Origin of the sequence: Trichococcus sp. ES5 (assembly GCF_900067165.1) — a bacterium.
GTDB lineage: Bacteria > Bacillota > Bacilli > Lactobacillales > Aerococcaceae > Trichococcus > Trichococcus flocculiformis.
On the sequence record NZ_FJND01000001.1, the window covers coordinates 236,041 to 293,711 of the forward strand.

The 57,671-nt window shown below is 49.5% G+C and carries 52 protein-coding genes, 1 riboswitch and 1 other annotated feature (2 of these 54 only partly in view); of the genes, 15 read left to right on the top strand and 37 right to left on the bottom strand.

What is annotated here, in order from left to right:
* The 7 genes from TES5_RS00990 to TES5_RS01020 all read right to left on the bottom strand — a co-directional run.
* On the bottom strand, positions 1 to 92 hold the 5' portion of the coding sequence (locus TES5_RS00990; protein ID WP_068558826.1) for a transporter substrate-binding domain-containing protein. Its footprint begins 760 nt before the window's first position; 92 of the gene's 852 nt are visible here — the first part of the coding sequence; the start codon lies at positions 90 to 92; the stop codon falls past the left edge of the window.
* Positions 93 to 120: 28 nt separating this feature from the next.
* Complete coding sequence (locus TES5_RS00995) at positions 121 to 843, bottom strand: amino acid ABC transporter ATP-binding protein (protein ID WP_068558828.1); 723 nt, start codon at positions 841 to 843, stop codon at positions 121 to 123.
* Positions 836 to 1,486 carry an amino acid ABC transporter permease gene (locus tag TES5_RS01000; protein ID WP_068558831.1) on the bottom strand — a complete coding sequence of 217 codons (651 nt, stop codon included), beginning with the start codon at positions 1,484 to 1,486 and terminating at the stop codon, positions 836 to 838. The genes TES5_RS00995 and TES5_RS01000 overlap by 8 nt, the downstream gene beginning before the upstream one ends.
* Before the next feature lie 73 nt (positions 1,487 to 1,559).
* Positions 1,560 to 1,789: a binding site (T-box leader), on the bottom strand.
* A gap of 144 nt (positions 1,790 to 1,933) precedes the next feature.
* Positions 1,934 to 2,137: a YwbE family protein gene (locus TES5_RS01005; RefSeq protein ID WP_068558832.1), complete on the bottom strand. Its 204-nt coding sequence runs from the start codon at positions 2,135 to 2,137 to the stop codon at positions 1,934 to 1,936.
* 13 nt (positions 2,138 to 2,150) lie between these two features.
* The gene (gene pepF, locus TES5_RS01010) at positions 2,151 to 3,959 is read right to left on the bottom strand and encodes an oligoendopeptidase F (protein WP_068558834.1); all 1,809 of its coding nucleotides are present in this window, start codon (positions 3,957 to 3,959) and stop codon (positions 2,151 to 2,153) included.
* A 592-nt stretch (positions 3,960 to 4,551) separates the two neighbouring features.
* Positions 4,552 to 5,469 carry a ketopantoate reductase family protein gene (locus tag TES5_RS01015; protein ID WP_068558836.1) on the bottom strand — a complete coding sequence of 306 codons (918 nt, stop codon included), beginning with the start codon at positions 5,467 to 5,469 and terminating at the stop codon, positions 4,552 to 4,554.
* Positions 5,470 to 5,511: 42 nt separating this feature from the next.
* Positions 5,512 to 6,375, bottom strand: a complete 864-nt coding sequence (locus TES5_RS01020) for a pyridoxamine kinase (protein ID WP_072763666.1) — start codon at positions 6,373 to 6,375, stop codon at positions 5,512 to 5,514.
* Between the two features lie 169 nt (positions 6,376 to 6,544).
* Here TES5_RS01020 and TES5_RS01025 point away from each other — a divergent pair, with 169 nt between their 5' ends.
* On the top strand, positions 6,545 to 7,042 hold the full coding sequence (locus TES5_RS01025) for an ECF transporter S component (RefSeq protein ID WP_068558837.1): 498 nt from the start codon (positions 6,545 to 6,547) through the stop codon (positions 7,040 to 7,042).
* A gap of 60 nt (positions 7,043 to 7,102) precedes the next feature.
* On the opposite strand, the gene TES5_RS01030 is transcribed toward TES5_RS01025, so the two are convergent.
* Positions 7,103 to 8,026: an AEC family transporter gene (locus tag TES5_RS01030; RefSeq protein WP_178137773.1), complete on the bottom strand. Its 924-nt coding sequence runs from the start codon at positions 8,024 to 8,026 to the stop codon at positions 7,103 to 7,105.
* Positions 8,027 to 8,234: 208 nt separating this feature from the next.
* Here TES5_RS01030 and TES5_RS01035 point away from each other — a divergent pair, with 208 nt between their 5' ends.
* A complete protein-coding gene (locus tag TES5_RS01035) occupies positions 8,235 to 9,668 on the top strand; it encodes a bifunctional metallophosphatase/5'-nucleotidase (RefSeq protein WP_068558841.1) in 1,434 nt (477 codons plus the stop codon).
* 75 nt (positions 9,669 to 9,743) lie between these two features.
* Here the strand turns inward: TES5_RS01035 and helD are convergent, their stop codons facing one another.
* The 4 genes from helD to TES5_RS01055 all read right to left on the bottom strand — a co-directional run bounded on the left by helD (position 9,744) and on the right by TES5_RS01055 (position 14,674).
* On the bottom strand, positions 9,744 to 11,987 hold the full coding sequence (gene helD / locus TES5_RS01040; RefSeq protein ID WP_068558843.1) for an RNA polymerase recycling motor HelD: 2,244 nt from the start codon (positions 11,985 to 11,987) through the stop codon (positions 9,744 to 9,746).
* Positions 11,988 to 12,214: 227 nt separating this feature from the next.
* The gene (locus TES5_RS01045) at positions 12,215 to 13,579 is read right to left on the bottom strand and encodes an MBL fold metallo-hydrolase (RefSeq protein WP_068558845.1); all 1,365 of its coding nucleotides are present in this window, start codon (positions 13,577 to 13,579) and stop codon (positions 12,215 to 12,217) included.
* Positions 13,580 to 13,593: 14 nt separating this feature from the next.
* The gene (locus tag TES5_RS01050) at positions 13,594 to 14,256 is read right to left on the bottom strand and encodes a DUF1345 domain-containing protein (RefSeq protein WP_068558847.1); all 663 of its coding nucleotides are present in this window, start codon (positions 14,254 to 14,256) and stop codon (positions 13,594 to 13,596) included.
* A 37-nt stretch (positions 14,257 to 14,293) separates the two neighbouring features.
* Positions 14,294 to 14,674 (bottom strand): VOC family protein, encoded by a 381-nt coding sequence (locus tag TES5_RS01055; protein WP_068558849.1) that lies wholly within the window; start codon positions 14,672 to 14,674, stop codon positions 14,294 to 14,296.
* Between the two features lie 221 nt (positions 14,675 to 14,895).
* Positions 14,896 to 15,042, top strand: a riboswitch (Lysine riboswitch).
* Positions 15,043 to 15,182: 140 nt separating this feature from the next.
* On the opposite strand from TES5_RS01055, the gene dapA reads away from it, so the two are divergent.
* On the top strand, positions 15,183 to 16,070 hold the full coding sequence (gene dapA / locus TES5_RS01060) for a 4-hydroxy-tetrahydrodipicolinate synthase (RefSeq protein WP_068558850.1): 888 nt from the start codon (positions 15,183 to 15,185) through the stop codon (positions 16,068 to 16,070).
* Positions 16,071 to 16,124: 54 nt separating this feature from the next.
* On the opposite strand, the gene TES5_RS01065 is transcribed toward dapA, so the two are convergent.
* The 5 genes from TES5_RS01065 to TES5_RS01085 all read right to left on the bottom strand — a co-directional run bounded on the left by TES5_RS01065 (position 16,125) and on the right by TES5_RS01085 (position 21,727).
* Positions 16,125 to 17,108 carry a dipeptidase gene (locus tag TES5_RS01065; RefSeq protein ID WP_068558852.1) on the bottom strand — a complete coding sequence of 328 codons (984 nt, stop codon included), beginning with the start codon at positions 17,106 to 17,108 and terminating at the stop codon, positions 16,125 to 16,127.
* Positions 17,105 to 18,007: a C40 family peptidase gene (locus tag TES5_RS01070; protein ID WP_083546355.1), complete on the bottom strand. Its 903-nt coding sequence runs from the start codon at positions 18,005 to 18,007 to the stop codon at positions 17,105 to 17,107. The genes TES5_RS01065 and TES5_RS01070 overlap by 4 nt, the downstream gene beginning before the upstream one ends.
* Positions 18,008 to 18,045: 38 nt before the next feature.
* Positions 18,046 to 19,152: a dipeptide epimerase gene (locus TES5_RS01075; RefSeq protein ID WP_068559338.1), complete on the bottom strand. Its 1,107-nt coding sequence runs from the start codon at positions 19,150 to 19,152 to the stop codon at positions 18,046 to 18,048.
* Complete coding sequence (locus TES5_RS01080; RefSeq protein WP_068558854.1) at positions 19,133 to 19,954, bottom strand: serine hydrolase; 822 nt, start codon at positions 19,952 to 19,954, stop codon at positions 19,133 to 19,135. Before TES5_RS01080 ends, TES5_RS01075 begins: the two co-directional genes overlap by 20 nt.
* 132 nt (positions 19,955 to 20,086) lie before the next feature.
* Positions 20,087 to 21,727 carry a peptide ABC transporter substrate-binding protein gene (locus tag TES5_RS01085; protein ID WP_232309254.1) on the bottom strand — a complete coding sequence of 547 codons (1,641 nt, stop codon included), beginning with the start codon at positions 21,725 to 21,727 and terminating at the stop codon, positions 20,087 to 20,089.
* Positions 21,728 to 21,992: 265 nt separating this feature from the next.
* Between TES5_RS01085 and TES5_RS01090 the strand changes: the two genes are divergently transcribed.
* The gene (locus TES5_RS01090; protein ID WP_068559342.1) at positions 21,993 to 23,084 is read left to right on the top strand and encodes a DmpA family aminopeptidase; all 1,092 of its coding nucleotides are present in this window, start codon (positions 21,993 to 21,995) and stop codon (positions 23,082 to 23,084) included.
* 169 nt (positions 23,085 to 23,253) lie between these two features.
* On the opposite strand, the gene TES5_RS01095 is transcribed toward TES5_RS01090, so the two are convergent.
* A complete protein-coding gene (locus tag TES5_RS01095) occupies positions 23,254 to 24,018 on the bottom strand; it encodes an SDR family NAD(P)-dependent oxidoreductase (RefSeq protein WP_068558856.1) in 765 nt (254 codons plus the stop codon).
* A 168-nt stretch (positions 24,019 to 24,186) separates the two neighbouring features.
* Here TES5_RS01095 and TES5_RS01100 point away from each other — a divergent pair, with 168 nt between their 5' ends.
* Positions 24,187 to 24,528 (top strand): DUF898 family protein, encoded by a 342-nt coding sequence (locus TES5_RS01100; protein WP_083546354.1) that lies wholly within the window; start codon positions 24,187 to 24,189, stop codon positions 24,526 to 24,528.
* A gap of 48 nt (positions 24,529 to 24,576) precedes the next feature.
* Here TES5_RS01100 and TES5_RS01105 read toward each other — a convergent pair whose 3' ends face one another.
* From TES5_RS01105 to TES5_RS01115, 3 genes are read right to left on the bottom strand one after another with little or no spacing between them, the layout of a single operon-like run.
* Positions 24,577 to 25,242, bottom strand: coding sequence for a DUF6320 domain-containing protein (locus tag TES5_RS01105; protein ID WP_068558857.1), 666 nt, complete (start codon positions 25,240 to 25,242; stop codon positions 24,577 to 24,579).
* Positions 25,239 to 26,618: a condensation domain-containing protein gene (locus TES5_RS01110; protein ID WP_068558859.1), complete on the bottom strand. Its 1,380-nt coding sequence runs from the start codon at positions 26,616 to 26,618 to the stop codon at positions 25,239 to 25,241. Before TES5_RS01110 ends, TES5_RS01105 begins: the two co-directional genes overlap by 4 nt.
* Positions 26,619 to 26,666: 48 nt before the next feature.
* On the bottom strand, positions 26,667 to 27,587 hold the full coding sequence (locus TES5_RS01115) for an alpha/beta hydrolase (protein WP_068558860.1): 921 nt from the start codon (positions 27,585 to 27,587) through the stop codon (positions 26,667 to 26,669).
* Between the two features lie 265 nt (positions 27,588 to 27,852).
* Here TES5_RS01115 and TES5_RS01120 point away from each other — a divergent pair, with 265 nt between their 5' ends.
* From TES5_RS01120 to TES5_RS01130, 3 genes are read left to right on the top strand one after another with little or no spacing between them, the layout of a single operon-like run.
* On the top strand, positions 27,853 to 28,056 hold the full coding sequence (locus TES5_RS01120) for a PLDc N-terminal domain-containing protein (RefSeq protein WP_068558862.1): 204 nt from the start codon (positions 27,853 to 27,855) through the stop codon (positions 28,054 to 28,056).
* Positions 28,056 to 28,973: an ABC transporter ATP-binding protein gene (locus TES5_RS01125; protein WP_068558864.1), complete on the top strand. Its 918-nt coding sequence runs from the start codon at positions 28,056 to 28,058 to the stop codon at positions 28,971 to 28,973. Before TES5_RS01120 ends, TES5_RS01125 begins: the two co-directional genes overlap by 1 nt.
* The gene (locus tag TES5_RS01130; RefSeq protein WP_068558866.1) at positions 28,970 to 29,734 is read left to right on the top strand and encodes an ABC transporter permease; all 765 of its coding nucleotides are present in this window, start codon (positions 28,970 to 28,972) and stop codon (positions 29,732 to 29,734) included. Before TES5_RS01125 ends, TES5_RS01130 begins: the two co-directional genes overlap by 4 nt.
* 143 nt (positions 29,735 to 29,877) lie before the next feature.
* Here the strand turns inward: TES5_RS01130 and TES5_RS01135 are convergent, their stop codons facing one another.
* The 4 genes from TES5_RS01135 to TES5_RS01150 are packed head-to-tail and all read right to left on the bottom strand — an operon-like array spanning position 29,878 to position 33,621.
* Complete coding sequence (locus TES5_RS01135; RefSeq protein ID WP_369813479.1) at positions 29,878 to 30,825, bottom strand: FecCD family ABC transporter permease; 948 nt, start codon at positions 30,823 to 30,825, stop codon at positions 29,878 to 29,880.
* 52 nt (positions 30,826 to 30,877) lie between these two features.
* Positions 30,878 to 31,879 carry a FecCD family ABC transporter permease gene (locus TES5_RS01140; protein ID WP_068558870.1) on the bottom strand — a complete coding sequence of 334 codons (1,002 nt, stop codon included), beginning with the start codon at positions 31,877 to 31,879 and terminating at the stop codon, positions 30,878 to 30,880.
* Positions 31,880 to 31,894: 15 nt separating this feature from the next.
* Positions 31,895 to 32,824 carry an iron-hydroxamate ABC transporter substrate-binding protein gene (locus tag TES5_RS01145; RefSeq protein ID WP_068558872.1) on the bottom strand — a complete coding sequence of 310 codons (930 nt, stop codon included), beginning with the start codon at positions 32,822 to 32,824 and terminating at the stop codon, positions 31,895 to 31,897.
* A 2-nt stretch (positions 32,825 to 32,826) separates the two neighbouring features.
* Positions 32,827 to 33,621 (bottom strand): ABC transporter ATP-binding protein, encoded by a 795-nt coding sequence (locus TES5_RS01150; RefSeq protein WP_068558874.1) that lies wholly within the window; start codon positions 33,619 to 33,621, stop codon positions 32,827 to 32,829.
* Positions 33,622 to 33,788: 167 nt separating this feature from the next.
* Here TES5_RS01150 and TES5_RS01155 point away from each other — a divergent pair, with 167 nt between their 5' ends.
* Positions 33,789 to 34,808: an NAD(P)/FAD-dependent oxidoreductase gene (locus TES5_RS01155; RefSeq protein WP_068558877.1), complete on the top strand. Its 1,020-nt coding sequence runs from the start codon at positions 33,789 to 33,791 to the stop codon at positions 34,806 to 34,808.
* A gap of 294 nt (positions 34,809 to 35,102) precedes the next feature.
* Here the strand turns inward: TES5_RS01155 and TES5_RS01160 are convergent, their stop codons facing one another.
* The 5 genes from TES5_RS01160 to TES5_RS01180 form a co-directional block, all read right to left on the bottom strand.
* Entirely contained in the window at positions 35,103 to 35,315 is a 213-nt protein-coding gene (locus TES5_RS01160) for a hypothetical protein (protein ID WP_068558879.1), read from the bottom strand.
* Positions 35,316 to 35,476: 161 nt separating this feature from the next.
* Positions 35,477 to 36,799, bottom strand: a complete 1,323-nt coding sequence (locus TES5_RS01165) for a DUF2399 domain-containing protein (RefSeq protein ID WP_232309259.1) — start codon at positions 36,797 to 36,799, stop codon at positions 35,477 to 35,479.
* Positions 36,759 to 40,916 (bottom strand): TIGR02680 family protein, encoded by a 4,158-nt coding sequence (locus TES5_RS01170; protein ID WP_198143276.1) that lies wholly within the window; start codon positions 40,914 to 40,916, stop codon positions 36,759 to 36,761. Before TES5_RS01170 ends, TES5_RS01165 begins: the two co-directional genes overlap by 41 nt.
* Complete coding sequence (locus tag TES5_RS01175) at positions 40,900 to 42,102, bottom strand: TIGR02678 family protein (protein WP_068558885.1); 1,203 nt, start codon at positions 42,100 to 42,102, stop codon at positions 40,900 to 40,902. The genes TES5_RS01170 and TES5_RS01175 overlap by 17 nt, the downstream gene beginning before the upstream one ends.
* Positions 42,086 to 43,603: a TIGR02677 family protein gene (locus TES5_RS01180; RefSeq protein WP_072763664.1), complete on the bottom strand. Its 1,518-nt coding sequence runs from the start codon at positions 43,601 to 43,603 to the stop codon at positions 42,086 to 42,088. The genes TES5_RS01175 and TES5_RS01180 overlap by 17 nt, the downstream gene beginning before the upstream one ends.
* Positions 43,604 to 43,823: 220 nt before the next feature.
* On the opposite strand from TES5_RS01180, the gene TES5_RS01185 reads away from it, so the two are divergent.
* Positions 43,824 to 44,711 carry a fructose bisphosphate aldolase gene (locus TES5_RS01185; protein ID WP_068558888.1) on the top strand — a complete coding sequence of 296 codons (888 nt, stop codon included), beginning with the start codon at positions 43,824 to 43,826 and terminating at the stop codon, positions 44,709 to 44,711.
* Between the two features lie 313 nt (positions 44,712 to 45,024).
* A complete protein-coding gene (locus TES5_RS01190) occupies positions 45,025 to 45,930 on the top strand; it encodes a nuclease-related domain-containing protein (protein WP_232309261.1) in 906 nt (301 codons plus the stop codon).
* Positions 45,931 to 46,634: 704 nt separating this feature from the next.
* On the opposite strand, the gene TES5_RS01195 is transcribed toward TES5_RS01190, so the two are convergent.
* Genes TES5_RS01195 through TES5_RS01210 form a run of 4 tightly spaced genes read right to left on the bottom strand, consistent with a single transcriptional unit; the run spans position 46,635 to position 49,609 of the window.
* Positions 46,635 to 47,294 carry an amino acid ABC transporter permease gene (locus tag TES5_RS01195; RefSeq protein WP_068558892.1) on the bottom strand — a complete coding sequence of 220 codons (660 nt, stop codon included), beginning with the start codon at positions 47,292 to 47,294 and terminating at the stop codon, positions 46,635 to 46,637.
* On the bottom strand, positions 47,291 to 48,013 hold the full coding sequence (locus TES5_RS01200; RefSeq protein ID WP_068558894.1) for an amino acid ABC transporter permease: 723 nt from the start codon (positions 48,011 to 48,013) through the stop codon (positions 47,291 to 47,293). The genes TES5_RS01195 and TES5_RS01200 overlap by 4 nt, the downstream gene beginning before the upstream one ends.
* Positions 48,013 to 48,846 carry a transporter substrate-binding domain-containing protein gene (locus TES5_RS01205; protein WP_068558896.1) on the bottom strand — a complete coding sequence of 278 codons (834 nt, stop codon included), beginning with the start codon at positions 48,844 to 48,846 and terminating at the stop codon, positions 48,013 to 48,015. The genes TES5_RS01200 and TES5_RS01205 overlap by 1 nt, the downstream gene beginning before the upstream one ends.
* Before the next feature lie 40 nt (positions 48,847 to 48,886).
* Entirely contained in the window at positions 48,887 to 49,609 is a 723-nt protein-coding gene (locus TES5_RS01210) for an amino acid ABC transporter ATP-binding protein (RefSeq protein WP_083546362.1), read from the bottom strand.
* A 468-nt stretch (positions 49,610 to 50,077) separates the two neighbouring features.
* Here TES5_RS01210 and TES5_RS01215 point away from each other — a divergent pair, with 468 nt between their 5' ends.
* Positions 50,078 to 51,295 (top strand): HAD family hydrolase, encoded by a 1,218-nt coding sequence (locus tag TES5_RS01215; protein WP_068558900.1) that lies wholly within the window; start codon positions 50,078 to 50,080, stop codon positions 51,293 to 51,295.
* Between the two features lie 245 nt (positions 51,296 to 51,540).
* On the opposite strand, the gene TES5_RS01220 is transcribed toward TES5_RS01215, so the two are convergent.
* A complete protein-coding gene (locus TES5_RS01220) occupies positions 51,541 to 51,951 on the bottom strand; it encodes a hypothetical protein (protein ID WP_086987918.1) in 411 nt (136 codons plus the stop codon).
* Positions 51,952 to 52,138: 187 nt separating this feature from the next.
* Between TES5_RS01220 and TES5_RS01225 the strand changes: the two genes are divergently transcribed.
* Positions 52,139 to 52,633 carry a hypothetical protein gene (locus tag TES5_RS01225; RefSeq protein ID WP_068558902.1) on the top strand — a complete coding sequence of 165 codons (495 nt, stop codon included), beginning with the start codon at positions 52,139 to 52,141 and terminating at the stop codon, positions 52,631 to 52,633.
* 317 nt (positions 52,634 to 52,950) lie between these two features.
* Here TES5_RS01225 and TES5_RS01230 read toward each other — a convergent pair whose 3' ends face one another.
* Both TES5_RS01230 and TES5_RS01235 read right to left on the bottom strand, forming a co-directional pair.
* On the bottom strand, positions 52,951 to 54,399 hold the full coding sequence (locus TES5_RS01230; RefSeq protein ID WP_068558904.1) for an MFS transporter: 1,449 nt from the start codon (positions 54,397 to 54,399) through the stop codon (positions 52,951 to 52,953).
* A 469-nt stretch (positions 54,400 to 54,868) separates the two neighbouring features.
* Entirely contained in the window at positions 54,869 to 55,762 is an 894-nt protein-coding gene (locus TES5_RS01235; protein WP_068558906.1) for an SDR family oxidoreductase, read from the bottom strand.
* 248 nt (positions 55,763 to 56,010) lie between these two features.
* On the opposite strand from TES5_RS01235, the gene TES5_RS01240 reads away from it, so the two are divergent.
* Together TES5_RS01240 and TES5_RS01245 are read left to right on the top strand one after the other, a co-directional pair.
* Positions 56,011 to 56,889, top strand: a complete 879-nt coding sequence (locus TES5_RS01240; RefSeq protein ID WP_068558908.1) for a helix-turn-helix domain-containing protein — start codon at positions 56,011 to 56,013, stop codon at positions 56,887 to 56,889.
* A gap of 28 nt (positions 56,890 to 56,917) precedes the next feature.
* Positions 56,918 to 57,671, top strand: partial view of an FAD:protein FMN transferase gene (locus TES5_RS01245; protein ID WP_068558910.1) — the 5' portion only. Its footprint extends 203 nt past the window's final position; the window shows 754 of its 957 coding nt (coding positions 1-754); the start codon lies at positions 56,918 to 56,920; its stop codon lies beyond the right edge, outside the window.

Genomic DNA, 57,671 nt, shown 5'->3' on the forward strand with positions numbered 1-57,671 from the left:
GAGCTGTCCGCTGTCTCGCTTGTATTGCCGCATGCCGCCAAAGCAAGAATGCTCATTGCACCCAAAGCTAATTTCAATAACCCTTTTTTCATCCTAACCCCTCCAAATATGTTTTTTATTTTATAGGACTTTCGATAAGAAATCCTTTGTCCGCTCACTTTTTGGATGATTGAAAATCTCATCCGGTGTTCCTTGTTCCATCACCTGACCGTCATCCATGAAAAGGATGCGATCGCCTACTTCTTTCGCAAAGCCCATTTCGTGGGTCACGACTACCATCGTCATGCCTTCCATCGCAAGGTCTTTCATTACCTGCAATACTTCGCCGACCATTTCCGGGTCAAGCGCGGATGTCGGTTCATCGAACAGCATCATATCCGGTTCCATCGCCAAAGCGCGCGCGATCGCAATCCGTTGTTTCTGTCCGCCCGACAAGGATTGTGGATAGACATCGGCTTTTTCGGACATGCCCATGCGCGTCAACAGTTTTCTGGCGATCGCTTCGGCTTTATCTTTTGGTACTTTCTTGACTTGTTGCGGTCCGATCATGATGTTGTCCAATACCGTCAGATGCGGAAAAAGATTGAAACCTTGGAAAACCATACCCATTTTGGTGCGGATGGAATCGATGTCCACACCTTTTTTGTTGATTTCCTGGCCTTCGAAGATCACTTTCCCGGATGTCGGTTCTTCCAACAGATTCATGCAACGCAGAAACGTGCTTTTGCCGGATCCGGACGGGCCGATGATAACGACCACTTCACCCGAGTTGATTTGTTCATCTATGCCTTTCAGGACTTGTTTGTCCCCGAAAGATTTCGTAAGTTTTTCTGTTTTAATCACTTTGTTTCAACCTCATTTCCAGAATGTCCACTAATTTAGAGACGATTGATGTCATGATGAAGTACATCACGGCAGCGACCACTAGCGGGCCGAATGGCAAGAATGTCGCACCGCGGACCGTATTGGCGGCGAACATCAAGTCGCGTAAGCCCAACACAGAAACGATGGATGTTTCTTTGATCAGCGTCACGAATTCGTTACCCAAAGCAGGAAGGATATTCTTGATGGCTTGTGGATAAATGATTTTTTGCATCGCCATTGATTTGCTCATTCCGATCGAACGGGCGGCTTCCATCTGGCCTTTATCGACTGCTTGGATTCCGGAACGGATGATTTCGGCGATGTAGGCTGCCGAGTTCAATGATACCGCGATGACACCGGACAAGAAGTCAGGCAATTCGATATTGATGACGTACAGGCCGTAATAAATGATGAATAATTGCACCAAAAGTGGTGTGCCCCGCACAATTTGGATGTACCCATTCGCTAATATGCTGAGGAACTTGTTGGGCGACATTTTCATCAATGCCAATCCCGTCCCCAAGATGACGCCCAGTACAATCGCACTGATCGAAAGGCCAATCGTGTAACCCGCGCCTTGGAAATAGATCGGCAGATAGGTCTCAAAGAAAGTCAAATCCATTTGTATATAATCCCCTTTTTTATGTTTTTGCTGGTGGTGCTTTGGGTACTAAAAAACCGCCCCTTGTATTGCTACAAGAGACGGGTCAATGTTTGATTCCGCGGTACCACTCTAGTTGATCTGTTGTAAACAACAAATCCACCTCGATTAAATTAACGCATAAAGTGCGTAAAAGGCTACTCAACGTTCACCTTTTCGTCATCCGAAGTGCGCTTCAATTTGATATTTTACTGCTGGGCTTCCACTCTGTCCCGGCTCGCTGGAGAAAATATTCAAATCTACTCTCTTCATCACTGACTTTGTTCTATTCAGTTGTGGTATGAAATCATAATATAAGATTTGAAAAGAACTGTCAACAAAAAAACTATCATTGGATTTTCATCTGACCCTTTTTTTTCTGTGAAAAGACGCGACAACTCGATTCTTTTCTCATTTTTTAGATACAATTTATGCCTCTTCCACGATTTGCTGCACGCGTCCGACCTGGTCGCCTTCAACCAGCATAACTTTGATCCCGTGCGGATGATTGGGGCTGTTCGTCAACAGCCGTTTCACATGCCCTCTTGTCAATTTCCCGGTGCGTTGGTCTTTCTTCAAGACGATATCGACCAAAGCGCCGATTTTGATGTTTTTTCTGAGTTTTCCGTCCATATTTTCCTCTTTCTTAAGCAAGCTCTTTGCTCAGTGTGATGATGTGATCGACCGCTTCGTCCAAATAGTGGATCGTGTCCTGCAGCGCCTGATCCGTTTTGATGTCCACGCCTGCTAAGGCTGCAGCTTCAGCGGCTTCCAATTTATCGCCCAGCGCCAGGAATTCCAACCAATCGGCCACCGCGCCCTCTTCTTCCGCTTTGACACGCAGGAAGGCTTGCGTCGCGATCGTCAGGCCGGCTGAATAGGTATAGGAATACAGGCCCATATAGTAATGGATCTGGCGCATCCATGTCAGCTCGGCTCCGGCGTTGATTTCCACAGCATCACCCCAGAATCGCTCCAGCACGCTGCGTTTGATTTCGCTTAATTTGCCGGCATCGAAGCTCTTGCCCGCGTCGATCAAGTCGTAGGCTTCCCTTTGATAGGCTGCTTCCAGCAAGTGCGTGACAAAATTGTGGAAATAAGTGTCGGAAAGCATCTTCGTCAAAGCGAAGCGCTGCATGCGCGCATCCGTGCTCTTGCGTGCCAATGATTCCGTCAAAAGCAGTTCATTGAATGTGGATGGGCCTTCGATCAGGTACAACGATGGCTCCGAACCGAGGATGCTGTTGTTTTCGTTCGACAAGATCATCTGTCCGGCATGGCCCAATTCATGGATCAGCGTATAGACGTCCGAAAGTTGGTTCGCCCATGACATCAGGATGTAAGGGTGCGTGCCATATGGGCTGGTGCAGAATCCGCCTGTTGATTTGCCGATGTTCTGCGCAAAATCGATCCAACGCTCCGGATAGGCTTGCATGATTCGGTCGGTATAGTCCTTGCCCAATACGGCTATGGCGTCCTCCACCATCACTTGCGATTCTTCAATCGACACTTGCGGCGAATATTCCGGATCGAGCGCAATCTTCAGGTCGGCGTAGGTCATTTTGTCCAGTCCGCGGATTTCTTTCAGATGGGTGATGTATTTCTGCATGACCGGCGCTAGGTCGTTCATGATTGTGTCGATTTGGCGATCGTACAGGTCGCGCGTCACTTCCTGCCCATAGAGCAGATAGTCGATCACGGAATCGAAACCGCGCATCGTCGCCAGCGTCTTTTCCTTCTGCAGCTGGGTATAATAGGCAGTCGCGACCACGTTCTCGTAATCGCTGAGGACAGCCGAGAATTTGTCGAAAGCGGCACGACGGATTGCCGTATCGTCATGATACATGTAGTAATCTTCATAGAGCACGAAGCTCAGCGGATATTCCTTTCCGTCGGCCGTAAAAGTGCCGAAGTCCATATCGCCAAGGCGGGCCTGCTCATAGATGGCGCTAGGTGCATCCAAGGTCGGCGCCAACTGGGCCAATGCCTTTTCGACTTCGGGCGCCAGCTGGATGCTTTTGTTTTTCTTGATGTGGCGGATATAGGAAGCGAAACGCGCTTCTTCCGAAACGACCTGATCGAGGACAGCGGCGGCGCAGCCGATCAGTTCCGATTCGAAGAATGTCAGCTGAGCGCTGATGTCCGCCATCGCATTCGCAGTTTGTCGGGACAATTCAACGTTATCCGGATCGGTCAAGTCGGTCGCTTCCGGCATCATCGCATAGTGATCCGCCAAGGTCGCGGTTTCGATGAGCCTTTCGTATTCCTTGATTGCGGCAAGGATCGTTTTGGCGTCCGTTAGTTTACCTTCGTACGTCGTTGCGAATGCCGTAGTCGCTTCCTTAAGTCCATTCAAAGCAGTCTCGAAGTCTGCTCTTGTTTTATAGAGTGCGGTCACATCCCAAGTCAATGTCTCAGGGACGTCCGCGCGGTTTTTCAGTTGTTCTTGTGTCATGATTTTGGCTCCTTTAATCGTGCTATTCGACGAATGTCGAATGGAATGCTTCTATTATATCAAAAAAATGCTGCCGGCGTCGGGTATCGCGCTTGCCCTCAGCTTTCCTCCGGTGAGCGCCCTTCTCATCGGAGGTGGGGTTCCGGTAATTTGCTCTGCTCCTGTGAGCGAATGTTGGCCGGAGCTGGACGTGAAATCGCAGGCTGTCCTCCGTCGAGCGATGGTTCGTCGGAGGTGCAGACTTTGCGCTCGCCTCAGCTCCGGCGAGGAGGACCCCGCCGGAGAACTGGTGTTGGCGCCCTTTCCTCCGGTGAGCGCTCTTCTCAACGGAGGTGGGGTTCCGGTAATTTGCTCTGCTCCTGTGAGCGAATGCTGGCCGGAGCTGGACGCAAAATCGCAGGCTGTCCTCCGTCGAGCGATGGTTCGTCGGAGGTGCAGACTTTGCGCTCGCCTCAGCTCCGGCGAGGAAAGCCCCACCGGGGTTGGACTCGCTCAAAATATCCGGCGCTGCATGAACCTTCCGCGGCCAAGCAAAAGCCCCCGCTAGCGAGGGCTTGATGCCTTCGCCCGCGAAGGCCGCTAATCAGTTCTCTTAGTATGTTGCTTCGATGGCTTGGACCTGGTCGTAAAGGTATTGGTTCGTCGGAGCAGGCAATCCGTATTTTTTTGCTCTTTTCAGTATGGTGCCTGCAAACAACTCGACCTCTGAAGGCCGTTTCGCAATGCCATCCTGTCGCATCGATGGCATTCCCAACGGTGTCAGTCCGTCGATGATCGTCAAATCGTTCTCCAGATCGGTTTCCGTCAGGTTGACACCTTCCTTCTGGGCGATCGGCAAGACTTCGCGCATGGCGGCGATCATCAGGTCGCGGATTGGTCCCTCTTTGTGGATGTCGCGGAAAGTGCCTTCCTTCACCATCAGCACTTGATTCACGCCGACATTCAGCATGAATTTCGCCCACATGCGGTGGAGGATATCCGCTTCAACAACGTGCGGCAAACCTGTTTCTTCGAAGAACGCTGCCACCGCATCCAAACGCGTCTGTTTTTCGGGAGCATCGATGCCGATGCGCAGTTCGCCGATATGGACAGACTTCACATCGTTGCCGGTGCGCAGTGCGTCCATCCCTTGGGCTACGCAGTGGACGATCTTCTCATCGCCAAAAGCCGCGCCGATGACTTCTTCGCTGGAAATGCCGTTCAGGACCGAAATGATCGTCGTATCCGGACCGACTTGGTTGCGGGCTGTTTCGATCGCGTCATCCAATTGGGTTCCTTTTACGGCTAAAATGACAAGGTCTGCAGGTTCCAGACTGGCATCTTTTTCGTCGACGTATTGGAAATCACAGGGCTCCCCGTTGAAGGAAATGCCTTGTTCCTGATAGCGCGCCATCCGCTCTTTGTTGACGACGATGCGCACGCGATCCTTTCCGATGGCTTTCGTGAAATGGTTTCCGTATAGGATTCCTAAAGCGCCCAATCCGATGATGGCTACAGTTTCAATCTTCATTCTCTCACGCCTCTTTCCGAAAAAAATCTTAAAAAAATTTCTCTATTCAGCTGGTTTGTATTTGCGCAGCTGTTCGATCAGATATGGCAAGTCCGTCTCGAATTGGACGCCATAGTGCAGTTCGCGTCCGCTTTTCAACGTGCGCTCAATCACCTTGTTGTTGTAGTGGACGGCCGTTTCGGTGGCTACGGTCAGTGGGAGGTTTTGGAAAAGCAAACCGCCAACCACACTTGTGAACAAGTCTCCTGCGCCGTCATAGTGGCCGGGAAAATGTTTCGCGAAGGTATACTGCGCTTCAGGTTCGTCTTGGCTGATGCAGACGGCCCCTACTTTTTCCATTTCGAGGGAGACCCCCGTCAAGATGACGCTCTTCGGATTCAGCACCCGCAAATCAGCCAATAATTCCGCAACATCGGCTTCCTTATATGGCTTCTTCAACATTTGGCGTTTGGTCAAAAAGCAGGCTTCGGTCACGTTTGGCGTGATCACGGTCGCTTCATTGCAGAGTGCCGCCATTTCATCCACATATTCCAGCGTGAATCCCGGATAGAGCACGCCTTGATCGCCCATCGCCGGATCAAGAATGATGTGGGCATCTTCGGCCGCAAATGTATGAATAATATCGCGTACGATGTTGATTTGCTGGCGCGAACCCAGATATCCGATCAGGATGCCATCAAACTTGATGCCCAAAGACTGCCAATGCTGCAGGATGCCGCCCATTTCCTGGGTCAGATCCAAAAAGGTATAGCCTTCAAATTCTTTACCCGTATGGGTGGACAACAGTGCTGTCGGCAGGATGCTCACCCAATTGTCCAGGCAGCTCACTACAGGCACCGCCACGTTCATCGAAATGCGACAACTGGCGGAAATATCTTGGATAATCAATACCCTCGGTTGACTCAAATGCTTCACCCCTTCACTTTAAAAACTCAATTATTCCCATTCTATCATCTTTTCATTGGATTTTCTGATTTTTCCATCATTTTGGAAATTATTGTGAAAACGATGAGAAAAAGAGTGCAAACTTCTGCATAAGGGCTATAATAAAAAATAATGCTTGGAGGAGAGTTGCATGAAGACCGAAAAAAATAGTACTTACAGATTGGTTATTTTGGCCTTATTTATAGCATTTACCGTCGTCATGACCTTATTGTTCAGCATCCCGATCCCTTTTGGCTACGTTAACTTGGGAGACATGGTGCTCCTGTTGGCCGGTCTGTCCTTCGGAAGCAGCGCGGGCTTTATCGTCGGTTCACTCGGCAGCATGTTGGCTGACCTGTTCGCCGGTTATGCCTTCTATGCGCCGATTACCTTTGTCGTGAAAGGTTTGGAAGGATTCTTTGCCGGCTGGTTGTTCCAGAAAATGGATCACAAGAAGCCGTTGGTTGCCACGGTGATCGCCGGTGTGTGGATGGCGATCGGATACGCCATCGGGGACACGATCCTATTCAGTTTTGGTGCCGCGATTGCTTCCTTCCCGTTGAACATCGCGCAGGGCCTCGTGGGGGCTTTCTTGTCCACCCTCTTGTACCGTTGGTTGAATCCTTATATTGCGAAGAAATTGAAATAACGAATGTGCGCCCACTCCGTATGGTTAGCGGAGTGGGCGTTCTTTGTGCATCTATGCTGCTCAAAACAGCAGCGCAGCCAACAGCGGGATCGTGAACACCGACAGCAACGTCGAAATGAAGACGTAGCGCGTTGAAAAGGCTGTGTTGCCACCGTACTGCATCGACAATGCCACCGCCATCGCCGGGCCAGGCATGGCCGAAATGATGACGAGAATCCCCAGCATAGTCGGATTCGTCAGGATGCCCTTCGTAGCCCACCAGAGGAACAACGGAATCACGATCATGCGGTAGAACGCAAACAGATAGATTTTCCATTCCTTGAAGGCACCTAGGATATCGATGTCGGCCAATGACGCGCCGATGATGATCATCGCCAATGGGGACGTGATATTCCCGATGCTGGTGGCGGTGTCCATCACCAACGCCGGCAATTTAACGTCGAACAGGAACACGAACACCGCAAACAGCGAAGCGAGGTTGCCGGGATTCAGGAGAATCGCTTTCCAGCTCGCCCGCGACTTTTTCGAGCCTTTCGCAATCAGGAAGACTCCCAAAGAGTAGATCAACAGGTTGTTCGGGATGCCGTAGAGCGAGGCATAAAAAAGGGCGCCGGTGCCGAAAATAGCCTGCACGACCGGCAATCCCATGAAACCATTGTTCGTGAAGATGGTCAGGAACTCGATGATCCCTTCCGTTTCCTTATCCGCGCGGAACAGTTTCGGACTGAACTTGGCCAATCCGACCGTGAAAAGATACATCAGGGTAGCGGTCAACAAGACGAAGAGCGTGTCCGACTTCGTACCTACCTCGCCTGCACCTTCCACCGATGCGATCACAAGCGCCGGCACCGTGACATAGGTGATCAATGCTGCAAAATTGGCGTTCGCGTGCTTGTCGAAAACTTTCATGACCGTCGCGAGATAGCCTACAAACATGATCATCACCAGCATGATCATCCTACTAAATACAACACTAACATCCAAAATTCTTGTTCCTCCTCTGCCGACCATCCATTTATATATCCAAATTCTAACATAGTTCTGCGTTGAAATATTATTTTCCATTACGTTTCAGGATTCTTCCTGTGCCGCACAGGGCATAACAATCGGTATCTGCCGCACAGAATGTTAGAATAGAAGCAACCATATAACGAATGCTTCTGTCACATTTCGTCCTGAAAGGTGGATTACTATGCAAAAAAAATTGACGATCCTTCAGATCAACGACACCCACAGCTACTTGGAGTTGCACAACGAACTGTTCTACGAAAGGGACAAATTAGCGTTCCGCAAGGCTGGGGGGGTTGCTCGTCTCCAAAGCCTGATCAAAGATTTCCGCAGCAAAAATCCGACACTCGTTTTCGATAACGGCGACACGATCCATGGCACCTACGAAGCGATCGCTACGAAAGGCTGGCACATGCTGCCGGTCCTGAACGAAGTCGGCTTTGATGCCATGACATTCCACTGGGACACCGGCTTCGGTCCGGCCAATCTGAAAAAAATCGGCGAACAACTTCACTACCCGATTCTCGCGATCAATGCCTATGAAAAGGAAAGCGGCAAGTTGGCGTTCGCTCCTTACAAAATCCTGTCCGTCGGCGAAATTTCGATCGGTGTGATCGGCATCGCCTGCAATATTATCGATAAAACGATGCCGCCCCATTTCAGCGAAGGACTTTCTTTCACTTTGGGGCGCGAGGAACTGCCGGGTTATGTAGCGGAACTGAAGGAAAAAGATGTCAATCTGATTATCGTCCTGTCCCATCTCGGTTTCCCGCAGGATCTGAAATTGATGAGCGAGGTCGAAGGCGTGGCGATCTGTCTGAGCGGTCACACTCATAATCGGCAGGAGCACATCGTCCATGTCGGCGAAACGGCAGTCATCCAATCCGGCTCGCACGGATCTTTCCTTGGCGCACTCGAAATGACTCTTGAAGACGGAGTGATTCAATCCATCGAGCACCAACTTATTCCGGTGACGGAGGATATCCCGGAAGACTCCGAAATGAAATTGTTGGTCGAGGATGCCCTCTCCCCATATCGCGAGAAATTGGAGCTGAAAGTCGGTGAGACCAAAAAAGTGCTGCACCGCGGCTGGAGCGTCGAAACAACGATGGACAACTTCCTCTTGGATGCGATCCTTTTCCACACGAAAACAGATCTGGCCTTCTCCAACGGCTGGCGCTACGGGGTTCCAATCCTGAAAGGCCCGGTAACGCTGAGGGAATTGTATCAGATCATTCCGATGGATCCGCCGATTTCAACTGCTATCCTGACTGGTTCGGAAATAGTCGCTCTGCTGGAAGAAAACCTTGAGAGCACCTACGCAGCGGACCCATTTAATCAGATGGGCGGCTACCTGAAGCGGGCGATGGGCTTGCATGCTTACCTGAAACTGGAAAATCCAAAAGGAACCCGTGTCCAAAAACTTTTCATCGCCGGCGAAGAAGTCATCCCGGATAAAGAGTACAACGTCAGCTATGTGACCAATCAGGGTGTGCCGAAGAAATTCGGAAAAGAACACAAGAATCTGGAAAAGCATGCAGTCGAAGCGATGATGGATTACTTGGCCGAAATGGGCCCCTATGAAAAAGACTTGCGCGGAACTTATCAGATCGTCTGATCCGCCACCACAACAAAAAATAGCTCCGATGGAATCTGTTTATGGACTGCAGACTCCGCCGGGGCTATTCAGGTTTCACATTTTTCTTACGTCATAATAATCCGGATCCACGCGTTCCACCAGTCCAGCTTCCTTCTCGGAAACAGTCAGATAGAGCTCGTGCATCGCTCGGGTGCAGATTGTGTAGAGGATCTGCATTTCGTTCTGGGCAGCTTTTGCCGGATAGTGGCAAATCGCAAAAACGACATCGAATTCCAGACCTTTAGCCAAACGGGCCGGCATGATCAATACCGGGTGATGGCTGTTGTCGGTATCATGCTGCACCAGTTTGAAATCAATGCCGGCAACCGACAATTCCTGGCTGATGCGTTCCGCATCTTCCGCATTGCGGCTGATGAAAGCCACGCGCATGCCGGCAGCGACGCTCGCATCCACCTTCTGTTTGATGTAGTCCATATCGAGCCCGCCATCGTCGATCAGCAGCACTTCCGGTTTCTTGCCGGAACGGATATAGGTCCCTTCCGGTTTTTCACCTTCGATGAAGCTTTCCGAGAAACGGACGATTTCATTCGTCGAACGGTAACTGGTCAGCAAACGGTAAGAACGGAACGTACTTTCGGAAAAAATGGTCCGGAGATCATCAAAGGAAAGACGTCTGTTCAGGATATTCTGATTCAAGTCGCCGCTCAGGATGAAGCGTGCGCTCGGGTAGGCATGCTGCAGCATCTGCAGTTGGAAAGGTGAAAAATCCTGCACCTCATCCAGGCAGATGTATTGATATTTCATGTCGCTGGATGGCCCCTTCAGCAACAAACGCAGACTATAGTAGGCATCCAGATCTTCAAGCAGCACGCTCTTCTCTGCCATGTGTGCCGCAACCACAGCGATGTGGGTGCGCCATTCATCCTCATCCAAGCCGAAAGCATCCAATGAAAGCAATTTAGGAACGGCTCTCAGGAAATGGATGTATTGGTTCTTATAACGGATAAAGGCCAGCGCTTCGATCCTCGCGACGATCGGTTCGAAAGCGTCCTCCAGGATATCAGCCGTCATGGCCTCTTCCATCGCTTTTTGGTTGTGGGTCTCTTTCTCGTAACGATACAGATCCAGATCGGACATGGCAATCATTTCTTTTTCGACCCATGGCTTGCCTTTTTGCGATTGTTGGATGCGTTCCACGCGCTGCAGCAAATGTCTTTTGAGAATATCCAATTTGCTGGCCAATGAACCTTGGCTTTCGATGCTATAGAAAGCCGACTCGATCTCCTTCTCCGAAAGGATGATGTCACCGCGGAAACGAATATCCGAGAATTTCAGGTAGCGTTTCTTCAGGAGCGCGCCGTATTTCTGCAACGCTTCATAAAAAGCCAAGCTGCCCTTCAGTACCGTGACCTTGGCTAAGCTGTCCTCTTGATCGGCGCGCAAAGAAAATCCGGTCACCTTCCGCTCCATGAATTCGCTGAAGGTTGTATTTCCGACATTCAGTTCACCCAATGCAGGCAACACTTGGGAAACATATTCCTGGAATATTTTGTTCGGGGAAAACAGGACGACTTCTTCCGACTTCAATTGGTCTCGGAAAGCATACAGCAGATAGGCGATTTTCTGCATCAGGACAACTGTTTTTCCTGATCCGGCAACCCCTTCTATCAGCGTGACGGCCGCTTTGGTTTCCCTGACGATCTGGTTCTGTTCTTTCTGCAAAGTGGATACGACCGTGCCCATCTGATAGGATGAAGGTCCTTCCAACACTTCCAGCAAATAAGGATCGCCCATGACATTGTCCGTGTCCATCATGCGGATGATTTCCGCCTGTCTGATCAAAAATTGTCGTTTCAGGTCAACGCCGTATGTCATCGGTTGATCCGCTATCATCAGCTTCACTTTTTCGCCTTTGCTGCCTTCATAATAAAGCGATGCAATGGGTGACCGCCAGTCGACGATCAGGTTCTCATCTTTTTCGAACAAAGATCCGATCCCGATATAGATGGTTTCATTGCCGTACTCATCGTGATAGTCGATACGACCAAAGTAAGGCTCATCCTGCATTTTTTCCAATACTGCGACACGATCATTGCTGTTCTGTAATTCATTGTTGCGAATCATCAGTTCCTGTTCGAAGGCCCGCAGTTCCGCCGACGATTCCCAGACGCTCTCTGAGGACCCTTGGCTGATTTTGATCTCTTTGGATTCCTTCAATTGCTGTCTTTGCTTTTCGCTTTTTTCTTCTACTTGCTCGGCCAATCGCGCTTTTTCTTCATTGATGACTTGAATGACGCGATGGACGCGTTCTTGTTCTTTCGTTAGATCTTTATGCAACCAAATGACTCCTCTCTCTTAAGAAAACGCGCGGATTATTCGGTCTTCTTCACTCAAATGCGACAATCAGTAGTATACCATCGCACAGTGATTCTGGCTATTCCCGGCACCTTGAAAAAACCGTTCCAAATCAAAAAACAGCCGGAAGGAGATGCCTGTTGCGGCTCTTCCTTCCGGCCTTTTTTGTTGTGCGGATTTCCGTTTTGCAGCTTGTGGTGCGTTTGTGATTATGCGTTGAGGGTGGCTTCGATGGCCGTGTAGCCGCCCAGGATATTGACGATTTTTTTGAATCCCCGCTCCTCCAAAGCACCGATGGCGATGGCGGAACGGACGCCGGATTGGCAATGAACGTACAGCGGTTCATCCCTATTGAACGGCAGCGGGTCTTCCAAAAGCTTGCCGAGAAGCACACGCTTGGCATCTGACAGGTGGCCTTTGTCCCATTCGCTCTGCGCACGCACATCTAATATCTGCAGATCCTTTTCCTGGCGAAGCGCGACGAAGGCGGCTGCCGTAATCGTTTCGGTCAGCTTATCTTCCGCGATTTGGCCGGAGTCCAGATAGCCTCTGACTTGGTCGAACCCGATCAGCTGGAGCTGGCGGGCAGCCGTTTCAGCAGACTCTTTGGTCCCGATGAATGTCACTTGCTTTTCGTAATCCAAAAACCAGCCGGCGTAACCCAAAAACTTTTTGTTCAGCGGAATGTTGAGCGTTCTTTCGATGTGCCCGGTTTGATACATCTCTTTCGTGCGCAGATCGATGATGATATCGTTCGGACCGGCCTGCTGAAGCGGGAAGACCGGATAAGGCACGTAGGCACCGCTGTCCAATTTGTTGATTTTCTTCATTTGGGCAAAGTAGGTCGGCGGCTCAGGCTGATCCTCCGTCAAAGCTTCGGCGAAACTCGTTTCCTCATCATACTGGAAAGCCCAGTTGTTGTGTTTTTCATAGCCCAAAGTGGTGATCGGGACGGCGCCCAAGGACTTTCCGCAGGCACTGCCGGCACCGTGCCCCGGCCAGATCTGCAGATGGTCCGGATAGTCAGCCATTTTCTGCAGCGAGCGGAACATCGCTTTTGCCCCGATTTCAGTGGTACCTTGCATATGCGCAGCCTCTTCCAGCAAGTCCGGCCGGCCGACATCCCCGACGAAAATAAAATCGCCTGTGAACAGCCCCATCGGAATATCCGAACCGCCGCCGATATCCGTCAGCAGAAACGACAGGCTTTCCGGTGTATGGCCCAGCGTGTGCAGCACCTCCAGTTTGATCTTGCCTACGGAAATGATGTCCCCATCCTGCAGCAGGATGCTTCCTTCCGGCAGATCCTGGTAATGCCAGTCCTCCCCGCCCAGATCCGAAACGTAAAGTTTGGCCCCCAGACTTCTCCCGGTTTCGCGCAGCCCGGAGGCATAATCGGCGTGGATATGCGTTTCCGTGGCTGCCGTGATGACCAAGCCTTCCTCTTCGGCCGCCTTGATATAATCGTCCAACTTGCGCAAGGGATCGATCAGGATGGCTTCGCCGGTTTTTTGGCACCCCACCAAATAGGAAAATTGTGCCAGTTGCGGATCGAAAAATGATTTAAAGAACATGCATGAACTCCCCCTTATCTGTTTAAGCTGGCAACAAAATTGATGGTCGTAGCGATGATCGCTGTCCCGAAAACGAAAGATAACAGCGCATGCCCGAGCGCGGCTTTGCGGAATTCCGGCGTTGTGAAAGTCGTGTCCGAGACTTGATACGTCATCCCGATCGTGAACGCCAGATAGGCGAAGTCCCAAAAATTGGGCTTTTCGGTGCCCTCGAAAATGATGCCGCCGTTTACGTCGCGATAGTAGAGTTCCGCATACCGCAGCATATAGAGGGCATGCACCGTCGTCCAGGAAAGCACGATGCTGAACAGGCCGAATCCGATCGTCTCGAAACTGCGTTCATGCGTCGTCAGCATCAATGCGACCGCTCCGATGCTGATCAGACAGGCCACCAGGACAAAAAAATCGATCGTCGAATATTGGATGTCTTCTTCTTGCGCGATCCGCTCGGTTTCCGTACCATCATGCGGATGAAAATCTTTCCACAGCAAATACAATAAAATGATTGCGGCGCTGTCCCAACCGATCAGCGGGGCCAGTCCCCAACGCAGAAAGAACCCCCCGACCAACCCGATAACCGTCCCGATCATTCCGGCAATCAGGAAGCGCGTCCTCTTTTTGCGCAGATCCGTTCCGACTTTCGTTTGATCGGCAAATAGATGGTTTCTTTTCCTCATGGCTGTCCGCCCCCTGCTTTTTCGGCCTGGCTGTATTTCAGATGGTGATTTCGATGACGTTTTTTTCGGGATCCAGGAACATGCTTTCGTAATAGCCATCCCCGGTCACGCGCGGTTGGCTTTTGCATGTGTATCCCGCTTTGATGAGCCGGTCCGTGAAATAATCGACGTTCTGCTTGCTGCCGACCGAAATGGCCAGATGCGCCCAACCCAACATATCAAGCGGGTAGCGCTCTTTGACATCCATCCGTTTCATGAGTTCCAACCGGGCTCCTTCGCGAAAAGTGATAAAGTAGGATTGGAAATCTTTATCCGGATTCCGGTACAACTTATTGGTCTTTCCATCAAAAAAACGAACATAAAAATCGCGCATCAGTTCCAGATCGTCCACCCACATTGCAACATGTTCAATTTTCATAGGTCATCACGTCCTCTCATCATCCTTGCCGTAAAAGCGTTTCCTCAATCTGATTTTATCACATCGCAGCCGCATATGCGTTCCCGGAAGCATCCGGATGAAACGTAAACGATTGTGTCTGTTTTGCCATCTTTTCCAAAGCGTATTCTCAGCGTCCCCTCAGAATATGATTGACAGACTCATTTCTATTTGATAGTGTGGAAGTAACAAAATACGATTCGATGTGATGAAGAGGTCGCGGTTAACAATCAGTAAGGGATTCCCTGAAAGGTGTTGCTGCCGAAATACTCTGTATTGGGGCCAAGGTTGAATAAATCTGGCACTGTCGGACAAAGCCGCCCAGCTTTGTTCGGTGAGCTTCTCACGTTGGGGCAAATTGGTGGAATTCACGATATGGATGCAAAGATTCAGCTTCAGCAGCCTGTTTTGAACGACTATGAGACCATTTGCTCATAGTCGTTTTTTGTCTATTCATAAATAAAAAACAGAATTCAGGAGGAAGATAAGCATGGCTATTTTTGAAGGATCAGGCGTTGCGATCGTTACGCCGTTTAAAGATACGGAAAACCAGGAAATCAACTACGAGGTATTGGCGGAACTGATCGAGTTCCATATCGCGAATAATACAGATTCGATCATCATCGCCGGAACAACCGGGGAAGCTTCGACGCTGACCGATGAGGAGCAACTGGATCTGATTCGTTTCACGGTCGAAAAAGTGAACGGCCGCATCCCGGTCATCGGCGGAGCCGGCAGCAACGATACGCGCCATGGGGTCGAATTGACGCGCGCGGTTGAAGCAACGGGTGTGGATGCAATCCTCAGCGTCACCCCTTACTACAACAAAACGTCCCAAAAAGGCTTGATCGCACATTACAAAGCCATCGCCAACAGCGTGAAAGTTCCGATCGTCCTTTACAATGTGCCGGGCCGCACCGGACAGAACATTACCCCGGAAGCTTTGGTGGAAATGGCGAAAATCGACAACATCGTTTCGTTGAAGGATGCCACAGGGAACTTCAGCCAAGCCGTGGACAACTTGAGTCTTTTGGGCGATCGCCTGGACATCTATTCGGGTAACGACGATACGATCGTCCCCTTGATGAGCTTGGGCGCAAAAGGCGTCATCTCCGTCCTTGCCAACATCGCACCGAAAGCGACAGCCGAAATGACGCATGCTTTCCTGGATGGCGACATCAAAAAAGCTGCCGCGATGCAAGCCGAGTACAAAGAATTGATCGACTGCCTGTTTGTAGAGCCGAATCCGATTCCCGTGAAAGCCGGAATGCAGCTGTTGGGCTTCAATGTCGGCCCGATGCGTCTGCCGTTGACGGATGCCGATCAAGCGGTCATCGACCGTTTGGCCGCTGCCATGAAAAAAGTTGGATTGATTTAAGAACAGAGCCAAAAATCCCTCCGGAGCATCAAGCATCCTGAGGGATTTTTTATGCTATAGGAGTTCCTTGAATATCCGTAGCGCATTTTGATGGCAGACCTTTTCGATTTCGGTCGTCGTGAAGCCGCGCCGTTCCATCGTTTCAACTAACAGACCCATCGCGGAGGCATCCTTCAGTTGCATCGTCACATCGATGCCGTCGAAGTCCGAGCCCAGCCCGATGATGTCCAGCCCTGCGACTTTGCGGATATGCTCAATATGATCGACGACTGCTTCCGCGGTCCCTCTGGCCTTTAGCCGTTCTTGATTATCATCAAGGAAAGCGAGACAGTAGTTCATGCCCACAAAGCCGCCCCGGTCGGCCAGCAGCCGCAGCATTTCGTCCGTCAAATTGCGCGGGTGGCTGCATAGGCTGCGCGCATTGGAATGGCTGGCGATGAATGGCCGTTGCGAATGCGCTGCGACATCGAAGAAGCCGGCATCCGAAAGATGAGAGACATCGATGATGATGCCCAATCGGTCCATCTCCTCCACGAAAGCGATACCTGCAGGTTTCAGCCCGCTGCCCGGGTAATCGATACCGGGATCGGCAAGTACCGGATTGTTTGGGAATCCCAGACTGTTTTCATAGTTCCAAGTCAGCGTCATCATCCGAGCCCCCAACCGATGGAGCGTGCGCAAAGCGGCAAGATCGCCGAAACAGCAGCCAAGATCCTCGATGGTCAATAAGCCGGATATTTTCCCGCTCTGGCGATTACGCTCGATGTCCGCAAATCGGTAGGCCGGCGCAATCCGATCCGGATAAAGCGCCATTAACTGATGGAACACATCGATTTCCTGGATTACTTCCAATAATGGCGATACGGGGCTCTCTGCATAATTGACGAATGCCGCAAAACACTGGAGCAGGTAATCCCCCTTTTCCAGTTTTTCGAGGTCGACATGCAGGTCGTTTCGTTCAAATGTTTTCTCTGTTCCAGCCAAGCGGGCATCATTCAGAGCCATCAAGGTGTCGCAATGGCAATCGATCATTTTCATAGTTTTTCCTCCCCTGCAAACAGACTGCCGGCCGCATAGATGTTTTCAGCCAAATCGGCTCGGTAGTCGTTGGCACCCGGGTCCAGGCTGTTGATGACCACTCCGCCGCTGCCTTCCAAGCCAGTGGAGTGGATGTAGCGGCCGTCTCCCATATAGAGGGCGATGTGCCCAGGGAAATAGAGCAGATCGCCAGGCAGCTTGTCCGCAAGCGGTATTTCCCGAATCGGATAGCCTGGTTCGATGCAGGCGTCCCGATAAATCAACGCGCCCTGCAGCATGTAGCACATGGAAGTGAGGCCGGAGCAATCCAACCCCAGCGTCGATTTCCCGCCCCAGCGGTATTGGACGCCCAAGTATTTCTTCGCTTCGTTCACGACACCGGAGCGGAAGCTTGCCTCATCCATAATAGCCGGTCGCTGAGGAAGTGCGGTTTCCCAGAGTCCGCATTGGCTGAATACCTTTTCCTGCAGGAACTGTTTGCGGATGTAGCCGTGCTGACCATCCAACAAGCTGATTTCCGCCCAGGCTGTCCCGGTATCGAATCTATTCAGCTGCACCAACGCGCCCTTCGGCAAGCTAGTGAGAATCACGCCGTTTACGGACGGCTCATTTGTGACGTCTGCAAATATGGCATCCACAACGCATAGCGGCTGCGCTTCCCGCGACTTCATCTCCCCAATGCTTTTCCTGATCACAGCCGCAGCACAGATATAGCCGGGATAACCATAATGGGTCAGGATCGGCAAATAACCATTTTGCTCCTCTCCTGTAATGCGGACGCCCATGCCGTACAGGCCTTCATCCGCAATCGCGGTGAAGCTGCGTCCCTCCTTTACGGTCTTCGTTCCGGGCAAAATATAAATCGGAACGGTGGAACGGCTTATCAGCGCATAGTCCATCTATCGTTGCCTCCCCTTTTTTTTCATTTGAATGTCGCTTATTTCACGACTCCGAGTTTCTTAAAGTGGGCCTTCGGAAAGGCGTTGATGCCTATGCCGTTCGCATCACCCATCTTGATTGTGCTCCCGCTGAAAAGCGGACCGCCTTCATAGACATCCATTCTGCAGAGCGAGGGCCCATCAAGGTCGACCATCGTGATGATATTTTTGGCGGCTGCCAGATGGGCAGCTGCGCTGACCGAAATCTTGCTTTCCAACATGCAGCCGATCATGCAATCGACTCCATAGGTTTCCGCAACAGCACAGATTTTGAGTGCCTCATGAATGCCGCCGGTCTTCATCAATTTGATGTTGATAAGATCGGCTGATTGGGTCTGGATGATGTGGAGCGCATCTTTCACGGAGAAGACGCTCTCGTCAGCCAATATCGGCGTTTGGACCTGTTGCGTAACAAATTTCAGGCCGGCCAAATCATGTGCGTTTACCGGCTGTTCCACCAACTCCGCTTGCATGTCTTTATCCTCCAACAAGCGGATGATGCGGACCGCCTCCTTGGGGCTCCACCCCTGATTGGCATCGACCCGGATGAGGATGTCCGGTCCTACTGCTTTGCGGATGGCCAGCAGGCTCTCCACATCCTTGATCCCACCTTTTCCGACCTTGACCTTCAGGATGCCGAAGCCGTCCTGGACAGCCTGCAGACTGTCACGCACCATCTCATCGACGGGATTGGCACTGATGGTCAGGTCCGTCTCGATTTTTCGTTTTGCCCCGCCCAATACTTTATACAAGGGTTGGCCGAGCGCTTTAGCGTACAGATCGTAGACAGCCATGTCAACGGCGGCTTTAGCCGATGTGTTCTTGACGATGCTGGCATGCAGCCTCCGCATGATGGAATCCAGATCGGAAATTTCCATCCCGATGATGCTCGGAGCGATGTATTGCATGATGGCTTCGCGGATGGAAGCCTTTGTTTCGCCGGTGATGACGGCAGTCGGCGGCGCCTCTCCATAACCGGAGGTGCCATCATTGGTCACGATGCGGATCAGGATGTCATTCACAGCATCAACCGTGCGCAAGGCTGTCTTGAATGGCGTCCGCAGTGGGATGGCCACTTCACCAATTTCAATTCTGCCGATTTTCATCATCAAAACCCCTCTCTTCGCCGGCAAGGTAGATCTCCAGCGTACTGTCTGACATGAATCGTTCAAAACGGCAGACATCCGTTCCGTTCCCCAAAAAGCACAGTACGAAGGGATGCCCTGCTGGCGGATACACGACTCCGACATCGTGCGTGATGCCGGTGTCTTCGCCCGTTTTATGGGCGATTTTCGGAGTCGGCTGCATCGGCTTGAGATAGAACGGCAATTTGCTGTTCAGGCGTTGGTTCGCCAGGATCGCCAGCATCTGCGCGCTCGCTTGGTCGGAAACGATTTCGCCGCGGTGCAGCCGTTCCAGCAGGTCGCCCGCTTCTTCGGCCGTAATGAGGTTCTGGATGCCTTTTGCCGATTTCTCCGTATCGTACATTTTTCGGAGAAGGCCGGTTTCACTGTATCCCAACCGATGGATGGTCGTGTTGATGGCGGCGAACCCCAAAAGATCGATCAGCACATTCGTGGCTGTATTGTCGCTCAAGATGATCATCAGTGTGACCAAGTCAATCACGGTCACTTCGATGCCGTCATGGAGATAGGTCAGCGCACCGCAGGATGGCACCCGATCGTGATCCCGGATGGCTACCTTTTGCTTCGGATCCAGGCTCCCTGCTTCGAAACGCCGGAACGCCTCCACCATGATGAACAGCTTGATGATGCTGGCCGCATGCATCGGTTCAGCGCTGTTATAGCTGAAAGAATCTCCGTCCACGAGATCCTTGTAGTAGCAGCTGATTTTCCCCGGCAAGCTTTCTAGCCGGGAAAGAAGCTCGTCTTTTTGTGCTGGCTCCATTCCATCACCCCTTTGGTTCTATTCTACCAAGAAAGACGGCAAGGCACCAACGGGACCGTAGTCCTCAGGGTGTCTTGCCGTCGCCTTCTCAGCTGTGCTGCCCCGCCCTAATGGCAGAGCGCTTCAGGACTGTCATTCCTCTATATAGGCATATTTATAGCTGTCTGGCCCAAACACCGGGATGAACAGATCCTTCACCTCTGCCTTCAGCAGGTATGTCCCCGCGGACTGGTAGGTAGGTATCTGCACATAATGTTCCCCGATGGCCGTTTGCTCGGCTTCCACAAGGTAATCCCAACGTGCTTCTTCGTCGTTATAGGCCGCCTTGGCGCTGTCGATCAGTTCATCCACATCCGCGAAGGAATAGTTGCCGCGGTTGATGTCGGTGTGGAACCGTTCCACATAATTGACCGGATCGGCGAAATCGGCAATCCAGTTGGATGTTGCCATTTCATAAGTGCCGTTGCGCAGGCTGTCCTGTTTCACGCTGAAAGGCACTTGGCGGATGGTGATCGTCAAGCCCGGCAAATTTGCCTGCATCTGGCTTTGGAAAAATTCAGCCATCTTCTTGGCATCTTCGGTATCCGACGTCATCAATTCCAGCGAAACCGTCTCAACGCCAAGTTCCGCCAAGCCCTCGGTCCAGGCCGCCTGCGCTTCTTCAACATTAAAGCTTGTCAAATCGCCGGCATTCTCGCGGAAATCGGCTCCTGTAGCCGGATTGGATGCCAATCCGTTCGGCACATAGCCATAGATCGGAATCGAGCCGTTCTTGAGCACGCTATCGGTGTATTCCGCGCTGTTGATGGCTTTTGCAAAGGCCTCACGGATGTTTTCGTTTGCCAGAGCAGCTACTTCCTGGTTCATTTCGATGAAGCTGGACGCCGTGTTCAATTGCGAATGGAAATCTGCGTCTTCCTTGTGTGCCGCTACATACTCGCCTGATAAGGCCGCAAATTCAAGTTCATCCGCTTCATACAGATTAACGGCTGTTGAGGTCTCCTTAATGACTTGGACATCCACTTCTTCGAGCTGGACATTCTCTTCATCCCAGTAGGAATCATTTTTCACAAATGTCCAGCTGCCGCCGACTGCCTGATCCCAGTCGGTCATCACGAAAGGACCGTTATAGATCAGATGGTCCGAACCGGAGCCGTAGGAATCGCCCTGCTCCTTCATATAGGCTTGATGCTGCGGAAAGAAGAACGGCATGGCCAGGATATCCAGAAAGTACGGGGCAGGCTGAACCAAGGTGACCTGAAGCTCTTTGTCACTGATGGCTTCAACGGCCAGTTCGGCAGGATCCAATTCACCTGCTATGATTTCAGTGGCATTCTGGATCAGGCCGTCATACATATAGGCATAGCCGGCCGCTACGGTCGAATCGACCATTTTTTGCCAAGCATAAACATAATCCGAGCTGGTAACCGGATCGCCATTCGACCAAACTGCATCATCGCGGATCGTGAACGTATAGACCAGACCGTCTTCGCTGATTTCCGGCATATCGGCAGCCGACGCCGGAATGGCCTTACCGTCCAGATCCAGCGTGTACAGACCTTCAAAGGCGTTGTTCATGGCCGTAAAACTTACCAAGTCTGTAGCTGCCGTAATATCCATCGACGGAATATCCGATGTAGCAGTCAGCCTTAGGACCTGTTCCGACACCGTTGCAGAAGATTCCTCATCGCCTGCCGCACTTCCGCAGGCAACCATCAATCCCGCTAACGGTAAAACCATAAGTGACCGTAATCGTTTCTTGCTGTTCATCATAGCCATTCCCCTTTTCCATTTCCGCGCATCCTTTCAGACGAACGACCTATATTTAGGCAATATCACTAGTATCATTAGAAATCGATTACCATTTCTAATCATTTTATAATATTTAGTTTACCGCATCAAATCGATACTGACAAGAAATGTCACATTTTTGGCAATAGCTACGAATAATATGCTTAAAGGCACTTGGTAAAAAATGATTCACAACCTGAAAGAAAATTGTGTTATATTATTAAAAAAATGGAAAGCTGGTGACCTTATGGGAATGGAAGCATCCGTCTCCGCAATGCGGTTCGGCAAATTGAAAAAAGGGGAACGGAACCTGATCACCGATGTCCCTGGAGTGAAGGTCGGCCATTTTACGCTCCATGAGGAAGAGTCGCATACCGGCATCACCTGCATCATCCCGGGCCGCGGCGATGTCTTCCATTACAAATGCCTTGCCGCCAGCCACGTCATCAACGGTTTCGGAAAAAGCGCCGGATTGGTCCAGGTTGATGAACTGGGTACGCTCGAAACGCCGATTCTGCTCACCAACACCCTCGCGGTCGGGGATGCGATGACCGGGTTGGTGAAGCATATGCTTGACAGCCATGCCGACATCGGGCGGACCACTTCCACCATCAATCCGATTGTGATGGAATGTAACGACGGCTTTCTGTCCGACATCCGCGCCATGGCAGTAACGAAGGAGATGGTTCCGGAAGCCTTGGCGAAAGTTGTCGGCGGTTCTTTTGAAGAAGGAGGCGTCGGTGCCGGGACCGGCATGTGCTGTTATTCCCTGAAAGGAGGCATCGGCTCAGCCTCCCGCATCCTTCCTTTGAACGGGAAAGAATACGTCCTTGGCACATTGGTCTTGTCCAATTTCGGCATCCTGGAGGATCTGGTCATCCAAGGGAATCCGGTAGGCGATCAGCTTTTTCAGCATTATCAGCAGTCCGATGCGGCCGACCCAAAGAATAAGATCTCAAGCGACAGGAATGACCGCGGCAGCGTCATTGTTGTGATTGCGACAAATGCCCCATTTACGACCAGACAATTGAAACGGCTGGCCAAACGGGCCCAATCCGGATTGGCGAAAACCGGCTGCATTTCCGGCAACGGCAGCGGTGAAATCGTGCTGGCCTTCAGCAATGCTATCCGCATCCCGCATTACCGGCAAGCGGAACCCTTCAAAATCACGTTCGACTACATCGCGGAAGATGATCTCGACATCGCTTTCCGTTCAGTCATCGATTGCGTGGAGGAATCGGTCATCAGCTCCCTCTTCCATGCCGAATCCTTGACCGGACTGGACGGTCATCACGTCTTTTCCCTCCCGGATGCGCTTGAACATTTCGGTGTCAATTAAATAAAACGCCCAAGCGGCCAGTAGCGTAATACACTGGTCGCTTGAGCGTTCTTTTTTGGTTTGCAAGGTCTGTGGCGAAAATTAGACTTCCATTTTCTCTCGCGTTCTCCGGCCAGCAAGACCTTCGCCGGAGGAGCGCAACTCGGATTCGAGCTGCCTCCCCCAATCATCAGCCCTGTTTTTTCTTTTGCTGCCTGCTGGTCAGGCGCACGACCAAGTTGCGCGGCGCCAGCTTGGACGAGAAGAGTGCTCCCTTCAGCAGCATCGTCGGAACAATGATTTTCTTGCGCTTATACATTTTGTCCAAGGCATAATCGACACAATATTCAGAAGTGATGCCTTTCAGATTGAACTTCACATCCGCCACTTTATTGAACTCCGTATCGACCGGTCCCGGACATAATGAACCGACGTAAACGTTGCTCTTCTTCTCTTCCAGCTCCTCAGCGATCGCGGAAGTGAAGCTCGTTACGTAGGCTTTGGTCGCATAATAGGTCGCCATGTAAGGCCCCGCCGGCATCAAACCGGCAACCGAAGCCACGTTCAGGATGTAGCCTTCATTCCTTGCGATCATATCCGGCAGAAATTTCTTGGTCAGAATATGAACCGCCTTGATGTTGACATCGATCATCTCCAGTTCCTTGTCCAGGCTGGTCGTCGTGAACGCGCCGAAATCGCCGAAACCGGCACAATTGATCAGCATGGAAATATTTTTGCCCTTCGTTTCTTCGTACAGACGGTAGCATTCCTCCGCCTTAGCCAAGTCCGCTGTGATGATTTCACTTTTGGTCGACAAATGTTTGGCGATTTCCAAAAGTCGATCCTCACGCCTCGCAACCAGAATCAGATCGTATCCTTGTTGGCTCAGCTTCTTAGCAAACTCCTGACCGATACCGGAGCTTGCGCCAGTGATGAGCGCTAGTTTATTTGTCATTATTTGTCCCTCGCGTTTCGTCAAAATGATAGTTGTATTTAGCGTATCGTATTTGCTTCATCAGAGCAATATTTAAGTGCATCTGCTAAATGTTTTCACTATATTGATAGAAACTATTTGAAACGAATACCGTAATATATAGGCAAATAGAAATGAAGGAGTGGTATTTTGCACCATCATAACGATTCTTATTTCACCGGAACACTGTTGGAGTATTTGGGCATTATGCTTGTCAGTTTTCTCGCGGGCTTTTTCACTCTCGGACTGGCTGCACCTTGGGCTTTCTGCCACCGGGAAAGATGGGTCGCCAGGCATACCTACATCGAAGGTCGCCAATTGCATTTTGTCGGAAAATCCTTTGATCTGTGGCTTTTCTTGCTGAAATGGATTCTTTTTTCAGTCCTGACTTTGGGCCTCTACTCTTTTGTTGTGCCGATACGTTTCCAACAATGGCGCATCAAAAATACTTATGTTTACGGCTATTGGGACGAATACTACGCGACGGAATAACAACTTCATCCAAACAAAAAACCCCAAACACGGGGTTTTTTCGTTATCTTAAACATGCATCCGTTTTTCCAACTCGCGCCAAATCTCGCCGCCGTGGTAGAGCAGGATGATGACCAAGGTGACTGCGCTCATCATGACCGACAGGCTTGAAGGCAATGATGTCGTGACCCAATCCAAGGTCAGGAAAAGCGCCGGCAGCAGCCCCAGCAAGGCGGCTGTCAAAAGGTAAAGCACATAGTCCCTCACGCCCAAGTTGACAAGTCGCACTGCGATATATAGGGATATGATGGCAAAACTGCAGATGATCGGTACGGCATACGTGGTCGACCACCCGCTCCATCCTGACAAATAATCCAAATAAATGCACAGGAGCGACAGCGAGACGATCAGATAAACGATGCCCTTTGCGATGTTCCGCCTTTTCCGGATCAGGATCAAGACGGAAAGCCACATGCTCATGATCCCGAACAGGGCGAGCTGAAGATTCTCCATCCGTCCGATCCAGATCAATTCGATCAGCAGAAAGGCGATGATCAGAACGAAGGAAATCAAGGTCAAATATTTCCAGACTATTTCCTTATTGAACCGCAGCGGAATCTTCGGATAGGGATCCGGCAGCACCGGATCGGCGGCTTCATCCAATGTCGTTTGGCACAAGGGGCATTGATCCCATTTTCCCTTGATGGTCGCGTTGCAGTGATGGCAATATCTCATTCTAACTCACCTTCCAAATCTTTACTTGTGACCTTATTCGCTGCGACAGTTACGTCTATGCCTGCGTGGGTCAAAATCCGGACAAATTGCTCCTCGATCGTGGATTCGACAAATGGTGAGGTGAAACTGACGGTCAGCTGGTCTCCATGGCTGATGGCGCAAAATTGCGGACGGACCGCTGAAGTGTGGAAATACATTTTTTCGATGTAGCCGTCGATCGGATCAGGAAACGTGACCTTTCCTAGATTAGAGATCGCAATCGTCAAATTCCGGTTGCTGACGTAATTGACCAGCTTCAGAACAAGGTCTTTGATAGGTCGGAAGACCACCCGCGTGAAGGGGCTGTACTCGAAGGCAATCAATGTCCTCAGCTTGTCCTCCAAGCTTTCCGGTGTAATCTGTTGCTGGAACTGCTCCTTCAGGGTTTGGGCTATTACGCCAATATCATCCGTATTGTCCTGTTCATTTGTGGTATAGATCAGGCGAGTTGTGCTGAAAAAATTCCTGGCAGAATTGGACGGGAAGAACTGCCTTAAATTGACCGGAACCGAAACGGCCATAGCCGATCCGGGTTTAAAATCGGGACTGGCTCTGCGTACAGCCAGCATAAATACTGCAGTCAGATACAAGGTCAGCGATGTTTGCTGCTCCCGGGCCAAAGCAAGCACATCCTTGACCGGCAGCTCCAATTCGACGACATGTGGCCGGTTGTCAGGCGTCTTTTTGCCGCGGAACTGGTGCACCGGCCGCTTCTGCTTATTTTCATCAGGCAAGGCGCTCTTTTGCGATGGGCTCTTTCCAGTTAATTGACTGACTTTCGCGAAGGAACGGATGGCGGATTGTGCCGCGTCAGTAAAGTTCTGTTTCTTATTCTTGCGGAAATAGTGCGCAAAACTGTCCTCCAGTTGATGGTTCAAACGGTCATGCGCCGCGGCACTCAGGCCTTCAAAAGCCTCGGGATGCCGCAGCATGATGTAGGCCTTCAACAGATCTTCGAAAAACCAGAGCGCACCGGTTCCGTCCGACAAGGCATGGAACAATTCCAAATGAACCCGATTTTGGTTGTAGAAGACTCGAAATAACAGTTCCTTCCGATCAAAATGATAAATTTGTGCGCAAGGAGGTAACGTGTCGGCCGTCACTTTTGGCTTCAGATCGCTTTCTTCCAGATAATACCAGAAAAATCCGCGCCGCAAAACACTATGATACAGCACATAATTTTCATAGACCTCATCGAGCGCCCGCTGAAGCAGGATCGGATCCACTGAATCGGTCAATTCCGCACTCATGCGGAAGACCTTCGTATCACTGTTCGTCATGGCCGCTAAAAATATGTTGGAGGCATTATCCAAACGTACCCACTTTTTTCGGTTCACTGCTGCCCCTCCTTTCTTCCTTCTTTTCTATAGAACAAGCATCTTGGCTTATGCATTAAGAAACGCATTGATGACTTCGTAAGCTTCTTCAACCGATTCGGCCGTCTTCGGATAGGTGATGAAGCCATGGACGATACCGTTCACGCGATGAACCTGCACCTTGTTGCCGGCTTTCTGCAACGCTTCCGCGTAGGCTTCGCCCTCATCCCGCAACGGATCGAATTCGGCTGTGATCACCAACGTTTCCGGCTGATTCGACAAATTTTCAGCCATTAAAGGTGCGACATACTCATTTTTACGAAGTTCAGGATCAGGCTGGTATAGCGCCATATATTCTTCCATTTTTTTGGCAGTCAGTCCGTAATCCTGTCCATTCGTACGGATCGATTCGAAAGGGGAAGCTTCCGAATGATCCCAATAGGTGACCGGATACAACAAAATCTGTTTGATTGGCGTCGCTTGACCTCTATCACGGAGCAGCAAAGACACGGCTGCGGCCAAATTCCCACCGGCTGAATCGCCGATCAGAATCAAATCTTTTTCATCCGATAAGCCGCTCATTTCCAGATGCTTCAGCAATACTTCCGCTACCCGGTAACAATCATAGAGGCCTGCCGGATACGGATGCTCCGGCGCCAAACGATAATCGACAGAGTAGACCGTTCTACCGGTCAGATCCGCCATATTGATGCAGGCATTCGTATAGGTTTCGATGTCACCGATGACCCACCCACCGCCATGGAAAAAGAGCAAGGGTTCTTTATACAGATGCTCTTTCGGATAGAAGACACGCACGGGAATATCATGGGAACGGTCCTCCGAATAGATTTTGTGATCCATAATGATATAACCCTTTTTTGGTTTGGGAGCCAAAATCTTCTGCACTTTGCGGACGCGGGCATAATCTTCCTGCATGTTAATTTTTGGTGACGACATCAACTTGAGCATCAATTTAAACAATGGATTCATTCAATTTTCCTTCCTCTGACAGCGTTGGCTGTTCTGGTATCTTTGCTTTATTATAGCACAGGATGAGCTAGTCCCATCACACTTGGACCCTTCGTGAAGGCTACAGGTGTGATGGATATGCCACTCTTTCGGCTTGCAAATTCCGCCTAAATTGTTATACTTGTTATATAACGAACGATCACGGGAGTGGTTTTGTTGAACCCAATCGTAAACCTAAACTGGAGATATAAAACTAAGCGAAAAAAAAGAAAGAAGGCGAGTTTTTATGTCAGCGGATTTGCAGCCATACTTCCCTATCCTGATCCCTTTAGTCGTGATCCAGATCATCCTGTTGATCACGGCCCTGCTCCACCTGAACAAGCATCCCCATGTAAAAATAGGCAATAAAAATCTTTGGATCTTCGTCATCATTTTCCTGAACATCATCGGTCCGGTCCTGTATTTTTTGATTGGAAGGGGCGATGAGTGATGGACATCCTCACGATTGCCGGATTGGGGAAAGCCTTCGGGAGCCAAAGCGTGCTCGATGACCTGTCCTTCTCCGTCCCTGAAGGCTCGATCTACGGTTTCATCGGCAAGAACGGCTCCGGGAAGACGACCACCATGAAGATCGTTTTGGGCTTGCTGCCGGCGGATACCGGCGAAATTTCTGTTTGCGGCGAAAAAGTGCATTACGGTGACACCCGGACGAACCGCTTCATCGGCTACCTGCCGGATGTACCCGAATTCTACGGTTTCATGACCGCAAAGGAATATCTGCGGTTGTGCGGCGACGTCACAGGCATGCCGTCCGCGCTTATTCAAACCAAATCCGAGGAACTGTTGGAACTGGTCGGACTGGCGGATGTGAAAAAACGCATCTCCACGTTTTCCCGCGGCATGAAACAGCGCTTGGGGATCGCCCAGGCTTTGCTGAACGAACCCAGGCTCTTGATTTGTGACGAACCGACTTCCGCCTTGGATCCGATTGGCCGTAGGGAAATATTGGATATCCTGCTGAAAGTGAAAAAACGGACAACCGTAATCTTTTCGACCCATGTCCTGAACGATGTGGAAGCAATCTGCGATCAGGTAGGCATCCTTGACGGAGGAAAAATTGTCCTGACAGGCTCGGTATCCGAACTGAAAAACACTTACTCCAGACATTCCTGCACGGTGACCTTAAGGACACAGGCGGATGCTGATTTATTCCGGACAAGTGCACGGATTAACGTCGTAGGGAGCCCCGTTTCTGAAAAACATGCTTCTGTCACCATCCAATCTGAAGATCCGGAACAGACCATGGCGTTGATCATACGGATTTTGAGCGAAACTGGGTTGGTTCCGCTCCGAGTGGAAACGGTCGAACCCAAACTAGAAGATATCTTCCTGGAGGTGATCCGATGAGAGCGTACCTTGCCTTCACAAAAAAGGAACTGATTGAATATACACGAAACTTTAAGATGTTCCTTGCGATTACTTTGTTTGCGTTGTTGGGCATCATGAACCCGTTGACGGCCAAATTTATGCCCGAACTGTTAGGAAATTTCATGCCAGAAGGGATTACGATCCTCATTACGGAACCGACGAATCTCGATTCCTGGCTCCAATTCTTCAAGAACGGCACCCAGATTGGTCTGTTCATCATCGTCATCCTTTTGAGCGGTATGATGGCAAAAGAATACGAAAAAGGCACGCTCATTAATATGGTCACAAAAGGACTGCCGCGCTGGACCATCCTGTTTTCAAAATTTACAGGTGCATTGTTGCTTTGGACCATAAGCTACTGGCTCTGCTTTTTCATCACTTTGGGATACACGCTGTATTACTTTCCTGAAGGTACCACCGAAAACTTGACACTTTCGGTCATCAGCCTCTACCTGTTCGGTATATTGCTTATTGCTGTTTTGCTGCTGGGGTCTGTCCTGTTCAAAAATGCCTATGGACCGCTGTTGTTGATCGGGGCGTTCCTGTTGGTGCTGTTCTTGTGGAATCTGTTCCCGGAAGCAGCCGAGTGGAACCCGTTGGTGTTGGTCTCGCGCAACATGGATATGCTGCAAGGGACACTGCTGCTTGAGGACCTTCTGAATCCGCTGCTGATTACGGGATTGATAATTGCTTCAAGCCTCTTTACCGCAGGGAAACTTTTCAGTAAGACTACTTTATGAAAGTAAAAAAACGCGCCAGCCAGCCCTTTTCCGGCTGATGGCGCGTTTTTTGATGTTTTCGGTATCCGATCAGTCGACAGATGTTTGAACTCTCGGGTATTTCCGTCACCGGCCTAGGCTCTCGCCCGACAGCGGACCGATCCTCAGCGTATTTTCCCCAACAGCAAATACAGGAAATAAGGCGCTCCGATAAGAGAAACGACGATACCCGTCGGAAAAGCGGTATCCATCACTGTGCGGCCGATCGCATCGGCAATCAACAGGATGCTGCTCCCGACCAAGAGCGCGATCCAACTGAAGCGTTCATGCTGTTTGCCGACCAGCTTTTTGGCAATGTGCGGGGACATCAGGCCGATGAAGCCGATGTTGCCGGTCAACGAGATTGCCGCTGAGGCGATGGCGACCGCACAAAGCAGCAGAATCAATTTTTCGTTCCGGAGTTTCAATCCCAATGCAGCAGCGGTCTCCTCGCCCAGCGCGAGAATGTTAAGCGTCGGGGCCTTCAGGAAGAGGACACCCATCGCCAACAGCCAACCAGGCAGGATTGTGAACACGAACGGCCAAGTCGATCCCCAGATGTTTCCCGACATCCAGGCGGCGATGAAACTGACGTCGGTCCGGTCAGAGGAGGACATCAGCAGGATGATCAACCCCGAAAAGGCGGAGGAGATACCCGCTCCGATGACCACCAGCTGCATCGCATGCTGTTTATGGCTGCGGCTGAAACTGAGCAGGTAAACCGTGGAGGCAGCCACCAGCGCACTGATGAAAGCGACAAGCGGCAGGACCGCAGAAAACTGCAGCATGCCTTCGCCCGCGAACAGATAGAAGATCGTCACGCCGAGACCGGCACCGGAATTGATGCCCAGGAAACCCGAGTCGGCCAGGTCGTTGTTGCTCAAGCTCTGCAGGATGATACCGGCACCTGCCAAGCAGGCGCCGGCCATCGTCAACACCAAAGCCCGGGGCAAGCGGATCTGGTAAAAGACGTAGTTTTCTTTAAAAACCCCGTTACCTGACAAGACCTGCAGGATACGGTCCAACGGAAGCGACGAATAACCCATGGACAAGGCCGCAAGGAAAGCCACCACGAACAAAAAGAGGAATAGCCACAATTTTTTCCGATAAGTCAGATTCCATTCATTAAACAGCTCGGATTCCCCCTTTTCTGGCGATTGTCACGTAAAAAGGTACGCCGATCACGGAAACGATCGCCACAACGGGAATTTCGAAAGGACTGACGACCGTGCGGCCGATGTAATCAGCCAGGATCATGAAAGTCCCGCCGACCGTGATGCACAACGGAATGATCTTGCGGTAATCCTGCCCGACCATCTTGCGCACGACATGTGGAATCATCAAGCCGATCAGAGCGAGATTGCCGGCGATGGCAACCGCGCTGCCCGCAAGCAAAGTGATCAAAAGAATCAGGACGGTCCGGATCAGATTGGTCCGTTGTCCCATGCTGATCGCTGTTTCCTCGCCCAAGCTCAGCACCGTCAACTGGCCGCTGAACACCAGGCTCAACAACAGCGCCAGTCCGATGACCGGGGTGATGCTCAAAATATTCCAATCGACACCCATCAGGCCGCCGGAAGTCCACATCGAGACGTCCTTGGAGATGCGGAACCAGATTGCGATCCCGTCCGCGATGGCCTGGAAAAAGAACGAGACGGCTGCTCCAATCAGGATCAGGTTCAAGGGTGATTGTCCGCTCCTCGTCGCATTACTGAGACCGTACACGAACAGCATCGCCAAACCCGCACCCACGAAACAGGCAATGGAAACGAGCAGGTAGGAACTCTGCGGAGCAATGGCATAGACCAAGGCCACCGCGATGTTCGCTCCGGAAGTCAGCCCCAAAAGCCCAGGATCGGCCAACGGATTCCGCGTCAGCGCCTGCATGATCGCTCCGGCAACAGCCAAGGAACTTCCCACAAAGAAGGCACCCAGGATGCGCGGGAAGCGGATGCCCCGCAGGACAAGATAATAATCGCCGCCGCCTTCCCCGATGAGCGCTTCGAATAGGTCCGACCAATCCGTATCCGCCGCTCCTGTGTAAAGCGCCAGGACCGCTGCCACGATCAGCAACAAGACAGTCACTGCCAGATAGATTCCGAAGGCCTTTCGTTTCCGTTTAATCACTGCAATCGTCCCCTCTTATTCCGCTAAAAAGGATTCCTCGAAGAAGTCCAGTTGGTAATCCAAAGATAGCGAATCATTGAAATAAAATGTCTCGGCATCCGCCACAAACACTTGGTTGTTCTGCACGGCCGGTATGTTCTGGAACCATTCAGCATCCAAGAAGCTCGTTTCCGGATCGGTTGCGGCCAAGCTCAGGATCAGGTAGTCGCCGATGTAATCGCCGAGCACCTCTTCGGAAATGGCATAATAACCTGCATCCAGGGCGTTTTCCTTGACCGTTTCCGGCATATTCAGGCCCATTTCCTGATAAAGGATCTCCGTGCCGCGTGCCCAGTTATCGCCGAAAATGTACATCTGTTTTTCGAAGTTCTCGGCAACCGTTACTGTTGCATCTTCGCCGATTACTGCCTTAATTTCTTCTCCAACAGTCTGTGCTTCGGTCTGGAATTCCTTTACCCACGCGACAGCTTCCTCTTCCTTGTTGACTACTTTCCCGATTTCCACGATTTGATCCAAGTAAGAAAGTTCGCCGTATGTGAACAGGACGGTCGGCGCGATTTCCGACAATTGGTCGGCATTTTCGATGTTGTCCAAGCCGATGATCAGATCCGGTTCCAATTCGAGGATTTTTTCGACGTCGGCATTCGAAACGACTGCGACGCCTGAAAGACCTTCGCTGAAATTCGGGTTACCGGCTGACCAAGCATCCACGCCGACGATGTTGATGTCGAAGTTGATGAGATCCCCAGCATAGGACGACAGCACCACTACCCGTTCCGGGTTTGCGGGAACCGCGATTTCTTCGCCGTCGACCGTTGTGTACGTCACCGTTTCGGTTGCTGCGCTTTCGCTAGATTCATCGGCTGTGTCCGTAGCGGAGCAGGCTCCCAAAATCAATCCGGCACTCAATAACATTGTCAGTGATAGTTTGTTTATTTTTTTCATGTTCATTCTCCTCTATTTATCAATTCGTATCCGATGATGACGGGTTTATTTGTCTTTGCGTCCGGCTGGATGGTCGGACGGATGTTGAAGATGGACGCTATATTCGCGGCGGTGATCACTTTATCCGCCGCACCTTGACAGACGACTTTGCCGTCCGCTAGCGCCACGATATGGTCGGAATAGAGCGAAGCCTGATTGATGTCGTGCAGCACCATCACGATCGTATAACCTTCCTCTTCATTCAGTTTCTTGAGCAGTTCCAAAATTTCCAGTTGGTAACTGATGTCCAGATAGGTCGTCGGTTCATCCAAAAAGATGATGTCGGTTTTTTGCGCCAACGCCATCGCCAGCCAGACCCGTTGCCGCTGCCCGCCTGACAGTTCATCGATATAGCGGTGACGGAGCTCGTCGATTTGCGTCTTCTTGATGGCCCAGTCGATGATTTCCTTGTCCTCGCTACCCAATCCCCTTAAGCCTTTCCGGTGCGGAAACCTTCCGTACGAAACGATTTCTTCAACAGTGATGCCAGAAAGGTTTTCCTGACGCTGCAGCAGGATAGCGATCCGTTTCGCCAACCGTTTCGTATCCATCGTAAAGATCGAAACACCGTCCAGCAGAATGTCGCCGCTCGAGCAAGTCAGGATGCGCGACATCGCCTTCAACAAGGTCGATTTGCCGCAACCGTTCGGCCCGATGATCGTCGTGATTTTCTGCGGTGCGATCGCGACTGAGATATTTTTCACAATAATCTGCTTGTCGTACTTGATTTGCACCTCCTCAACTTTCAGGCTGCACATGCCTTCGTTCCCCTTTCTTTATCCTTGCAGAAGCGATCCATTGCCGGATCGTTCTTGACATTTTCGAATAAAAATTATTTAATTGATAATGAGAATCATTCTCATTTATAATTTATTCCATTATCATTCATAACAACCAATTAGTCAACAGAAAATGAGGTGGTCTTTTGAACGAAGTATTTGACGTAACGATAATCGGTGGCGGGCCTTCGGGTCTGTACAGTGCTTTCTACAGCGGTTTGCGCAACCTGAAGACGAAGCTGATCGAATCCCAGTCCGTCCTCGGCGGCAAAGTCAACCTGTACCCGGACAAAATCTTGTGGGATGTCGGCGGTCTGACGCCCATCACCGGCAAAAAATTCCTTTCCAATTGCATCACGCAAGGCCTGACGTTCCATCCGACCGTCTGTCTGAATACGGAAGTCAGCCAGATCACCAAAATCGCCGGCATTTTCGATATCCGCGCCAGCAACGGCGACCATCATTACACAAAAGCGGTGATCCTTGCATACGGCAGCGGCATCATCACGCCGAATAAGCTGGCGGTGGACGGTGCGGAGCAGTTCGAAAGGACCAATCTGCATTACATCCCGAATAGCCTGCATGCGTTCCGCAACAAACAGGTTTTCCTTTCGGGAGGCGGGAATACGGCGATCGAGCAAGCGAACGAATTATTGGCCATCGCAAACGGCGTGACGCTTGCTTGCCGCAGCAATGAACTGCGCGCGCATGAACATAGCGTGGAATCCTTCCGCAATAATGGTGGAACACTGCTTCTGGAAACGCAGATCCGAGCATTCCGTTCCAACCGCCAAGGCGAAATCGAAGCCGTTTCCCTTTCGATCGGCGGTGAACATCGGACTGTCGTTGCCGATGCGGTCATCGTCAACCACGGCTTCGCCAGTAAACAGGCGATTGCTTTTGGGGAAACGCTGGGACTCCAGTTCAACGACAACAATTACATTGAAGGCAGTCCTGACAGCACAATCGGCCACCCCGGCATCTTCGCCGCCGGGGATGCAATCGCCTATACCGGCAAAGTCAATCTGCTGGTCGGCACCTTCCAGGATGCCGTGAACGCTGTGAACAGTGTCAAACAATACCTGAACCCCACCGCTGAAAAGCACGCGATGGTGTCCTCGCACAACGAAGCCTTCGTTGAAAAAAACAAACAGTTTAGTTTGTAGATTTGTAGATTTGTAGATTTGTAGAAAAGCAGCCGAGGGGAGTCCCCTTGGCTGCTTTTGCGTTTCTGGCACCTTTCGTCGGCTGTTCAGCATTCGTTCCTTACAGATCAGCCGACGAAGTGAGTACCTGTTGACTATTCATCATTCATTCTTCCCACAACAGTCGACGCCTGAACCGTTTGTCGGCTGTTCCGCATTTATTCTTCCCTAAACAGTCGACAACCCAAAAATAAAACAAACGCAGACCAAGTCTCATTCCAAGAATGATCCCTGCCCTGCGCCACTTTTCCTCTGTCAGATTTCGTATTCGACAGCCCGTTTGGCTGCGTCCTCGGTTGCTTCTTTGTACATTTTGCGGGTTTTCTTCTTGCCGACGTCTTCCACCCACCATTGCCAGAAATCGTCGTCCTTGTGATGGGAAATTCCGCCCATCAGTATGCCCCTTTTATAGACATTATATTCGGTATACTCTTTATTTGTTTTGTCCGATGTCAGCCAAATGATCATCTGCACGCCTTCTCTCGTTCGATTTTGTCTCTAATCTTATGAATAATTGCTTGAAAATTTTCAACAAGTCAACTCTACTCCTAAATCAAAAAGGTTTCAACATGAACTTTACGCGTTACACATTGTGAACAAGCTTCCTTGCAGCTCACAAAACATCATTATTAATCTTCGCGAAGAAGCCTGATTTCATCCAGCAACTCCTCCAAAATCCCTTCCTGATAACCGGCGAATTTCTTTTCGGCCATCAGATCCGCCAGACCGCGTAGTTCCCCGGATTGGATCCGTTTCAGCTTCTGCATCCGTTTCTCATCGATTTCCGCTGCCGGTTTTGAGGCCGAATAGTGGTCGATGGTCATCCCGAGCAACTGGAGTTTTTCACCGTACCGTCTTTTCAGCGTATCCGCCATCAGCAAGCCTTCTGGATCGAAATCGCCGGAATAGTACAAGCTGATTCCGTCATCCGGAATACGTTCCAATAGCAGCCAGACAGCATAGCGGAACTGTCCGTTCGTACAGATCATCGGACAGTCCGGGAAAGCATCCAGCAAGATGGAATACACGCCTGAATTTTCGATCAGGAAAATCTGGTTGCCTTTACAAGGCCGGATCCGCGAGATGCCCAAAAGCTGTCGAACGGGCACATTCCACGGTATCCGATCCAGGCAGGCATCCTGCCACATAGCGACAGGCTCCTCTCCGCGAAAGGCGACCAGCCCGTTCACGGCGGTGAAATTCATGATGTCGTCCTTGATGATCTTGAACAGTCCATAGATTTCATTTTCCAGTTCCGCTTTTGACAAGAGGCCGTTCATCGCTTGAGCTGAGTCAGCTTCGGCATACTGATGATACAGCATCATGAAAAGCAACTGTCCGGTCAAGCCGTTTGAGTCAAAAGAATGCGGATTGCCGGTGATGCGGTGCGCGAAGACAGGCAATTTCGTATACTCCTGCGGAAGATTGTGCAGAGCCTCCGCAACGTTCCTGAAGGCAGCCAAGCAAGCAACCGGCTCCTTCAGGAACCAGCCCGAATAAACGGCGTTGCGGTTGTGGCCGAAGACATCCCTGAACAGTGGATCAATCCCATCGATCTCCGCCAGGAATGCAGCATATTCTGCCTCGGCATCATCCGCCAGTTCCTGTTTAGTTCTGAGTTGCCTCCCGTTTATGCTCTCCACAACCAGCTCGAAAGGGATCGGCTCGAATTTACTCTCCTCGTAATTGCGCTTGAAATCGCTGATTTTGATGCTTTTGCTTTTCTCCCATTCCCACTGCGCTATGCCCATGAACATCAGCAACGGCTCAGCATCGACTTTTTTGAAAAGCGACTTGCTGATCGTGCCGGTGAAGCGCCCGAAGCTCTCGTATTTCTTATGGATCTGTTTGATGCAGATGACCATCACCGGTTTGCCCGCAAAGTAGCGGATGGCTTCTTCTTTCAGATTCTCATCCAGCTTGGCCACCCCCAGCACTTTCCGGACCGACATTTTCAAAAAGATCACCTTCATCTGGCAGCAGCAACGTTTTCACTTTCCCGTCCCAATGGTACTGGATTGTCGAAACGGTCGGCGCATTCTTGGGCCGGATCAGTTCGTATGTGTTCAGGCTAGAGACCGTTTGATATTCCCCGTACAGCGCCTGGGAATTCATCATATAGTTGAACTCCAGTTGTTCCGTGGCCTTGAACAGTTCGGCGATATTCAGATCATCAATGCCGGCAAAAGCCTCATCCAGCGTGATGATGTACGGGGCGTCCTTGCCGGCGTCCTGATACCGGGAATACATGGCGGTGAACAGCGGCAGATACATCGCAATCGCTTTTTCGCCCCCACTGAACTGATTGAACTTGTTGTTGGAAAGTTCCTTCATGACTTCATTTTTGCGGTGATGCCACAGCTCGAAACTGAACCATTTCCGGTAATCAAGCACTTCCTGAAGCACTTGATAAAGGCTGTCTTCGCCGTTCGATTCATCGCGCATCAGCTTAGCCTGCTCGATGCGATTCTGGAAATGCTGTTTGATTGCTTCCGTGTCACTCGGTTTGAGAATATTTCTATCCTTGCGCAACAGCTCCACCAGACGAGCCGTCGATAATCCGTCATCGCTTTCCGCAGCCTTCGGTTTCCATCTGATCGAAAGCGTCAGCCCGGAAGAATTATCTTGGTGCTCGAGGATGTCGTTCATCTTGGAAACCCATTTTTGGGCATTGCCGATCAGCGTGCGCAGCACATTCCCGATCGAATGGAAAATGATCTGTTCAAAAAGTTCTTCGTCGCTTCTGCGTAGCACCAATTTGGCTTGTTCGATCTGGTCCTCCAGGCGCTTTTTCAGATCATCCGGGCTTCTCCAGGCCCCCTCCGAGTTCACTTGGTAGATCCTGATTTGGTTTGCGTGACGCCAAAGCTCCATTTTATCGCGGAATTCCGGGGCCTCGAATTCGTTGAACCAGGCCGGAGCAGCAATAATCTGGTCCTGGATGATTTTGGGCCGGTAGTCGATCAGGTCCGACTCCGCTTCTCGATGCACCGCGTCCAGGTTCCCTTCCAATTGCGTCAAACGGTTCTCCTGATTGGTCCAATTCCTTAGGTAGTCCTCGGCCACAACAGTCAAAGACTTATCCCCACCTTTACCGTATCTGGCGACTTCCTTCGCAAAGGTATCCCGCCATAGTTGTGTGTAGGGCTTTTCGAAGCGGATCTGTTCCTCGAGTTGCTTCAGGTTCAGACTGATGATCGTGAGCCGGTTGTTGTGTTCAATTCGCTCATCTTGGATAGAATCCTTGCGGGTCCCCCCCTTCCGAATGTTCCGGATGCAGGATTCGATCCGCTCGGTGATTTCGGCGACATTGTTGATTTTCTGCAGTTCCAAATTCGAGGCCAATTGCCGTTCGAGCGTATGCTGTTTGGCTACTTCCTCATCGTATTCTTCCAGCACTTCCTGCAGCTCTTCGCGTTGCACGCTCAGCAATTCTTCGGCTCCTGCCCGGTTGACGGCAATGTGTTTTCGATCGGATGCTTTGTCCGTCCAGTCGTGGAAAGCAGCCTGATAATCTTCTTGGCACTTTTCCGCCTCTTCATAGTCAGCCAAAGTAAAACCGATCGTGTTGCCTCTAGCCGTTTGATGCAGCCTAAGCCTTAAGTTGTCCGCCTGATTTTTGATTTCCTGCAAATCGCTTTGTTTCCGGGCCAAATCTCTTTCGCCGCGGTCGATTTCCCGCTCCATCTCCAGGATGTTCTGGTTGGCGAAGGCAAGTTCCTTGTCGACAGGAAGACACGTCAGATCATCCTCGACCGCATCAATGGCAGCCAGCAACCCGTTCTCCGCTTCTGCTGCCGATTGCAGTTCTGCCTGCAACCGCGCGATTTCTTCCTCCAACGATCGGATCTTTTCGATCCGGTAGCGTTCCCGGCTGGCTTTGCCGATGTAGCTGGCCTGATAGGTCGCATCCGCTTTCCCCCTCAACGAAAACAAGCGGTAGCTGCCGTCTTCCGAGATGACCGGAGCCGCGGAGTCGGCTTCGTCGCCATCGATCACTTCAATCGATTGGAGGATGTCCTGCACATAGCCAGCATCCACGCTGCGCTCGCCGCTGTCAGGTACAAGGTAATCGGCCAAAGTATGTTTGAAGAACTGCGGATTCGGCAACAATTGCCTGTCGCCTTCCAACTCCAGCCGCCCTTCGGAAAGCAATGCATCCAGAAAGCCAGTCTCCATCAACGCGCTCTCGATGGCATTGCGTTTTTCATCGGCCAAATCGGCCCTGAAATCGATACAGGAATAGAAAGGTTCAGCCGCAATGCCATCTTGCGCCAATTGATCGCGATACACTTGGCTGGCCCCGCTGCGTTCCGGAACCGGATCCTTCTCAGCCTTCCAGGCGCGCATTTCTGTTTCGTATTCTTCGATAGTGCTCTGGATCCAGTCCATCCGGCTCCTGATCGGCAGCAACTCGTTGCTGATGCGCTGTTTCTCATTGTTGGCGGCCGTGTAGATTGGCTCAGTGACCAGCGCAAACCGGATCGTTCTCGCATAAAGGCCTTCCAGTCTCCGCAGCACCTCGCTATATTCGGTTGGCGGAACGATAAAATGGGCTTGGCTTTGCCAGTGACTGAAATCGCTGACCAATTTTTCCTTTTCATCCGTAAAGATGCCCTGCCAGTGGCGCTGATTCTTCCGATCTGCCTCCAATTTTTCGGCTATGTCTCCCAATTCTTTGTCGATGCGCTTCTGAACGATCACCGCTGCATTCAGGTCCTTGAACAAGGAGACCATGTCGCGCAGGTGATTCCGATATTCACGGTTTTTTGATTTCCAATAATCAAAGGAATGTTCCCCGCTCTTTCTTTCAAAGTCGGCCAGATGCTGTTCATGTTCCGCAAAATAGCCGGATCCCTCTGCATGTTCCGCCATTTCGTCGGCCAAAGCGGCCAATTCCTTTTCGGCCCGTTCCAGATCTCTTATGTGACCTTCCAACTTATTGCGGGTTTCGGCAACCTGCGTTTCTTTTTTGTTCACCTTATCACTGTACCTTTGCAAAGCAGTCTTGCTGCTTTCCAGATCGTTCTTGAGTTGGGTCCCTTTCTCGATCAGCTGATAGGCTTCATTCTGCTTCAGCTCATCTTGTTCCTTCCGCCAGAGCGAAAGATTCAGTTCCAGCTCCGCCTGTTCCTTCTGGAGCGCATCCAAAAGGCCGCTGAGCTCCTTTTGTTTTGCTGCATCGGCATCTATTTTGGCTTGTTTCTGCTTCGTCATTTGGTCGTTCTCCAGCCAACGGTTCGCCAACTGCCTCAGTTTCTCTTCATACATGCTCTCGTAACTCTTCTGGATTTTGCCTACTGCTTTGGCTTCGCGTTCGAACTGGCCGAGCCTTTCGCGGCTGGCATCGATCTGTTCCAGTGTCCGTGAAACCGGCTGGAGATCGTCTTCCTTCAGTGCCGGCAGTGAATTCGTCAAAATGTTGTAGATCGCTGTCGGGGTGAATTCCCTGGATAATTTCGGACTGCGCAATTCCATCAGCAATTTGATGCAGTCCTCGAATTTCCCGAGACTGTCGAACCCAAAGATGCGTTCGTTCACGAATTCCTGGTAATCCTTCTGGGAATTCATCACTTTTCCGCCCTCGGCAATCCGGTTGATCAATTGCCGTTTGGACAGAGGCTGCAGCTGCTCCCTTTTCAGCTCCTCAAACAGGCTGAAGTCCATGCCTATTCGCCTGCCGTCCGTGATTCCGAAGTACCATTTCCCCAACGAGCCTCCCCGTTTGGCCTGCAGTCCGATGCCGACCGTCAGATAGGAATCCTGTTCTTTCCGTTTGAATTCCAGGAAGAGATAACCCGTCCGTTCCTGAATCTTCGACACCTGCTCCTCACCCAAAAGATAATCTTCCATCTTTCTGGCGCGGCTTCCGAAAGAATCCAGCCGAGTCGGGTCCGTTTTGCCGTCCAACAAGGTAGGCAGCAGACTCTGCATCGTCACCGATTTACCCGATCCGTTGGAGCCGCGCAACAACATTTTCCCATCAGCGAACTCAAAATATTGTTCATCATAGTACCAGAAATTGACGATGCCGGCTCTGTTCATTACCCATTTATTCGTTTTGTTCACTGCTGTCTCCCTCATCTCCATCAAATTCTTCCTCAGGCATATCATCTTCCTCCAACAATTTCTGAAGAAAATCCTGCGGGTACTTGCCTGTATTGCGCGCAAATGTCGGGAGGATCGTGACGTTTCCGTCTCCATCTTCTGCAAAGAAACGCCACTTGATGCCATTCTCCAGTATCAATCTGGCCAATTTCTTATCAACGCTCTCGCGGTATTCCTTCGACCAGCCCTTCCTGTTCTGGGTGGCATGCTGACCGATCAGAGCCAGCCATTGATTTTTCGATAAATGGATGCACCCATAAGCGTCAGGGGCGTAATCCGATTCCCGGATCATTTCCGCCAGCTGCAGCAGGCTCTCGTCGGCGGATTTCAGCATCGGGAAATAGGTCTGTTGCTTCAGGCGTTCCTCAAGCGTCAGCATCGCCACATCTTTCGTCAACTCGAAGGTGTACGGCGTATTTTTTTCAAAAAAAGCACTGATGTACTGTTGCTGATTACGCAGGTAATAGAACAGCCTGTCGTTCTCTTCGGTTCGGAGGATCGCCGGTTCCATCATCAGCCGCCTGAAAGCGACCGTGCTCGTCTCCTCGTCGGCCCGCTCCCGTTCCATCTGCATCAATTCCCGCCAATCCTGGAATTGGGTGATGTCCTCTGGATAGGAACGCATGAAATATTTGCTGTAGGGGCTGACTTTGTAGAGGACTTCATTGGACTCGGAGGTCGCGAAATCATCGGTCTTCCCCTCGATCGTATCGATCAATTGCATGTCAGTCATCACGTTCAGGACGCGCACTAGGCTTTTTCGGTGGTTGAAATTGGTCCAGTCCAGGAGGTCCCGTTCAGGATAAAACAGGTCCAGTTCATCAACGAGTTCATTGATCAGAAACGCTTCGCCTTCGCTTTTATCCTCCGTATAGGCCATCGCGCAGGCAAACAGGGCATAATCCATCGGCTCGTTGAAAGTCGTGATGCCCATCCAATCCTGGGATTCAAATGGGATTTTTTCCAACTTGATGAATTTAGCATGCACAATCAAGCGCAGCCCGAATATTCTCTGGGTGACGCGCTTCAGGTCGTTCTCGATGCGCAAAAGCTGATGGTAGACGTCCTTATCGGTTTCCCGTATGATCCAAAAATTTTCAAAAAGGATACTGAGTCCTTCTCGGATTTCCTCATTGCTTGCCGGCATTCCTGTCACCTCCTGTATTTTCCTTGTCAATCAGCACATAGACGACATTCGGCATCTCCAAAAAGCCGTCTTCGGATTCCAACCTGACTTTTATGCTCCTGTCCACTTTGATCGCAAATACTTGGCCGAATTCGGTTGCGATGGTCCGCTCTTCATTCTGGAAAGACAGGCTCAGCCATTTCAACAACAATTTCCGGATCGATGCATCCATAAAGGGATGTTCAATCAAATCGATCTTTCCGTTCTGGATATAATGCTGCAGGGATTTTTCGAGTTCTTGCCGTTGCTGCAGATGGGCCGCTACGGCTTCCTTCTTCGCCTGGGTATTTCGCGAGAAGGCCGTCGCGCTTGTCCGTTCCCGATACTCCCTGATATGCGGAATCGTCTCATGGACGGTCGCCGGAATATCCCAGATGTCCGCAAATTTGTTGCTGGTTTCGAAAGGCTTCACATAATAGTGCTGCGTGTGAAAGGCACCGAATACCTGCGAGGAAAGCTGATGCGCTTCCTCAACGGACCGACAGTGCAGGAACCACTCAGCCAAGTGGATATAGTCCTTTTTCCGGCTCTGATGCTGTTGCATGCGGTCGCTGAAACGTTGGATCATCCGGGTGATTTTGCTGATGGCCTGATTGGTCTGTTTCATCAAGGAACTGTACTCACTGGACTTCCCTTGCCCATCGATGAACCAAGCAAGCATCGTGTCCCAAATCCCAAATAGCTCCCCCGTCAGTTTCCCCTCATCCAGAACCGTTTCATCAAAGCGGGGAATCTCTTTTTCATGGTTGATGACGCATCTGGCGACGAGCAACAGTTTTTCCTTGGATACTCCCTGCAAAGCGTGCTGGATCTGATAGGAAGTGTTCTGCATCGTAACAATGAAGTCCCGCAGATAAAAAACGAACTGGTCTTTGAATACCAGGAACGCCTCCGTCTGCATCTGGCTTTCCGTCCGTTCGCTGTTCAGATAGCCGATGTAGTCGGATGTATTGGTTTTGATGCTCGTAAAATGCGTGACGGTGTCCTGCCAAATATTGAACAGTTCCTTCTCGTCGGATTGTTGATCCAACTCCCTGATGGCTGACAGAAACCTTTCAAAAGTATTCTTATCCAAGGCCCCTCTGCTGTGGCCGATCTTGCCGCTCAATTTCTCCAGCATCTCTTCGATCGCGATGCTGGTTTCGGAAATCTGGTAGCGGAAATGTTTATTTTTGTATTCCGCTATGCTCTTGGGTTCGCTCATTTCCTGACGCGTCTCCAGGTTTTCCCATCCCACCAGGCTGGTCAGATCCTGGTCCAATTCTTTTTCGGAATAGCCCGCAAATCCATCCAGACTCTGCATGTACTCCAGCACATCTCCCCGGTACAGCAAATCGTTCATCTTCCGATGTTGCTGATAGAAAAAGTGCATGATGGTGCGGTAGCGCTGGAAATTGTCTGCTGAGAGATAGCTTGCTTCATTTATTTTACTGTACTCGATTGCGTCGGCCAGAATACTCACTCCTTGATCATGAATTATATGTAAAAAGCTTCCCATATTAATATCCGTAGTTCGTTGTTCCCACATCAAAATATAGCGATACATCCATTTTATCACAATAGTTCCAAATTTTTTCCTGGAGAATGAACTAGTGCTATACTGACCTTAGAAATCCTGATTCCACGAAAAAGCAGGGCCGGATTCGGATTTCGGAAATCTGAAAATCGAAGGAGTTTGTATCATGAACAAAGAACAATTCGATATCATGAAAAATCGCAAAGGTTTCATTGCGGCGTTGGACCAAAGTGGCGGCAGCACGCCCAAGGCACTGGCGTTGTACGGTATTTCGGAAGATAGCTATAACGGCGAAGAAGAGATGTTCACCCTAGTCCATGAGATGCGCTCGCGCATCGTCACCTCGCCGGCTTTCAGTTCGGAACACATCTTGGGAGCCATCCTGTTCGAACAAACGATGGACCGCAAAATCGATGACCTCTATACGGCCGACTACCTATGGGAAAAGAAACGCATCGTACCCTTCCTGAAAGTCGATAAAGGGCTTGATGCGGAAGCTGATGGCGTCCAGTTGATGAAACCGAATCCCGATCTGGACACCCTGCTTGCGCACGCAAACGAGCGCCACATCTTCGGCACAAAAATGCGTTCCGTCATCAAATCTGCCAATCGTGAAGGCATCAAAAAAGTCGTCGCCCAGCAATTCGAAGTCGGCAAGCAGATCATTGCTGCGGGACTGATCCCGATCATCGAACCGGAAGTCGACATCCATAGTGCAGACAAAGCTGAATCGGAAACGATCCTCAAGGAAGAATTGTTGTTGGCGCTGGATACGTTGAATCCGAACCAATTTGTGATGCTGAAACTCTCGATTCCGAGCGTCGATGATTTCTACAAAGAACTGATCGCTCATCCGCAAGTCGTGCGGGTCGTGGCACTATCAGGCGGCTATTCGCGTGAAGAAGCCAACGAAAAATTGACCCACAATCCCGGATTGATCGCGAGCTTCTCGCGGGCGTTGTCCGAAGGTCTGAGCGCCGGTCTGACCGAGGATGAATTCCGGAACACCTTGGCCGAATCGATCCAATCCATCTACGACGCGTCGATTGTTTGATGGGTTATGCAAAGATAAATGCCTTTTTGTGCCTTCCGGTAGATTGAAAAACTGAATAATTCTTGCTTATCCGACAACTTGCGCAACGTTTGCTCTCCGGTTGTCGGATTCTTCGTGGTTACCCGACAAATCACAGAATGCTTACTCTCAGGTTGTCGGATTCTTCCGGGTTATCCGGCAAGTCACAGAATGTTTGCTCTCCGGTTCTCGGATTCTTCCGGGTTATCCGGCAACCGGAATAGAAACTGTTTACAATAAATTCATTCGCACGTTCTTGCGTATAGTCACTATAGTAGTACTAATAATAATTGAGGTGATTGTTATCGCGTACAAAGAACGGATTAAACCCGAGCATCTACGAATTTTAGAAATATTACTTACTCGCACGAAAATATCAAGAGATGATTACTATTATTTCCTCAATCTGAAAAAGGGTTTCGAAGGGGAGCTCGTATTTGATGCGTACACCAAGCAATTCAAATTAGATCATTTCTTTTTGAATGATCTTCAGTTAGAAATAAGGCGTGCTCCTTTCCAAGTAGATGCTCTAATGATTCGCACCAATCTGCTTATCCTGTATGAAATCAAGAATTTTGAAGGCATCTATAAATGGGGAGCGGAGAAATTCACAAAAACAACCGGAACAGAGTTGGAGAATCCATCCTTGCAGCTGCAGAAAACGAAAGTACGTCTGGAACTTTTACTCCAGGAAAAAGGATATTCGTTAAAGGTTGACGCCTATGTCATCTTTGTCAATCCGGAATTCACACTGTTGGGGACGCCAAATGACTCCAATTTTATACTTCCTAGCCAGATTCCTGGTCATTTTCGTAACATCCAGGCAGCCCCTGAGCTGAATGCCGAGCAAATAAAATTGGCTGAAACACTGATGAATCTCCATGATTCCAGCTATCCAAGAAAAAAGACGCAATATACTTATTCAGATTTAAAAAAAGGCATCACGTGCCCAGAATGCGGAACTTTAGCGGAGAAATTTAGCGGATATTCCCAAGTTTGTACCAAATGCGGAAACAAAATTAACGTCAATAAGGCCATACGATCAAGCATCGAGGACTTTCACACACTGTTCCCGGAAATTAAATTGACATCCCGCCGTATGATGGATTGGTGTGGTTGCGGCAACGACATGCGCGTGTATAGAGTTCTCAAGAAAAATTATCGAATGATAGGCAAAAATCGCGGTCGATACTACATTTGAAACAAATCCAGGCGTGGGTTTCTTCAGTTTACAACTGAAACTTTTTTAGAATTAAAAACTACTCAAATGCCATACTTTATCCGACATCACATAGAGCGTTAGTATTCCGGTTGTCGGATTCTTTGCGATTATCCGACAACTCACAAAACGTTTACTCTCCGGTTGTCGGATTTTTCCGGGTTATCCGACAACTCACAGAACGTTTGCTCTCCGGTTGTCGGATTCTTCCGGGTTATCCGACAACTCACAAAACGTTTACTCTCCGGTTGTCGGATTCTTCGTGGTTACCCGCCAAATCACAGAGCGTTTGCTCTCAGGTTGTCGGATTCTTTGTGGTTATCCGACAACTCACAGAGCGTTTACTCTCCGGTTGTCGGATTCTTCCGGGTTATCCGACAACCAGCACGACGTTTACTCTCCGGTTGTCGGATTCTTCCGGGTTATCCGACAACCAGCACGACGTTTACTCTCCGGTTGTCGGATTCTTTGCGATTATCCGACAACTCACAGAACGTTTGCTCTCAGGTTGTCGGATTCTTCCGGGTTATCCGACAAATCACAGAATGTTTGCTCTCCGGTTGTCGGATTCTTCGTGGTTATCCGACAGCCCAAAGGAAACCACCTGTACAGAACTTTTTCAATCAAACAAAAAGCTCCCGAATTACAGCATAATACATCGCTGTAATTCGGGAGCTTTTCAAATTTTAAGCATTCTGCGCATTGCGCTTGTGCCAGCTTCGGACGACTGCCGAAAGCGTGAAACAGATGATGAAATACACCAACGCCAGAAAGGCATAAATCATGAACACTTCCTGTGTTTTCGTCACTTTTCCGAGGATAACTTGCCCACTTCTTGTGAATTCCATGATCCCCAGACCGGCCAAGAAAGAAGTATCCTTGATGGTAGTAATCACTTGCGACAGCAGTGAAGGGACAATCTTCTTGAATGCTTGCGGCAAAACGATGTACCACAAAGACTGCATGAAGGAAAAACCTTGAGAATGGGCAGCTTCGAATTGCCCTTTCGGTATCGAATTCAATCCTCCGCGCACGATTTCGGCTACAACGGCCGATGTGTACAGGAACAAGGCAAAAGACCCTTTCAAGGTTATTGTGCTGCCAGGTATCAAGAAAGAACACGAAAGCATCCACAAAAGTAAAGGTGTATTACGGAAAAGCTCTATGTAGGCACCGGCTAGCTTACCGAGTACTTTTTTCTCATAATTACGCAACAGACCCAATACCGTACCGAAGAGTATCGAAAAGATGACGACGCCGATAGAAATCAGCAATGCCAGTTTCAATCCTTCCATCATGAACGACACATTCGATGGTGTGAAGACTGTTCTGATCGATTCCATCATTCCATCACCTCCGGAATATCCACGCCAACGTTGACGACAACCGTATCATTGTCTTTCAGTTTTTGCTCGTATTTCCGCGCAAATGTTGCAAGCGGGAAACAAAGCAAGAAGTAAAGCAATCCGGCAACTGCGTAGGCAGGTCCGTAGTTCAAACTGTAGGAAGCATAAGAATCGGCTACATACATCAGGTCCGCTCCGGCGATGATCGCCAACACGGAAGTATTTTTGATCAAGTTGACGGCTTGGTTGGTCAAAGGCGGCAAAATGATTTTGACCATCTGCGGCAAGATGACGTAACGCATTGTTTGGATATAGTTGAAGCCCTCTGAGTAAGCTGCCTCTTCTTGGCCTTTCGGAACAGCGAGGATACCTGCACGAACGACTTCAGCGATGTAGGCACCGTGATACATCCCTACACCGACTACCCCGATCGTAAATTCGCTCAGCACCAAGCCTGCCATCGCAAGCCCGTTGTACATGAAGAAGATTTGGATAACCAACGGGATATTCTGAAACATTTCCACGTATATTCTGGCAACAGCACGAGGCAATCGGCCTTTTGCCGTGGACATGGTCCCCACGACAACCCCGATGACCAAAGCCAGCAACAACGCCAACACAGCGACTTGGAGTGTCCGGATAAATCCGGCTCCAATGTCGCTGCTGTTTTCAAGAAGGCTTTCCCAACGCCAGAGAGCGAATGGATTGGTACTTCTCATTACTCGCCCAATCCCCACTCAGTAATCATTGCATCAAGGGTGCCGTCTTCTCCCCATGCAGTGATTAAGTCATTAACAGTCGTTGCCAATTCTGTGTTTGATTTCTTGATCGCAACACCGTAATCTTGTGTAGCGAAGCGGTCTTTCAGGATTTGAGTTGAATCATCCAAGTAGCCAGCCAAGATGGATCTGTCCACGCTGAATGCATCCACACGGCCGGAATCCAAAGCAGCTTTGATTTCTGGATAAGTAGCATATTCTGAGTAGCTCAAGGAAATGCCGTATTGCTCAGCTTCAGCGCTGATTGCATCAGCAGTTGTTGAGCTTTGGGCAACCCCGATTGTAGCGCCGTCCATGTCAGCCAATCCAGTGTAGCCTTTGTCTTTCTTAACCAACAGGCCGACTGCATCCACATAATAAGCATCAGAGAAGTTATACGTTTCTTTACGTTCTTCTGTAACTGTGAATGTTGCGATGACCATATCCACTTCGCCGTTATCCAATAATGGACCACGCGTTTTTGCAGTTACCGGAACCAATTCAATCGCTTCAGCATCGCCCAGAATTTCTTCAGCGATTTTTTTTGCGATGTCGATTTCAAAACCTTCGATTTCGTTTGTTTCAGTGTTTCTTAATCCAAAATTCGGCACATCTTCTTTAACGCCGACTTTCAATACGCCTGCTTCTTTGATTGTTTCTGCGGTCACTTGACCGGAAGCATCTGTTGCGGAACCAGCCGCAGAATCTGCTGTATCCGTAGCATCACTACCGCAAGCACCCAAGAACAATGCAGCCGATAAACATAATGAAACCCATAGATTTTTCTTTTTCATACCCAATTCCTCCTATAATATTGTATTCCGAAAAGATCGGTTATCTTAAAATTTTACCCAAGAAGGCTTTCGTCCGCTCGTTTGTCGGATTGTCGAAAAAGTGCTCCGGAGTGCCTTCTTCAACAATCATGCCGTCAGCCATGAAGATTACCCGATCGGCAACTTGTCTCGCAAAACCCATTTCGTGCGTCACCACAACCATCGTGATGTTCATGCTGGAAAGTTTTATCATGACATCCAATACTTCCTGAACCGTTTCAGGGTCCAATGCCGAAGTGGGTTCATCAAAAAGAATGATCTTTCGCTGTGAACAAAGTGCTCTTGCGATTGCTACTCTTTGTTGTTGTCCGCCTGAGAGTGTTGAAGGATAGACGTTCGCCTTTTCTCGCAATCCGACGATATCCAAATATTCGTAAGCCATCTCTTCCGCTTCTTTTTTGGTTTTCCCTTGCAGCTTCATAGGGCCGATTGTCAGGTTGCCTAACACGGTCATATGCGGATACAAATTAAATTGTTGAAAAACCATTGCAGAGGACTGACGGACAATGTCCAACTTGTTCTTAGGTGTGACTTCTGTGCCGTCTATAAAAACTTTTCCGTCTGTAGGCTCTTCGAGGAAATTCATACAACGGACTGTCGTACTTTTACCTGAACCGGAAGGCCCGATAATAACCACTTTTTCCCCTTCGGCAACTTCAAGGTTGATATCCTTCAACACATGGTTGGCGCCGAAATACTTGTTTACGTGCTCTAACTTAATCAATTTTGCCTCAACCCCTTTTATGCTCGCCATCACGCTACTTTAATTTCAAGAGCATGGATTGGATCCTTGTCAAGAAAGGACCTCTTCTTATATTTATACCGTTAAGCAAAATTATAATGAAAGCATGATTAAAAATCAATTAAATTCTTCCGCGATAATGTTAGATTTTCTAACATGAATTTCCCGTATTCTTACTTAATTGTTAAAAACCGCCTATTCTATGCCTGTTTTATGAGAAAGCCTTCCACGATTCTCGCTTTTATATAAATCTTTCTGTTTTAATGTAGCATCCTGAGGCAAAAAGCTTCATTTAAAATAAATAACCGACATAGAAACTTATCGATAATTCTCATTTCATTTCAATGTTCTTGTTTGATTGAACTAAAGGAGCACATTTCAGTATATCTTTCAGCCGTTTTTTGATAAAATGACTGCGTATGAAAATTCCATGATAAAGGGGTACTTACTTTGCCAGAAAAACATAATAAAATTCTTTCTTCCAAAAACTGGGCACCACATACACACCAAGCGCTGAATGCTGTCATCGCTGCCTACGGGAACCAAAGCAGTTCATTCGATCCGGCTGCCCCTCCTTATGTTGTCTTTGATTTCGACAACACTTCCGCCATCATGGACATAGAAGATACTTTGATGCTTTATATGTTGCTGCATTTGGATTACCGTTTGACGCCTGATCAGTTCCATGCGATTTTGACGGATGGCCTCGAGAATGTCGGCGCAACAGTGGACACGCTCCTCGATAAGACCAATCCGCTTGCTACGATCGGCAATATCGCTGACGATATCAAAGTAGCCTATGCTTGGTTGTACAAGCAATATGAAGGTTTTATGCAAGGCGGGACCCTCTCGTTGGAAGAAGCAAAAAAGTCTTCTTATTATGAAGACTTCGCCGCAAAAATTCGTTTGTTCTACACGGTCATCAACGGTGACTTCAAAAGAAAAGCCGGCTATCCTTGGATGACTTACCTTTTTGCGCAACGCAGCAGCGAAGAGTTACGCCAATTGGCTTACCAATCGATTTCTTATTGGTTGCAGTACGGAAAATTCGAACGCGTGACCTTGACGAGCCCGGCTGATTTGACGAGCAAAGCCGGCGTCATCGTATCCCATTACGATACTGGTTTAGCCTTCCCGAATGAGTTGAAGGAACTCTATCATGTTCTGCAGGCAAACGGCATCGTCGTCTATGTCATTTCGGCTTCACCTGTAGATGTCGTCCAAGTCGCCGCAACGCATCCGGACTTCGGTTACGGATTGGACAACGAACACGTCATCGGCATGTATTACAACAAGGATGAAAACGGCCTGATCCAGCCAAGCATGCAACCAGGCAAAAATATTACGAAAGGTCCCGGTAAAACAGCCGTCATCACAGAACAGCTGATGCCGAAGCACAACGAAAAACAACCGCTGATGCTCTTCGGAGACAGCACCGGCGACTACGATATGATGATGGAACTGAAGGACACCAAACTCTGCGTTCTCTTCAACCGTTACATGAACGATGACACCCAAAAATTGGCTCGAGAAGCTTTCCGCACAATTGAGGACGAAAATCCGCGCATCGTTCTGCAGGGACGCGACGAAAACAAAGGCAGCCTGCGCCCTTCCGAAAAGACAATCCTTTTGGGAACTGAGGAAGAAGTACTGATCCACGAAGCATAGACAAAAAGAAACCTCCGCACAATTGAACATGTGCGGGGCTTCTTTTTTGAGTGTTTTGTGCTTTTTCGTATTGGCCGGTATGCTTGTTTGCTACTTGTCCGATTCTTCGTGGTTATCGGACATTGAGACGACCGAACGCTTGCTGCTTGTCCGATTCTTCGCGGTTATCGGACATCCCGCAGCCGCACCAAAGTCAAACCACAATAAAGAGGGGTATCCTCGATCAGGATACCCACCTCTTTTGATTATAAAATGATACGGGATTCGAATTTTTGATGGCAGGTCGGACATTTCACTGTCTTCTTGCCGCGCTTGACAGGCAAACGCAAAGTCGTTTTGCAATTCGGGCACTTGCGGAAACGGGCCACCTTGATTTCCTTGAATCTTCTGAAAAATAGTTTAAGCTTTTTCTGGTTCGGCTGCCACCACTTTAGGAATTTGCGATTTTCCTCCGCGCGTTTATAGATTTGTTTCGAATAGACTCGGAACAGCGCCCAGAAAATCAGGAGTTGCGCCACTATAACCAACACACCCAAGTCCGTCATTGCACCCAAAAAGTACAGCACCATACCGGAAATGATCAATGCGTTGTAAAGCTGATCGGCACCGTATCTGCCGCGCATGAAAGTCATCAGTTTTCTTTTCAATTTTTCCAATCAGATATCCCCTTACTTCTTCGTCTGCCTACTCCTAGAGCCGAAAAAAAGCTGCAGGAACAAGCGCTATTGTCCCATTATAGCACAGCACATCCTTATTAAAGGTTAAGAATAGTTGAAAATGAGCGGAGCGAGAAAACTCTGTGATACAATAGAAGGAAACGTTATAAACAAACGGAGGTGTATCATGGGTATACTAGATTTTTTCAAAAAAGGACCCAAAGAAAAGGTTCAGCCTGTTTCCGATGCTTCAGAACAAGGAAATAACGGCGTCGGCCGAATACTATTCCAGACACGCTGGAAAGGTAGCGCATTATTCGCGGAAAATAGTCTTATCCAAAAAGTTGCAGAGCGCATCATTCAGGAAGATCCGTTCTGCAAATCGTTCGGAAGTCTTGATGATGAAGCAATTGCTCGGACTAAGCGGCGGATCTATGAATACGAACAAGTCACAACGGTGAATGTTGCCATCAAAGACGGCAATCTGATGATTGAAGGCATGTCCTTGGGAAAACTTCCTGCAGAACAGTGGAACGAAATAAACCCTTATTATGGGAAAAATGATTTCACCGCATTCGTCTATGTTACAGGAGGACGCTACAAAGCCTATTCGGATGATTCAAAAACAGTCGAAACCGCTTATACACCTTATGATCTGGACATTTTTGTCCAGTTTGAATGAAGTAAAAACAAGGGGCTCTCTCATTTGAGGGATCCCCTTGTTTGTTTTGTGTTATTGAGCAGGCTGGGACCGGAGCACAGGATGCGATCGGGATACTCCTTCTCCGGCGAAGGCTGGTCTGGCCGGAGAAGCGCACAGAATCAGAGCCCCAGCTCCGGCAAGCCGATGTTCGCCGAAGCTGGGAATGAAATAGTTTCAGCTTCTCCAGCAAGCGTTAGCTTGGCCGGAGCTGGGGCTCGGACATTCCATAAATGACAGCAAAAAAAGAGGCACCACCCTGACCCAACAGGATGGCGCCCCTTTAACGAGCTAACTTATTATTTTGCTGCTTTACGGCGTTCTGACAAGATCGCTACGTTTTCTGCAACTTTTTCTTTGGTCAATGGATAGATGAACCATAGGCATAGCGCAACGCAAGTGTAACCGATAGCCGGTACGATCGTAGCTACATCGTAAATACTGTCAAGAACAGCTTGGTCTTGGGTTGCAGCCGCTGAAGCATAACCGATAGCAGCCAAAGCGAAACCGCCCAAACCGCCGGCCAAGGCTTGACCAAGTTTTCTGGAGAAAGAATAGACGGCGTATACTGTACCGCTATCTGCAGTGCCTGTTTTAACTTCTTGATAATCGATAATGTCTGTGATGAAAGCCCAGATGACTACGTTGAAGTAGTTCATTCCCAGACTTGCGAGGAACGCCATCGGCAAGAAGACCATAACATTGTCTGTATGAATGAAGTACAGAACTGCATATACGGCCGCTGAAAAGAATAGCGCAACTGTTGCTGATTCTTTTTTACCGAAACGGGAAGCAATTTTGTTTGCGAAAGGCGCAAGCATAAGGGTGCCGATAGTACCGAGGATACCGGCGACAGCCAATGTCTTGGAGCTCTTGAAGTAATCGGCGTAAAGATAAGCATTCATCGTGTTCACCAACAGCATGGACAACAACAGGAAGATTGCAGCTGCGATGATACCTCCAAGTGCGCGGTTTGTTGACAAACCTTTGAAAAGGACAGCCATTTCTTTACCGAAAGATTGTTTTTCAGTTTCCGGTTTTTGTGGGATCTGAACACGTTCGATCGTGAAGTGATAGCAGAACTGATACAGTGCGAAAGCAAGAACTGCAAAGATAGCAGCAATGATTGTGAAACGTTCCGGAATAACCACTTGTGCACCATTTGCATCAGTTGTGTAAACGAACAATGGAACAAAGAAGGAAATGAAGATGCTGGCGATGCTGGCTCCCATACTACGGAACACAGAAAGTGAAGCACGATCTTCAGGTTTGTCACTGATTACGGATGCCATCGATCCATAAGGGATGTTGATCGCCGTATAACAGAAGCTGCCCCAGAATAGGTATGTCACGAAAATGTAGACGATTTTTGCAGTCATGGACCAGTTTTGAACGACTGATAAGAACATCAGGAACCCGGCGATAACAGCGAAGGGTGCTACACGCTTGATCCAAACCCGGAAACGACCGTCTTTTGAAGGCTTCAGCGTATCAACGAGACGTCCCATCCCCATATCCGTGAAAGCATCGACAACCCGTGCCGACAAGAACAACGTACCAACAACTGCTCCACTGATGCCCAATACTTTTGTATAGAACAACATCAAGAAAGAACTCGAGAAAATGAAGAACAAATCATTTGCGATGTCCCCCGCCATATAAGCTAATTTATCCAGTAATCCGAATTCCCTTACATTTTTCTTGTCATCGGTTACATTTTCTACTTTATTTGCGCTTGCGTGTTGCATTTCATGACCCCTTTTCTTTTATTGAATAAAACGACGCTGAACCAATTGATAAAATGAGTAAAATGAATTTCATAATGCGATATCCAGTTGCCATTAAAAAACAATAAACGTTTTCAAATGATACGTCGTAACATTTACACACAGAATATACCACGCATTTTTTGCTCATACAACAGATTAATTATTAACAATTTGTGAACGTTTTTCACGATATCTGTCATATTCTTGTTTCGACAATGATGTAAGCGATGACAAAAAGACCAACTATCCACATATTAAGGCGGATAGTTGGTCTGAAAATTAACGCTTTATTTTGACCTTCGTCACAATTGTTTCATTCCTGATCGGTTAGCTTTTTCACTAACGAGCTATGGTGTCTGCTGGATGTCTCCAGTGTTAGCACAAGAACGAGTGAAAATTATTTTTTTTGAACAACATTTCCAGCGTTTTCCGATCGGTGATTCAGAAATCACAAATCGATCACATCGCCGCCGGTCACGCCATAGATTTGGGCGGTCACGTAGCTGGCGTTGTTGGACGCCAGGAAGACATAGACATGCGCCAATTCGACCGGCTGTCCTGCCCTTCCCAACAAGGTTTTCTGCCCGAATTCCGGCAAGGCGCCGTCGGGTTGTCCGTGATCCAATTGCAACGGCGTCCAGATTGGTCCCGGTGCCACTCCGTTCACGCGGATGCCTTTCTTGGCGAATTGCTTCGCCAAACTGATCGTGAAACTGGCGATTGCGGATTTGGTTGCGGCATAATCCATCAGATGACCGCTCGGATCATAAGCCTGGATCGAGGTTGTCGTAATGATGGCGCCTCCCGCCGGCAGATGCGGCTCAGCAGCTTTCACCAGTCCGAACATCGAGATGATGTTGACTGTGAACGTATCTTTGACTTGTTCCAACGGCAATTCCGAAATGGACTCCCGCGCAATCTGTTGGGCGGCATTCAATACAAGCGTATCCAGACCACCCAATACCTCGACAGTCTTATCGATTATTTCTTGGTATTTGCTTTCATCCCGAAGGTCGTATGGAAGCAATACAGCCTTCCTGCCCGCCTTCTCTATATATTCAGCGACTTCTTTTGCATCGCGTTCTTCACCAGGGAAAAATTGAATCGCTACATCGGCGCCTTCTCTGGCATAAGCTATCGCTGCAGCCCGTCCGATTCCGGAATCGCCACCAGTAATCAATACCCGGCGATTCTCCAACAAGTGGTTGCCTACGTAGCTTTCCTCCCCGCAATCGGGTTCAGGTAGCATCTTATCTTGCAAAGCTGGGGTGTGTTGATCCTGATCTGCAAATTTTCCAGTGTGATACAACTCGCGTGGATCCTTCAAAATAGGTTCAGTCATCTTATTCACTCCTTTGTCTTTGTATGAATAGTCTAATATATTTACTTACAATTTGGAAATGATAAGCCTTTTCAGGAGACGAGGCGCATCTTCCAATCGTCATTTTATATATTTTTTTATATATTCTATTGACCCCTATATTCGGTAATCGTATAATCACTCATATAAGCAATGTAAAATCAAATACAAAATGAATCCGAATCTTTGTCGTCGCCATCCGAGCCACATGGATGATTAGGGAGGTAAATATGAACATCGAACGATTTATTGAAGCCCGCAAAGCATTGGCCCTCTCGCAGATGGAACTGGCAGAGGGGATCTGTACCCAAGCTACACTGAGCCGCTTCGAGAACAACGGGCAAGTCCCGAATCTTAAAATTCTGATTAAACTGTGCAATCGCTTGAACCTTCCCTTAGGAGAGTTGTTCCCTAAAGTAGGCGTCAAGTATACAGAAGCGACAGAAAAAATGAATAAAGCAGAATTCTTTTTGATCACAAGCGAATACGACCAGGCTTCGGACTTGCTGCGAAGCATCGCTTTGAGCGAAATCGAAGAAAACAGCCTCGCTCTGCGCTTCCATTATTTGAACGGGTTCGTCATGATTGCGCAGCAGATTTCAGTGACAGATATTTTGTTCACTTTCGATCAAATTTTGCTGGCCGATGATAGGGCAGAGACTGAAATCTTTCGCTTGCTGGCTTATACAGGTATCGGCATGGTTTACAGCCGTGAAAAAAGTCCGGATAAGGCAGAGTTCTACTTCAGCAAAGTGCTCGAAAAAATTTATGCTTACCCGATCAAAACGACAGAAGACATTTGGCGTGTACTGAATATTGTATTCCAAAGCGGCACTTTCTTTTCCCAAATCGATGAGATCGAACTGAGCAATGCGTTGCTATCTTATGCTGTTTCTATTTGTTCAGACAATCACGTGACCTACTATCTTGCCCGTGCAGCCATCCAGTTAGCCAAAAATGCCATCATCCAGGGGAAGCCGCAGCAAGAAGTGCTGGAATTGATCCATGATGCCAGAGCCTATTCAAAAATCAACAAAAACACGATTGCGCTGAAAGAATTGGCGCAGTTGGAAAGCGCGATCCTTTCGGGGAATCCCGCAACAGAATGACACGGTTATCCTGAAGGTGGTGGAAAATATGGAACAAAAAAAAGCAACGGTCCGTCTGATGGGAACAATCATCGATCTGCTTGTGACGCACACGCACCCGGACGCTATTTTGGAGGAGGCGATCCGACGCCTACGAATATACGAACAACGTTTCAGCGCCAATGATCCAAAGTCAGAGCTGATGCAGATCAACCATTTGGCAGGCAAAGCTCCTCTTGCTGTCCATCCTGGTTTGTTCCACTTGATCAAGGTGGGTAAATACCATAGCTTAGCACCCAACAGTCGTCTGAATATCGCCATCGGACCGCTGGTGCAGACTTGGCGGATCGGTTTCGGTGATGCCAAAGTCCCGGATGCCGAAGAGATTCAGCGGCTTCTTGAAATCACCGATCCCAATAAAATCCTCTTGTCCGAGAAGGATCAGACCGTTTTCCTTCAGCAAGAAGGTATGTCCATAGACTTGGGGGCTTTGGCAAAAGGCTATATTGCCGATCTCCTGACGGACTACTTCAAAAAAGCCGGTGTAGCCTCCGCTCTCATCAATTTGGGTGGAAATGTCGTTGTGTTCGGACCATCCCAAAACAATGAAGATCCCTATTGGCGCATCGGCATCCAAAATCCGATGCTCCCCCGCGCGCATTATAGCGCGGTATTGAAAATCCAGAACCAATCAGCGGTTACCTCTGGTGTGTATGAACGGCAGCTGGAAGCCCAAGGCAATCACTATCACCATATTCTGGACCCACAGACCGGCTATCCGGCAGAAACGGATGTCATCAGCT

Excerpts from the sequence above, each read along its gene's own strand:
- TES5_RS01000 (WP_068558831.1), bottom strand. The coding sequence starts at position 1,486 with ATGGATTTGACTTTCTTTGAGACCTATCTGCCGATCTATTTCCAAGGC.
- TES5_RS01005 (WP_068558832.1), bottom strand. The coding sequence starts at position 2,137 with ATGGACGGAAAACTCAGAAAAAACATCAAAATCGGCGCTTTGGTCGAT.
- pepF (WP_068558834.1), bottom strand. The coding sequence starts at position 3,959 with ATGACACAAGAACAACTGAAAAACCGCGCGGACGTCCCTGAGACATTG.
- TES5_RS01015 (WP_068558836.1), bottom strand. The coding sequence starts at position 5,469 with ATGAAGATTGAAACTGTAGCCATCATCGGATTGGGCGCTTTAGGAATC.
- TES5_RS01025 (WP_068558837.1), top strand. The coding sequence starts at position 6,545 with ATGAAGACCGAAAAAAATAGTACTTACAGATTGGTTATTTTGGCCTTA.
- TES5_RS01035 (WP_068558841.1), top strand. The coding sequence starts at position 8,235 with ATGCAAAAAAAATTGACGATCCTTCAGATCAACGACACCCACAGCTAC.
- TES5_RS01045 (WP_068558845.1), bottom strand. The coding sequence starts at position 13,579 with ATGTTCTTTAAATCATTTTTCGATCCGCAACTGGCACAATTTTCCTAT.
- TES5_RS01050 (WP_068558847.1), bottom strand. The coding sequence starts at position 14,256 with ATGAGGAAAAGAAACCATCTATTTGCCGATCAAACGAAAGTCGGAACG.
- TES5_RS01055 (WP_068558849.1), bottom strand. The coding sequence starts at position 14,674 with ATGAAAATTGAACATGTTGCAATGTGGGTGGACGATCTGGAACTGATG.
- dapA (WP_068558850.1), top strand. The coding sequence starts at position 15,183 with ATGGCTATTTTTGAAGGATCAGGCGTTGCGATCGTTACGCCGTTTAAA.
- TES5_RS01065 (WP_068558852.1), bottom strand. The coding sequence starts at position 17,108 with ATGAAAATGATCGATTGCCATTGCGACACCTTGATGGCTCTGAATGAT.
- TES5_RS01070 (WP_083546355.1), bottom strand. The coding sequence starts at position 18,007 with ATGGACTATGCGCTGATAAGCCGTTCCACCGTTCCGATTTATATTTTG.
- TES5_RS01075 (WP_068559338.1), bottom strand. The coding sequence starts at position 19,152 with ATGAAAATCGGCAGAATTGAAATTGGTGAAGTGGCCATCCCACTGCGG.
- TES5_RS01080 (WP_068558854.1), bottom strand. The coding sequence starts at position 19,954 with ATGGAGCCAGCACAAAAAGACGAGCTTCTTTCCCGGCTAGAAAGCTTG.
- TES5_RS01085 (WP_232309254.1), bottom strand. The coding sequence starts at position 21,727 with ATGATGAACAGCAAGAAACGATTACGGTCACTTATGGTTTTACCGTTA.
- TES5_RS01090 (WP_068559342.1), top strand. The coding sequence starts at position 21,993 with ATGGGAATGGAAGCATCCGTCTCCGCAATGCGGTTCGGCAAATTGAAA.
- TES5_RS01095 (WP_068558856.1), bottom strand. The coding sequence starts at position 24,018 with ATGACAAATAAACTAGCGCTCATCACTGGCGCAAGCTCCGGTATCGGT.
- TES5_RS01105 (WP_068558857.1), bottom strand. The coding sequence starts at position 25,242 with ATGAGATATTGCCATCACTGCAACGCGACCATCAAGGGAAAATGGGAT.
- TES5_RS01115 (WP_068558860.1), bottom strand. The coding sequence starts at position 27,587 with ATGAATCCATTGTTTAAATTGATGCTCAAGTTGATGTCGTCACCAAAA.
- TES5_RS01120 (WP_068558862.1), top strand. The coding sequence starts at position 27,853 with ATGTCAGCGGATTTGCAGCCATACTTCCCTATCCTGATCCCTTTAGTC.
- TES5_RS01125 (WP_068558864.1), top strand. The coding sequence starts at position 28,056 with ATGGACATCCTCACGATTGCCGGATTGGGGAAAGCCTTCGGGAGCCAA.
- TES5_RS01130 (WP_068558866.1), top strand. The coding sequence starts at position 28,970 with ATGAGAGCGTACCTTGCCTTCACAAAAAAGGAACTGATTGAATATACA.
- TES5_RS01145 (WP_068558872.1), bottom strand. The coding sequence starts at position 32,824 with ATGAAAAAAATAAACAAACTATCACTGACAATGTTATTGAGTGCCGGA.
- TES5_RS01150 (WP_068558874.1), bottom strand. The coding sequence starts at position 33,621 with ATGTGCAGCCTGAAAGTTGAGGAGGTGCAAATCAAGTACGACAAGCAG.
- TES5_RS01160 (WP_068558879.1), bottom strand. The coding sequence starts at position 35,315 with ATGATCATTTGGCTGACATCGGACAAAACAAATAAAGAGTATACCGAA.
- TES5_RS01165 (WP_232309259.1), bottom strand. The coding sequence starts at position 36,799 with ATGTCGGTCCGGAAAGTGCTGGGGGTGGCCAAGCTGGATGAGAATCTG.
- TES5_RS01175 (WP_068558885.1), bottom strand. The coding sequence starts at position 42,102 with ATGCCGGCAAGCAATGAGGAAATCCGAGAAGGACTCAGTATCCTTTTT.
- TES5_RS01185 (WP_068558888.1), top strand. The coding sequence starts at position 43,824 with ATGAACAAAGAACAATTCGATATCATGAAAAATCGCAAAGGTTTCATT.
- TES5_RS01195 (WP_068558892.1), bottom strand. The coding sequence starts at position 47,294 with ATGATGGAATCGATCAGAACAGTCTTCACACCATCGAATGTGTCGTTC.
- TES5_RS01200 (WP_068558894.1), bottom strand. The coding sequence starts at position 48,013 with ATGAGAAGTACCAATCCATTCGCTCTCTGGCGTTGGGAAAGCCTTCTT.
- TES5_RS01205 (WP_068558896.1), bottom strand. The coding sequence starts at position 48,846 with ATGAAAAAGAAAAATCTATGGGTTTCATTATGTTTATCGGCTGCATTG.
- TES5_RS01225 (WP_068558902.1), top strand. The coding sequence starts at position 52,139 with ATGGGTATACTAGATTTTTTCAAAAAAGGACCCAAAGAAAAGGTTCAG.
- TES5_RS01230 (WP_068558904.1), bottom strand. The coding sequence starts at position 54,399 with ATGCAACACGCAAGCGCAAATAAAGTAGAAAATGTAACCGATGACAAG.
- TES5_RS01235 (WP_068558906.1), bottom strand. The coding sequence starts at position 55,762 with ATGACTGAACCTATTTTGAAGGATCCACGCGAGTTGTATCACACTGGA.
- TES5_RS01240 (WP_068558908.1), top strand. The coding sequence starts at position 56,011 with ATGAACATCGAACGATTTATTGAAGCCCGCAAAGCATTGGCCCTCTCG.